Source organism: Streptomyces mangrovisoli (assembly GCF_000974985.2).
Taxonomy (GTDB): Bacteria; Actinomycetota; Actinomycetes; order Streptomycetales; family Streptomycetaceae; genus Streptomyces; species Streptomyces mangrovisoli.
In genome coordinates this window covers 170554-220254 of sequence record NZ_LAVA02000015.1, presented here as the reverse complement: position 1 = coordinate 220254, position 49701 = coordinate 170554, and the positions used below count along the sequence as shown (strand labels likewise).

Genomic DNA, 49701 nt, shown 5'->3' with positions numbered 1-49701 from the left:
CCGCCGCAGAAGATGACGCCGGAGACGTGCTGGTCGAGGAGCATGGCGACGTACTCGGCCTCGGTGAGTCCGCCCGCGGTACGGGTGCACAGCACCGGCGTGTACCCGAGCTGGACGAGCGCGCCGCCCGCGACCTCGGCGAGCGCAGGGAAGATCGGGTTCTGCAGCTCGGGCAGCACCAGACCCACCAACCGCGCCCGCACACCCCGCAGTTGCGTCGGACGCTCGTACCCGAGCACGTCCACCGCGGTCAGCACCGCCTGCCGGGTCGCATCCGACACACCCGGCTTGCCGTTGAGGACACGGCTGACCGTGGCCTCACTGACCCCCACCCGGTGAGCCACTTCTGCGAGTCTGCGCGCCATGCCGGGAGTGTAACCGCAGGTGCCGGGCCGGATTCCGGGGGCGGGACAGGCCGTCGGCCCCGTTGCCGACGGCCTGTCCCGCCCTCCGTCTCAGAACCCGCTGTTGCCGCTGCCGCGCGTGATGGTGAAGCCGGGCGCGTTGTTGAGCAGACCGCCGGTCTTCGCCGTGACGGTGGTGTGGGACACCGTCATCCCGCCGGTCACGTTGTTGAGGTCGAAGCCGTACGTGCCGGCGTTCGTGATGGTGTCGTTGTCGAGGGTGAGGTTGCCGATCTGCTTGGCGTAGCTGAGGAGTACGCCCTGGTAGGTGCTGTCCTTGATGGTGTTCCCGGTGACGGTGACGGGCTGGGTGATGTCGGCGGTGTCGGCGTAGATCCACAACGCGCCGATGTTCGTCGCCCAGTTGATGTGGTACGAGCCGCAGCGGGTGAGGAGATTGTCCCGCACGGTGGTGGCGCCGGAGAAGCCCTGTCCGAAGTAGGTGCTGACGGTGATGCCGGAACCGAAGGCGACCGTGTCGCTGACGGAGTTGTTCTCCAGGGTGTTGCCGCCTCCGCCGTACACGCCGATGCCGTTGGCCTGGATGGGGAGTTGGACGGTGTTGTGGGAGACGGTGCTGTCGGTGACGTTGCCGCCCTCGGTGTCCAGGGCGATGTTGTCGTCGCCCGTGTTGCGCACGTTGGACTGCTCGACGCGGGTGCCGGACGAGCCGCCGTGGACATGGATGCCGTCGGCGAAGATGTCGCGGGCGCGGAGGCCGGAGACGAGCAGGCCGGTGCCCGGGTTGGCCCACAGGCCGACCTTGGTGTGTTCCATCCACACGTCGGAGATCAGGGAACCGGAGGTGAAGGTGCCCTCGATCGCGGCGGCACCGGAGTCGTTGTTGCGGAAGGTCTGGTCGCCGGAGATCGTCAGGTCGGCGATCTGGTTGCGCCCGCCGTTGGCGAACAGGCCGCCCGAGCCGTTCTCGGCCGTGGAGTTGAGGGTCGTGTACCAGGGGCCGGCGCCGCGCAGGGAGACGTTCGTGAGGTTCACGCGGCCGGAGATCGTGTAGGTGCCGGACGGCAGCCACAGGCCCTTGCCCGCCGAGGAGGCCGTGCTCAGCGCGGTGTTGAGGGCGCCGGTCACGTCGCCGGCGCCGGGGGTGACGCCGTAGTCGGCGGCGGACACGTAGCCGGCGGGCATCGTGGAGGCGGCGTCGACGAGTTCGGTGTCGATGACGTCGACGGTGTACGAGGCCGCGGTGTCCGCGGCGTCCTTCTGGAGCTTGAGGACGGTACCGGCGGGCCAGGTGGCGGTGTTGAGGTAGCGCACCTCGTCGTAGTAGTGGTGTCCGGCGCTGTCGCCGCTGTAGCCGGGCGTGTTGGTGTCGTAGTAGCCGGGGCCGTAGATCCAGGAGTACTTGTTGGTCGTCTGGAGGTCGGTGACCTTGGTGGAGCCCGCGTAGAGCGACAGGGGCGCGGTGGTGACCGAGCCGGACGCCGTGTCGGGGATCGAGTAGCGCACGACGACCGCGTTGGCGGGCTCGGCGAGGGTGATCTGGACGTACTGGCCGGTGGCCGACAGCTTGACCGCGCTGCGGCCGGTGGACTCGGCGGACATGCTCGGGTAGGTGGTGCCGGTCGCGAGGACCGTGCCCGTGGTGGTGGCGTCCGCCGCCCGGTACTCGGTGTACGGCAGCGTCGCGCCCTGGGTCGCGAGGGCGGTGCCGCCGTCGACGGAGACGCTGTCGACCGCCACGTTGCCGGTGTCGCCCGCGTCGGTCTGCAGGCCCACGAGGTTGAGTCCGGAGCGCAGCTTCACGGAGACGGACACGTGCGCCCAGCCGGTGGCGGCGGGCAGGCTCAGCTGCGACGACTTGACGCCGTTGAGGTACAGCGAGAGGGTCTGCGCCGCGCTGGTGGTGTTGCGGTAGGTGACGGCGACGGGATATGTGCCCGCCGACGGGACCGAGGTGTCGACGACCGTCTGCGCGCCCTGTGTGGTGAAGCCGGTGAGGTATCCGGTGCCGGAGTAGCCGGTCAGGGAGGTGGCGGTCGCGGGGCCGCCCGTGAAGAAGGCGGTCTCGGCCTCGTAGGCCTGGCCGGCCGCGCCGCCCGAACCGCCCGAACCCGGGTCGGTCGTGGTGCCGGTGTCCACGGTGATGTCGTCGAGGTTGACGTTGCCGGAGTCGCCGCTGTCGAAGCGGTACGCGACGGTGTTGGCGCCCGCCTTCAGGGTCAGGTTCTCGCTGCGGACGGCCCACGTGTTCCAGTCGGCGGTCGCGGCCAGCGAAGTGGTCAGCGCCTTGGTGCCGTTGAGGTACACCGAGAGGGTCTGCGCGGAGCCGGTGCCGTTGGCGTAGCGCAGGCCCACGGCGGCCGTGCCGGCGTCCGTGGCGTTCACGGTGAAGGTGGTCGCGGCGGTGCCCTTGTGGGTGTCGGTGTAACCGCCCACGTATCCGGTGCCGTTGTAGCCGGAGTGCTCGGTCTCGGTGACCGCTCCGCCGGAGAGTGCCGCGGTCTCCGCCTCGTACTGGCCGGCGGGGGTCGCGGGCGCGGCGGTCACGGTGATCGCGTCCAGGTTGACGTTGCCGGTGTCGGTGCTGTCGTACGTGTAGGCGACCGTGTTGTCGCCGGCGCTCAGGCTCACCGTCGTGCTCACGGTGGCCCAGGTGTTCCAGTCGGCCGTGACCGGGAGTTGGACGGTGGCGGCCTTGGTGCCGCGCACGTACACGGACAGACTCTGGGTCACGCCCGAGCCGTTGGCGTAGCGCAGCGCGGACACGTACGCGTCGGCGCTTGCGGCGTTCACGGTGAAGGTCGTGGCCGCGGTGCCCTTGTCGGTGTCGGTGTAGCCGCCGACGAAGCCGGTGCCGGTGTAGCCGGTGTGGTCGCTCGCGACGACGGCGCCGCCGGAGAGCGCGGCTGATTCCGCCTGATAGGTGGTGGACGTCGCGGCGGCCGCGGGCGGCGGCCAGCCGGTCAGCGCGCACAGCAGCGCCACGAGGGCGGCGACCGCGACGACCACCGGTCTCATGTACAACACACGTACGTTGTGCGGGAATTGGCGCATGGGGGTACTCCCGAGGGGAGGAGGGCGGGGTTGGGTGACGCGCACCGTAGCCCGGCGTTAACCCGCGGGCAATGCATCGAGCCGGCGCCCGGAAATGCGGGTGCGGCGATCCGACAGCGTTTCTCGGCCCGCACATCCGGAATCACCAGCGGGGATAAGACGACCGGCGCTCGCGAACGCAAGCGGAACTTGTCGCCTGCTCCATGTTTCCTGTCGAATTTTTGCAACGCGCGCTGCATGCGGCGCGAACACTTCATCTGACCTGCTGAACAACGGCGCCTCGGAGCATGGAGACTTGCCACCGAACCCGGCGGACGGTCGAGGAAAGCACATCCGGAAGGTCACGACAATCGGTCGAAAACAGGCATGTCGATTTCTTGCGTCAAGTTTCGTCGGTCAATTACGGCCCGGATGACAGGAGTTGTCGACGCGTTGCGCATGTGGGTTTACATATTGCTCCGGGATGGGCACGCACGTAACTTGTTCGTCACCTCACAGGGATGAGCGGGTTCCCGCATTCCCCACCTCACGATCAGGGACGATCCATGACCGGTTTCCCGGCGGGCAGCAGAGCCCGCATCGCAGTCGCCGTGGCGGCCGCGGCGACCCTCGCCCTCACCGCGAGCGGCTGCGGCAGCTCGGACGGTTCCGCCTCCTCGGACGGCAAGGTCACCATCACGGTGAACGACATGCCGGCCAAGACCGACCCGGTCAACCGCAAGATCTTCCTGTCGGACGTGGCGGCCTTCGAGAAGGCCAACCCGAAGATCCATGTCGTGCCGCACGAGGGGCAGATGGATCCGCAGACCTTCTCCACCAAGCTCGCGGGCGGCCAGCTGGAGAACGCCTACTACGTCTACCTGACCGACCCGGCCGGCCTCATCGCCAAGCACCAGGCGGCCGACATCACGGACTACCTCAAGGACTATCCCGCGGCCCAGCAGGTCAAGCCGCAGCTGCGCCAGGTCTTCCAGGACAAGGCCGGCCGCACGTACGGCGTGACCGAGGGCAACTACTCCATGGGGCTCGTCTACAACCGGACCCTGTTCAAGAAGGCCGGCCTCGACCCCGACAAGCCGCCCACCACCTGGGACGAGGTCCGGGCGGACGCCAAGAAGATCGCCGCCCTGGGCGGCGGCGTCGTCGGGTACGGCGACTACAGCAAGTCCAACACCGGCGGCTGGCACTTCACCGCCGAGATGTACTCGCGCGGCGGCGACGTCGCCGAGCAGCAGGCGGACGGCACCTGGAAGGCCGACTTCGACAACGCCACCGGACACGCGGTGCTCCAGCAGCTGCACGACATGCGCTGGACCGACGACTCGATGGGCAAGCGCCAACTCCTGGAGTGGGCCGACCTGCTGCAGATGATGGGCTCCGGCAAGCTGGGCATGTACCTCGCCACGTCGGACAACATCCCGACCATAGCCGCGCAGTACAAGGGCGACCCGAAGGAGTACGGCCTGGGCGCGATGCCGGAGGGCAAGGGCACGCTCGCCGGAGGCGGCGGCTTCATGTTCAACCCGAAGAACACCCCCGCCCAGACCAAGGCGGCACTCGCCTGGGTGATGTTCAAGTACGAGAACACGGACCGCATCACGTCGGGCAAGAAGCGCGCGGCGGAGAACAAGCAGCCGGTCGGCCTGCCCGAGCCGAACATCTGGTCCGGCGCCGCCGAGCAGACCGTGGCGGCGGCCGACAAGAAGTACGCCAACGAACCGGTCGAGAACTACGCCCCGTTCACCGAATCGGTCGGCAAGATCCCGCTGAAGCTGGAGCCGCCGCAGGCGCAGAAGATCTACGCCGTCCTGGACACCGCGATGGCCAAGGTCCTCACCCAGAAGGACGCGGACATCGACAAGCTGCTCTCCGACGCGTCGAAGCAGGTCGACACCCTGCTCGCCGCACAGTGACCCGCCGGGTGCCGGGGCCGGCCGCAACGGCCTGAGACCGCACCCGGTGCGAGCCGCCGGACCGGTCACCCCGCCCCGCCACCGGTCCGGCACCGACCCCCGCGGCGACGGTACGGCGTCCCGCCCCCCAGAGCGGTACGGCGTCCCGCCCCCGCCGGCGGTACGGCGTCCCGGCCGCCGTACCGCCGGCGGGTCCCGCGCACTGCCCGGCGCGGGACCCGCACCCTCCCAGCCCCCCGACAGGGCGGACCGGCAACCCGGTCGAGCAACAAGGAGAGAGTTCTATGGCGACGTCACTGGCGCCGCACCGCAGCGAAGTACGCGTCTCCGCGACGCCCGATCCCCGGCAGCGGCGCCGCAGCCGGCTGCGGCGCAGGATCGCCGACAACGCGCTGGCGTACGCCTTCCTGGCGGCCGGCATTCTCTGCTTCGCGTACTTCTCGTGGTATCCGCTGGTCCGCGGCATCACCCTCAGTTTCCAGCAGGACAACCTCATCACCGACCCCGAATGGGTGGGCCTGACCAACTACCACCATCTTTTCGCCGACCCGCTGTTCTGGACGGCCTGGCGCAACACCGCCGAGTTCACGGGCATCGCCCTGGTGCTCGGCTACGCGGTACCGCTGGTCATCGCGGTCCTGCTCAACGAACTGCGCCACTTCAAGGGGTTCTTCCGGATCGCGGTCTATCTGCCGGTGATGCTGCCGCCGATCGTCTGCGTGATGCTCTGGCAGTACTTCTACGACCCCGGCCAGGGACTATTCAACACGCTGCTGCGGGGCGCGCACCTGCCGACCTCGCAGTGGGTGCAGTCGCCGCACATGGCGATGATCTCCCTCGTCCTGGTGTCGACCTGGGCCAACATGGGCGGCGCGACCCTGATGTACCTGGCCGCGCTCCAGTCCATCCCGGGCGACCTCTACGAGGCGGCGGAGCTCGACGGCGCCGGGCTCTGGGCGCGGCTGCGCCATGTGACGCTGCCGCAGATGCGGTTCGTGATGCTGGTCCTGCTGCTGCTCCAGATCATCTCCACCATGCAGGTGTTCATCGAGCCGTTCCAGCTCACCGGGTTCACCAACCCGTCCACGATCACGGTGATGACGCTGATCTACCGGTACGCCTTCGCCGTCAACAACGACTTCGGCCTCGCCGCCGCCATGAGTGTGCTGCTGTTCGCCGTGCTCGCCGTGTTCGCCGCGTGCTACCTGCGGCTGACCCGCGACTCGTCGGACCAGGGCTGAGGAGGACAAGAGATGACCACCACCGCCCCCGGCCTCACGCCCCGCACCGCCGCCGGCTCCAAGGCCCGCCCCGCCTCCCGTCGCGCCCCCGCCCCCGCCCCCGCGCCCCGCAGCCTGATCTCGGCGCAGGAACTGGCCCGGCCCCGCAACCGCCGCGTCTACTACGCCGTACTGACCCTCACGATCGTGCTGTTCGTCGCGGTGTTCGTCTTCCCCCTGTACTGGATGGCGTCCTCCGCCCTGGAGACACCGCGGGAGTTCGCCGCCGCGACGCCGACGCTGCTGCCGAAGTCGGTGCACCTCTCCGCGTACCGGGACGCGTGGACGCAGATGGACATCGCCCACTTCTTCCTCAACACCGTCTACTACGCGGCCGGCGGCTGGTTCATCCAGATGGCGGTGGACGTCTGCGCCGCCTACTCGCTGTCCCGACTCCGGCCCGTCCTCGGCAAGTTCGTCTTCGGCGCGATGCTCGCCAGCCTGATGCTGCCCGCCGCCGCGCTGCTGGTCCCCCTGTACCTGACCGTGAACGACCTGCCGATCCTCCACCTGAACCTGCTCAACACCCCGTGGGCACTGTGGCTGCCGGGCGCGGCGAACGCCTTCAACATCTATGTGCTGCGCCGCTTCTTCGACCAGATACCCGGCGACATCCTCGACGCCGCCGCCATCGACGGCGCCTCCCGGCTGCAGGTCCTGCTGCGGGTGGTGCTGCCGTTGTCCCGCCCGGTCCTCGCGGTCGTGTCCATCTTCTCCGTCGTGGGGATGTGGAAGGACTTCCTGTGGCCGCTGCTGGTGCTCCAGGACCCCGACCGGCAGACCCTGTCGGTCGCCCTGCACCGGCTGTCCACCTCCACCACGCAGGTCCCGCCGACGGAGATGATCGCGGGCCTGACCATCGCCGCCGTCCCGATGATCGTGCTCTTCCTGGTCTTCCAGCGGCACATCCTCGGCGGCCTGTCCGCGGGCGCCCTCAAGGGCTGACCCGCACTCCCCCACCACCGACACCCCCACGCGATCCGGCCCGCCCCGGGCCGGGTCCGCCGCGCCGTGCACCGGACCCGGCGCCCCACCTTCCCGATCAAGGAGCCAGCCCACGTGGCCACAGCGAACGACACCGCGTCCCAGCGCCAGGAGTGGTGGCGTGACGCCGTCATCTACCAGGTCTACCCCCGCTCCTTCGCCGACGGCGACGGCGACGGCGTGGGCGACCTGGCCGGCGTCCGCGAGCGTCTGCCCTACCTGGCCGAACTCGGCGTCGACGCGCTGTGGTTCAGCCCGTGGTACGCCTCGCCCCAGGCCGACGCGGGCTACGACGTCGCCGACTACCGGCGCATCGACCCGGTGTTCGGCGACCTCGCGCAGGCCGGCGCGCTCATCGAGGAGGCGCACCGGCTCGGCCTGCGGATCGTCGTCGACGTCGTACCGAACCATGTCTCCGACCAGCACGCCTGGTTCCGCGAGGCGCGCGAGGCCGGGCCCGGCGCGGAGGCCCGCGACCTGTTCTGGTTCCGCCCCGGCCGGGGGTCCGACGGTGAACTCCCGCCCAACGACTGGCAGTCGGTGTTCGGCGGCCCGGCCTGGACCCGTGTCCCGAACCCCGACGGCGGACCCGGCGAGTGGTACCTGCACCTGTTCGCGCCGGAGCAGCCCGACCTGAACTGGAACAACCCCAAGGTCCGCGAGGAGCACGAGAGCGTCCTGCGCTTCTGGTTCGACCTGGGCGCCGACGGTGTACGCATCGACTCCGCCACGATGCCCGCGAAAGACCCCGAACTGCCCGACTTCGACCCGGCGTCCCCGCCGGTGCCGCACCCGTACATCGACCGTGACGACGTGCACGCCATCTACCGCTCCTGGCGCGCGGTGGCCGAGCAGTACGCGCCGCCCCGGGCGCTGATCGGCGAGGTGTGGCTGGCCGACCCGGTGCGGTTCGCGCACTACCTGCGGCCCGACGAGATGCACACCGCCTTCAACTTCGACTATCTGAACAGCCCTTGGGAGCCGGCCGCGCTGCGCGGCTGCATCGACGCCACGCTCGACGCGCACGCGTCCGTGGGGGCGGCCCCGACCTGGGTGCTCTCCAACCACGACGTCACCCGGCACGTCACCCGCTACGGCCGGGCCGACTCCTCCTACGGGCACGCCCTGCGCCAGCACGGCACCAGCACCGACCTCGTCCTCGGCACCCGCCGGGCCCGCGCCGCGCTGCTGCTGGCCCTCGCGCTGCCCGGCGGGCACTACATCTACCAGGGCGAGGAACTGGGCCTGGGCGAGGTCGAGGACATCCCGGCCGAGCTGCGCCAGGACCCGATCTTCCACCGCACCGGCGGCGCCGACATCGGCCGCGACGGCTGCCGGGTGCCGCTGCCCTGGTCCGGACAGGAGCCGCCCTTCGGGTTCAGCCCGCCCGGCGCGAGCGCCCCGCCGTGGCTGCCGCAGCCCGCCGACTGGGCCGACAGCACCGCCGAGGCGCAGAGCGGGCGCCCCGGCTCCATGCTCCGCTTCTACCGCACCGCGCTCGCCCTCCGGCGGGCCGAACCGGGGCTGCACGACGAGCGGTTCGCGTGGCTGCCGGTCGACGACCCGGGCGTGCTCGCCTTCGAGCGGGCCGACGGGTTCGTCTGCGTCGCCAACCTCTCCCCGACGCCCGCGCCGCTGCCGGCGGACACGGCGGTGGTGCTGGCGAGCGACTCCGCGGTGGACGGAGCGGCCGCCCTGCTGCCCCCGGACACCACGGTGTGGCTGCGCCGCACCTGACGGCGGCGGGCCGGCCCCGCCTGCCCGCCCGGTCCCGGCCGGGCAGGTGGGCGGCTCCGGACCCACGACTCGGGTCCCGGGCAGGCGGCACCGGACCCGGAACCCGCGTCCCGGGCAGGCGGCCCCGGACCCACAACTCAGGTCACCGACAGGCGACTCCGGAACGGACAGGATGAACTCGCATGACTCGTAGGCTCTCCGAGGTGGCCCGGCGCGTGGGGGTCAGCGACGCGACGGTCAGCCGTGTCCTCAACGGCAAGCCGGGTGTGTCGGATGCGACCCGGCAGGCGGTGCTGACCGCGGTGGACGTGCTCGGGTACGAGCGTCCGACGCAACTGCGGGGTGTGCGGGCGCGGTTGGTGGGTCTGGTGCTGCCCGAGCTGCAGAACCCGATCTTCCCTGCGCTCGCCGAGGTCGCGGGCGGCGCGCTCGTCCAGCTCGGGTACACGCCGGTGCTGTGCACCCGTACCGCGGGCGGACTCACCGAGGCCGAGTACGTCGCCATGCTCCTCGACCAGCACGTCTCCGGCGTCATCTTCTGCGGCGGGCTCACCGAGACCGAACACGCCGCCCTCCTGAAGCGCGGGGTGCCCGTGGTGCTGCTGAACGCGGCCGTCGACTACCCGGGCTTCCCCCGGGTGTCCACCGACGACGCCGCCGCCGTACGCCAGGCGTACGCGCACCTGACGGCCATGGGACACACCGACATCGGGCTCATGGTCGGCCCCGAACACCACATGCCGTCCCGCCGCAAGCTCGCCGCCTTCACCCGGCTGACCTCCGGCAGCGGCGCGCACCATCCCGTCGGCCACGCGCTGTTCTCCTTCGAGGGCGGCCAGGCCGTCGCCGCCGAACTGCTCTCGGCCGGCGCCACCGCCCTGATCTGCGGCAGCGACGTCCTCGCCCTCGGCGCGATACGCGCGGCCCGCCGCCGGGGACTCACCGTGCCCGGCGATCTCTCGGTCGTCGGCTACGACGACTCCGCGTTCATGAACTACACCGACCCGCCGCTGACCACCCTGCGCCAGCCCATCGAGGCCATGTCCCGCGCCGCGGTCACCCTGCTCGTGAACCAGATCTCCGGCGAGAACCCCACCCCGCAGGAGCTCCTGCACGAACCCGAACTCGTCGTCCGCAACTCCACCGCCCCGCCTCTCGTCACCCGGCTCGGAGCGGCACGCGGGGCTTAGCCACGAGGAACACACGATCGGCGCCGGGCGACCGGCCGCGCCGTCGCGCGGCCGACTCCACGAGCGCCGCGATCGCAAAGTGTGACGACTCGATTACGATGGGGTGGTTCGCGGCGATCGGTCGCGGCGTTGACGTGAGGGATTCAGGGATGGCTCAGGGCAGCGTGAAGTGGTTCAACGCGGAGAAGGGGTTCGGGTTCATCGAGCAGGACGGCGGCGGTCCTGACGTCTTCGTCCACTACTCGGAGATCCAGGGCAACGGCTACCGCAGCCTGGAAGAGGGACAGCGCGTCGAGTTCGAGATCGGCCAGGGTCAGCGCGGCCCCCAGGCCCAGCAGGTGCACGCCATCTGACCCTCACGGGCTCGCCCGCCCGGACAGGGCGGGCGAGCCGGACCGGTCCGGCAGCGGTGGTCTCCGCACGCACCCGGAGACCACCGCCCGTGTTCCTGCCGTGCCCCGTCTTCAGCCGGTGACGGCCTTCGAGTCCGTCAGCCAGCCCGCGAGTCGGTTCATGTAGTCGGCCTGGGAGACGTAGTCGAGCGCTGCGGAGACCCAGGGATGGACCTGGCCCGCGGCGAGTGCGGCGCTGTCCGCGACGGTGGGCTGCTTCTTGAGGTGGGCGCTGTCGTAGCCGTCCTGTTCGAGGAGCCATACGTCGCCGCCGATCCGGCCGGCGTTCTCCCAGCTGTAGTTCGCCCAGTAGTACCCCTTGGGGGTCGGGGCGAAGAACGTGACGCCCAGGTCGGCGTAGAGCCGCAGGGCGGGGTCGTCCTGTGCCTTGGCGACGTTGACGCCGTCGCTGTCCGCGTACAGGGCCGTCACGGTCACCGGGTGCGCGGCGGCGGCCTTCTTCAGGCCGGCGGCCGCCGTGTCGTAGCGGGTCCTGGCCTTCGCCACGGTCGCGGAGTCCGCGCCGAGGGCGGTGGCGAGCTTCGTGGTGTGGTCGACGACGTCCGCGCCGTCGCCGCCGATCACGATCGTGATGACGGGCGCGATCGCCTCGACCTGCTTCTGCTGGGCGAGGTCCTTGAAGCCGTAGTCGGGCTGGGACTTGTCGATCGTGCCCTTCTCGTCGGTGGGGAAGACCTCGGAGACGATGACGTCGGGGCGCGCGGCGGCCAGCTTCTCCAGGTCGAGTTCGCCGTAGGCGGTGCCGATCTGTGCGATGCCGGAGGTGTCGAGGCCGTCGAAGCGGGCGTCGTCCTTGATCGCGGAGTAGCCCCACGAGGCGACCGGCTTCAGGCCGTAGTGCAGCAGGGGGACGACCTCGTCGTTCATCCCCGCGACACGGGTCGGCGCGTGGTCGAGTTTCACGGTCTTGCCGAGGTCGTCGGTGAAGGTCCACGGGCCCTTCGAGGCTGTCGCGCCGGCGGAGGCGGCGGGCGTCGAGGAGGAGCAGGCCGTCAGGACGGCGAGCAGGGACACGACGGCGAGGGGCAGGAGGCGGCGTAGGCGGGATACGGTCCACATAGTGCTAGTTAGCTTAGCCTTACCTAACCGGCTTGATCCAGTGGGTGGTGTCCGGTTTCCGCGGGAGGCGCCGGCTCCTCGTCCGCCTCCGGCAGCACCAGCGGGGTGCCCGTCACCGGGTCCGGGATCACCCGCGCCCGCAGTCCGAACGCCCGCTCCAGCATCGTCGGTTCGAGTACGTCGGCCGGGTCCCCGTCGGCGAGGACGCCGCCCTCGCCGATGACCACCAGGCGGTCGGAGTAGCGCGCGGCGAGCCCCAGGTCGTGCAGGACCATCACCACGGTCGTGCCCGACGTGCGGTTGACCCGGCGCACCAGCCGCAGCACGTCGAGCTGGTGGGCGAGGTCGAGAAACGTGGTCGGCTCGTCGAGCAGCAGGGTCGGCGCCTCCTGTGCGAGGACGAGGGCTATCCAGGCGCGCTGGCGCTGGCCGCCCGACAGCTCCGTGACCGCGCGGTCGGCGACCTCCGCCAACCCCGTGTCGGCGAGCACCCGTTCGACGACCGCGTCGTCCCCGGGGGTCCACGGCCGCGCCCAGCTCTGATGCGGATTGCGGCCCCGCATCACGAGGTCGCGCACGCTCGTGCCCGCGGGGGCGACCGGGTTCTGGGGCAGGATCGCGAGCCGGCGCGCGACGGCCCGGGAGCGCAACTGCCCAACGGGCCGCCCCTCCAGCAGGACCGAGCCCGAGCTCGGCGTGAGCAACCGTCCGAAGGCCTTCAACAGGGTCGATTTCCCACATCCGTTGGCGCCGACGAGAGTCGTGACGGTGCCTGCGCCGATGCTGAGGTCGAGCCCGTCGAGCACGGTGCGTCCGTCGTAGCCGAGGCTGACGCCACGCGCTTCGAGCACGGGAACGGTCACGTCGTCATCTCCTTGCGATTCCTCACGAGCAGCCAGATCAGGTAGGGCGCGCCGATGACGGTGGTGACGATGCCGACGGGCACGTCCCACGGGAAGGCGGTGCGGGCCAGCGTGTCGGCGAGCAGCGTCAGACAGGTCCCGGTCAGCCCCGAGAGCAGCAGCGGCGGGCGGGTGGCGCCGGCCGTGCGCAGGGCGATCTGCGGGGCCACGAACGCGACGAAGCCGATCGGCCCGGCGGCGGCGACGGAGGCCGCGGTCAGCAGCACGGTGAGGGCGATCACCGCGAGCCGGTGCAACTGGACGGGCAGGCCCACCCCTTGCGCGATCTCGTCGCCGAGGTGCGACACCGCGAGGGCGGCGGAGCCCGCGAGCGCGAGCGGTACGAGCACGACGACGCCGTAGAGCAGCGGTCGTACGGTGTCCCACGACGCGCCGGAGAGCGAGCCCACGAGCCACTCCGCGGCGGCCGTCGCCTGGGTGACGCGCGCCCGCACGAGGAGGTAGCTGGTGCCCGCGTCGAGCATGGCGCCCACGCCGATGCCGACCAGGACGAGCCGGTAGCTCTGCACGCCGCCGCGCCAGCCGAGCCCGTACACGAGCGCCGTGGCGAGGATCGCGCCGAGCGCGGCGACGGCCGGGACGCCCGCGCCCAGCAGCGTGCCGCCGACGCTCTCCGCTCCGCCGCCGATCAGCATGGCCGCGACGGCGCCGAGCGAGGCGCCGGAGGACACGCCGATCACGTCGGGGGTGGCGAGCGGGTTGCGCGTGACGGTCTGCATGAGCGCCCCCGCGACGCCGAGCGCGAGACCGACGAGGGCGCCCGCCAGGACGCGCGGCAGGCGCAGTTGCAGCACGATGAGCCGGTCGAGGGCGTCCCCGTGCCCGGCGAGGGTGCGCAGGATGTCGACCACGCCGACCCGCGCACCGCCGACCGCGATCGCGGTGACCACGAGGGCGAGCGCGAGCAGGAGGGCGGCGCAGGTGACGAGCAGGACGCGGGGGCGCCAGGCGAGCCCGAGCGGACCGACGAGGACGCCGCGCCGGACGGGCGGCGGGGCTGCGGCGGGTGCCGCGGCTGTGGCGGGTGCCGCGGACGGTCCGGGCCGCGCGGCACTCGCGGAGCTGGCGCTCACCGGCTGGGCGTGCACGGTCTCGGCGCTCACCGGCTGGGCGTCCGCGGTCTCGGCGCTTACGGACCTGGCGTCCACCGGCTGGGCGTTCGCGGTCTTGGCGTTTACGGACCTGGCGTCCACCGGCTGGGCGTCCGCGGTCTCGGCGCCTATGGACCCGGCGTTCGCGGCCTCGGCGCTTACGGACCCGGCACTGGCGGACCCGGCACTCACCGGCCCGGCACTCACCGGCTCGGCGCCCATCGGCCCGGCGCTCACAGGCTCACCAGCGAGCGGCCGCGGGCGACCGCGACGAAGAACGGTCCGCCGATGACCGCCAGCACGATGCCGACCTGCACCTCCGAGGTGCCGCCGGCCAGTCGGCCCACGATGTCCGCGAGGAGCACGAGCAGGCCCCCGACGAGCGCGGCGGCGGGCAGCAGTCTGCGGTGGGCCGAGCCGACGGCGGCGCGCGCGAGATGCGGCACCACGAGCCCGACGAAGGCGATCGGCCCGGCCGCCGCCGTCGCCGCGGCCGTGAGCAGCGTGATGGCGGCCAGTCCCACACCCCGCGCGACCAAGAGGTTCTCGCCGAGTCCGCGGGCGAGTTCCTCGCCGAGGGCGAGGTTGTCGAGGGAGCGCGCGTTGAACGCGGCGAGCAGGAGTCCCGCCGCGGCGAACGGCAAGGTGCCCCAGACCTCGTCGAGTTGCCGGCCGGAGAGCGAGCCGACCACCCAGAGCTGGTAGGCGCGCAGACTGTCGCGGTCGGCGAGGGTCAGGAACGACGTGACGGCGGTGAGCAGTGCCGACACGGCCGTGCCCGCGATCGCGAGCGGCACCGGGCTCGCCGTCCCGCTGCCCGCGACGGTGATCGCGAAGGCGGCGAGGCTCGCGAGGAGCGCGCCGACGAGCGCGAGGCCGACGGAGGCGCCGGTGCCCGACACCCCGAACACGACGATGCCGAGGACGACGGCGAGTCCGGCGCCCGCCGAGACGCCGAACAGGCCGGGGTCGGCCAGCGGGTTGCGGGTGTGGCCCTGCATCACGGTCCCGCCGACCCCGAGACACACGCCCACGACCAGGCCGATGACCGTGCGCGGGACGCGAGAGCCGTAGACGACGGCGGCGTCCCGGCCCGATCCCGGGTGCAGGAGGCCGTCCAGGACGGCGACGGGGGAGAGCCGGTTGCTGCCCAGCAGGATGCTCGCGACGCAGACGACGGCGAGCGCCGCGAGCAGGCCGAGGAGCAGCCCGGCGGGCGAGGGGCGCGGCAGCCGTGGCCGGCGCGTCCGGCGGTCGGTCCCGGTCGTTGCCGTAGCTATGATCACGGAACTTAGCTTAGCCTTGCCTAATGAGCCCTCGCATACGCCCCGACCGGCGTGACTCGCGGCTGTTCTGCGCCGCGGTCACGTCGAGCACCCGCCTGACGCCCCATCTGCAGCGTGTGACCGTCCGTGGAGAAACGCTCCGCGCCTTCCCCTGGCAGGGCTACGACCACTGGTTCCGGCTGTTCTTCCGCCATCCGCACCAGGAGCGCTTCCACGTGCCCGAGGTCGGCGCCGAGTCCTGGTGGAAGCCGTACCTCGCCATGCCCGACGAGGTGCGCCCCTACTGCGCCAACTACACCGTGGCCGACTTCCGGGCCGACGACGGTGAACTCGACATCGACGTGGTCGTGCACCGGGACGCCGACGGTGAGATCGCGGGCGGCGCCGCGATCTGGGCGTGCTCGGCCGAGCCGGGCGAAGAACTCGCCCTGCTGGACCAGGGTTTGATGTACGACGCCCCGGCCGACGCCTCCAGCGTGCTGCTGGTCGCCGACGAGAGCGGCCTCCCGGCGGTCGCGGGCATCCTGCGTTCGCTCGCACCCGGCACGGCCGTTCGCGTGCTGCAGGAAGTCCCCACGGACGCCGACCGCCGCCCCCTGAGCGGCCCGCCCGGTATGCGCGTCGACTGGATCGCACGCACGGACCCGCACGCGGTCCCCGGCGCCGCCGCGCTCACCGCACTGCACGACTACGACGACGTCGACCCCCACGGATACGCCTTCGTGGTCGGCGAACAAACCCTCGCCACCGAGGGACGCCGCCGCCTGCACCGGGCCGGGATGCCGAAGGACCGCATCACCTTCTCGGGCTTCTGGAAGACCGAGCGGCACTGAGCCCCGACCGGAACGGCGTTGACGGCCTGGTTCCGAAGCCTCGGCGGCCGGTCCCTGCAACCCCTGGGACCGGCCTCCGAGTTCGCCGCCGGTCGCATGCCCGCAGACACGCCACCCGTGGTCAGGAGCCGGACCGTGTGATGTCATTGCGCGTTGAACGACCGCGTCGGAGCCGCAGGCCGCCGGCCGCCGCCACCGGCCGCCGCGCCGAATACCCGTCTGTGCGCGGTCGGTTGCACCTCACGATCGAAGGGGCGGGGCGTGGAGAGCATCACCAAGAACAGGCAGTCGCGGGACACACTGCTTGCCATGGTCGAGCGTGCCTACGGCGCGGACCGGGTGCCGACCGGTGACGGATGGGTCGACGAGCTGGGTCACGGCTGGTTCAACGTCGCCTACCGCATACGCCTGCGGGACGGCGCCGAGGTCGTCCTGAAGATCGCTCCGGCGCCGCAGGTGGAGGTCCTGACCTACGAACGCGGCGCGATGTCGATCGAACTGGCCACGCTGGAACTCCTCCGCACGCGGACCTCGGTGCCCGTGCCGGTCGTCGACTTCGCGGACCGGAGCCGTGAACTGTGCGACGCCGACTACTTCTTCATGCCGTACGTCGACGCCGACAACCTCGGGATCGTCCTGGCGTCGCTCTCCGCCGCAGAGCGCGACGCCTACATGGAGCAGGTGGGCGCCGCCAACCGGGAGATCAACTCCCTGCGGGGCACGGCGTTCGGGCCGCTGGCCGGCCCGGGCGATCCGAGCTGGCGGCGCGTGTTCACCGGGATGGTCGAGGACATCCTGCGCGACGGTGAACGCCGCGGCGTCGACATCGGCTGGTCCTACGACACCGTCCGGGCCACGCTGGCCGAGCACGCCGACAGCCTGGACGAGGTCACCGAACCGCGTCTCGTCGAGTGGGACCTGTGGGAGAGCAACGTCATGGTCCGCGACGGCAAGGTCGTCTGCGTCATCGACCACGAACGCGCCTTCTACGGAGACCCGTTGATCGAAGCCGGCTTCACCGGAACCCAGCTCGCCGCCTTCGGCGACTCCACGGCCTTCATGCGCGGCTACGGCCACGCCGAGCTGACCGCGACCCAGCGGGTGCGCCGCGACCTGTACGGCCTCTACCTCATGCTGGTCATGGTCATCGAGACCGTCTACCGCGGTCACACCGACACCAAGCAGTACGACTGGGCCCGCCCGCACCTCGACGCGGCGATGGGGACACTCGGCCGTACGCGTCGGTGACCATCCCCACCGCCCGCATCCCCGACCGCACGACCCGGCTCGGCGTCGAACCGGTCGGCCGACTGCTGTGGCGCGCCTGCACCCAGACGACCGCCGCGGTCGGCGTGTACGGCGTGTACGCCCTGACCAACGCCTGGTTCGTCGGCCACGGCGTGGGCGACAACGCCATGGCGGCGGTCAACCTGGCCGCCCCGTTGCTGCTGTTGCTCGGCGCGGTCTCCACCACCGTCGGCGCGGGCGGCGCCTCCCTGGTCTCCCGCGCCCTGGGCGCCGACGACCGGGAGGCCGCCGCCCGGGCCACGGGCAACGCGTTCACCCTGTTCTGGATCTGCGCCGCCGCGACCACCGCGCTCGGCCTGCTCTTCCTCGACCCGTTGCTCGGCCTGCTCGGCGCGCAGGGCGAACTGCGCGAGATCGCCCGCCCCTACGCCGTGGTGCTCCTGTGCGGTGCGCCGGTCTCCACCGGCTTCTCCAGCCTGGTGCGCGCCGAAGGCCGGACGGGCTGGTCGACGCTCCTGTGGGTCACGGCCGTCACCGTGCAGATGGCCCTCGACCCCCTGCTGATCTTCGGACTGGGCCTGGGCGTACGCGGGGCGGCTCTGGGCACGGTCGGCGGCCAGGCCGTCTCGGCGGCGATGAGCCTGTGGTTCTTCTTCGGCCGTCGCGGCCGCCCGTACCCCGTGGATCCTCGCCATCTGCTGCCCCACGGCCCCACGCTGCGCGCGCTCCTCGCGGCCGGCCTGCCCTCGTTCCTGGCCGGGGCGGGCGTCACGCTGCTGGCCGTCCTCGTCAACACCACCCTCGCCGACGCCGGTTCGGCCACTGCCCTGGCCGCGTACGCCGTCTGCGCCCGCCTCCAGACCTTCGCGACGATGCCGCACACCGGCATCAGCCAGGCGCTCCAGCCCCTCGTCGGATACAACGCCGGCCGCGGCCTGACGGACCGCGCCCGGCTGGCCCGCGACCTAGCCCTGCGCGGCTCGCTGCTCTACGGCCTGTGCACCGCCGCGGCCCTCGCCCTGCTGGCGCGGCCTCTGGCCGACGCGTTCCTCGACGACGCCCGCACGATCGACTCCGCCGCACAGGGCCTGCGCGTGCTGGCCGTCTGTACGGCCGTAGCGGGGATCGGCCCACTCGTCGCCGCGTACGCCCAGGCCCTGGGCCGCCCGGCGCCCGCCTACTTCCTCACCATCGGCACCATGCTCCTGTTCAAGGTCCCCCTCGTCATCACCCTGGGCAGGCTCGGCACCGGTGGCACCTGGGCGGCACTGGCCGCCGGCGAACTCGCCACCGCGACCGCCGCACTCCTCCTCCTGAGACGCCTGCGCGACACCACCGCCAAGGCCCCGTGAGGAGCTGAGCCGAGAACCCCGGACGCCGACGAGGGACGGCGAACGGTTCCGGTGCCTCCGGGGTTGGTGGCGGGACCGATGTCCTGTAAAGTTGATCTAGAAGCCGCCGCCGGAGAGGTCCGGAGGACGGCCGATGCGTTGGTGGTCCAAGGAAAGACGCCCCGCTTCCTGCGGGGAAATGCAGGTGCAAGGCTTGCCCGGCGCTCCAGACGAAGTTCCCCGTCTCAGGTCATAGGGACGGGGAACTTCCGCGTTTCCCCACGCTCGGCCGGCTCCCTGTCCCGAAGCCGGACGAACCGGCCGCGTCCCCCGTGTCTCGCCCCGCCGCGTCCCCGGCGTCCCGGCGCAGCACGGAGTCCTGGCACGGAGCCTGGGCACGGAGTTTCGGCGCGTGGGGTCCCGGCCCCGCCGCCGGCGGTGTGCATCCGCAGGGACCGGTGTGCCGGAAGCAAAGGGATGAACGGCGTCGCCCGGGTCGGCACACACCAGACCGCCGAGCACGCCGTCGGCGCCGTCCCCAGGCCGTCCGGCGCCCTTGCATCGGGCTCATGGGGCCAAGGCAGCCCACCGGGGGCACGCACCGCGGAACGGAGTCCCGACCATGGCCCTGCGCCTCACCCTCGTCTACAAGGTGATCAACTCCGACACGCTGCTTCCGGCAGGGGAGCCGTACTACTACCCGGGCCCGGACGCCCCGCTCGGTGCCGTCATCGGCACGGTCGTGCTCGGGACCCGCTCGACCCGCATCGCCGCCGTGGGCTACAAGGTGCACGACGCACGGCACGGCTGGATGCCCGCCGCCGAGTTCATGGACGTCTCCCCGTAGCGGCGCCGCCCGAGCGCGGCGCACCGCACCGGTATGGAAGGCGGCAGACTACGCCCATGCAGCTGCCCTCCCGAGCCGTAGCCACCACCGCCCTGCTGGAAGTCATCAGGATCACCGGAGTACCGGCACGAAGCGGCGCTCCCTACCCCGGCAGGGCGGGCGCCCACTGGGCCGGGAGCGAGGCGGCCGACGTCCTCGCCCTGATCGAGAGCCTGCCCGGCAGCGAGCAGCACCGCTGCGGCTTCTCGCCGGGCTGGAGCGTCCGGGCGTACCCGGACACGCTCGACCTGCCCCTGTTCGAAGCCGCGTTCTGCTTCACCTGCCATGAGGTCCGCATGCAGGGCTCCACCGTGCCACCCACGCTGGCCAAGCAGTTCTTCGACGCGAGCACCCCACAGGCCCAGTCCCTGCTGACCCGCCTGCGCGCAGCGGCCCCCTAGGCCGCTGCGTTCAGTTCTTCGAGCAGGGCAGGGGACAGCGAGGCGAGAGTGAGGCCTGCGGAAGGGCGCCCGACCGGCATGTCGCCCGGCCAGGCGCCCTTCCGTCGCGCCTAGAAGAAGCCCAGCTTCTTCGGGGAGTACGACACGAGCAAGTTCTTCGTCTGCTGGTAGTGCTCCAGCATCATCTTGTGCGTCTCGCGGCCGATGCCGGACTGCTTGTAGCCACCAAATGCGGCATGTGCCGGATATGCGTGGTAACAGTTCGTCCACACCCGGCCCGCCTGGATCGCGCGCCCGGCCCGGTAGGCGGTGTTGATGTCGCGGGTCCAGACGCCGGCCCCGAGGCCGTACAGAGTGTCGTTGGCGATCTTGATGGCGTCGTCGAAGTCGTCGAAGGACGCGACCGAGACGACCGGGCCGAAGATCTCCTCCTGGAAGATGCGCATCCGGTTGTCGCCCTCGAAGATGGTCGGCTGAACGTAGTAGCCGCCCTTCAACTCGCCGTCGTGTTCGATCCGTTCGCCACCCGTGAGGATCTTCGCACCCTCCTGGCGGCCGATGTCGAGGTACGAGAGGATCTTCTCCAGCTGGTCGTTGGAGGCCTGCGCGCCGATCATCGTGTCGGTGTCGAGCGGGTGCCCCGGCTTGATCAGCTCGGTGCGCGCCACGGCCGCCTGGAGGAACTCGCCGTAGTTCCCGCGCTGGATCAGCGCCCGCGACGGGCAGGTGCAGACCTCGCCCTGGTTGAGCGCGAACATCGTGAAGCCCTCGAGGGCCTTGTCGCGGAAGTCGTCGTTCTGCGCCCAGACGTCGTCGAAGAAGATGTTGGGCGACTTGCCGCCGAGCTCCAGCGTCACCGGCTTGATGTTCTCGGAGGCGTACTGCATGATCAGCCGCCCGGTGGTGGTCTCGCCGGTGAACGCCACCTTCGCCACCCGCGGGCTCGACGCCAGCGGCTTGCCCGCCTCCACGCCGAAGCCGTTGACGATGTTCACCACGCCCGGCGGCAGCAGGTCCGCGATCAGGCTCATCCAGTAGTGGATGGAGGCCGGCGTCTGCTCGGCGGGCTTGATGACCACCGCGTTGCCCGCGGCGAGCGCCGGGGCGAGCTTCCAGGTCGCCATCAGGATGGGGAAGTTCCACGGGATGATCTGCGCGACCACGCCCAGCGGCTCGTGGAAGTGGTACGCCACCGTGTCGTCGTCGACCTCGCCGAGCGAGCCCTCCTGCGCCCGGATCGCGCCCGCGAAGTAGCGGAAGTGGTCGATGGCCAGCGGGATGTCGGCCGCGAGCGTCTCGCGCACCGGCTTGCCGTTTTCCCAGCTCTCGGCGACCGCGAGCTTCTCGAGGTTCGCCTCCATCCGGTCGGCGATCTTCAGCAGGATGTCGGAGCGCTCGGTCACCGATGTGCGGCCCCAGCCCGGCGCGGCCGCGTGGGCGGCGTCCAGCGCCCGCTCGACGTCCTCCGCGGTGCCCCGCGCGACCTCGGTGAACGGCTGCCCGTTGACCGGGGACGGGTTCTCGAAGTACCGCCCCTGGGCGGGTGGTACGTACTCCCCGCCGATGAAGTGGTCGTAGCGTGACTGGTAGGAGACGATCGCGCCCTCGCTGCCGGGCGCCGCGTAACGGGTCATGCTGCTCTGCCTCCCGGTGAAGCGCTGCCCGCCGTTGGACAGCGTTGCCGGGCAGGCTAGGGAGCCGGACGTTGCGACCACGTTGCATGGACGTTTCTGCACTCGCCCGCGCCTCCGACCGAGGGCGTGCGGACGCGCGCTGACCACCGGTCAGATCCGGCGCCCCCAGCCGGCCGGCGCCGCCAGCTCCGCCTCCAGCGCGGCCAGCCGCGCCCGCACCACCGCGGTCGGCCGTACGGCGGCCAGCGCGCGCCACACCTCCACGTCCTCCTCGCCCCAGGTCGAGTGCGCCCAGTCGGCCAGCAGATCGGGGTCGCGGCGGGCGATCAACGCGGTGCGCAGGCCGTCCGCGAGGCGCCGCCGCAGCCTTACGACCGCGGGAGCCTGCGAGGCGGGCAGCAAGGGTCCCGGGTACCCGGTCGAGGCCGCCATGACCGCGCCGCTCTCGAGCCGCCGCTCCACCACGGCGACATCGGACTCGACCGGCTCGGTGAGGCGGTACGGCCGCGAGGCCAGCAGCGCGGGCCCCACCACCCCGCGCAGCCGGGCGAGTTCGGCGCGCAGGGTCACCGGGGTGACCGTCTCGTCCTCGTACAACGCGCACAGCAGTTCGTCGCCCGTCATGCCCTCCGGGTGGCGGGCGAGCAGCACGAGGATCTCGCTGTGCCGGCGGCTCAGCCTGATCCGCCGGCCGGCCCGGGTCAGCCGTGCCTCGTCGCGGCCCAGCGCCGACAGTTCCGGCAGGTCGGCGGCGGGCTCCCGCGGGGCGAGCAGTGCGAGCTGCGACTCCGCGGCGCGCGCGACCGCCTGTACGAACCCCAGGCTGTGCGGATGCGCGAGCCCGTCGCCGCCGGTGATGTCGATCGCGCCGAGCACCCGGCCGGTCCGCGGATCGTGCACCGGCGCGGCGGCGCACGTCCACGGCTGGACCCGGCGGATGAAGTGCTCGGCCGAGAAGACCTGTACCGGGCGGTCGAGCGCGACCGCCGTGCCCGGCGCGTTGGTCCCCACCGCGTTCTCCGACCAGCGGGCGCCCGGGACGAAGTTCATCCGTCCGGCCTTGCGCCGCGTCGAAGGATGCCCCTCCACCCAGAGCAGCCTGCCGTGCTCGTCGCAGACCGCCAGCAGATGCTCGCCGTCGGCCGCGAACGGGCCCATCAGCTCACGCACCAAAGGCATCACCCGGGCCAACGGATGCTCCGCGCGGTAACTGCCGAGGTCGCCGTCGGTGAGCTCCACGTTCGCCGTGCCGTCGGGGCCGACCCCGGCGCGCGCGGAACGCAGCCACGAGTCGGCCACCACCGAGCGCACCGGCCTCGGCACGGTGCCCGCGGCGGTGAACGTCTCGTGCGCCCGGCGCAGCACGCGGGCGCGCTCCGCGGGGTCGGCCCCCGGTTCGAGGGCCAGCCAAGGATCGGTCAACGCACACCCTCCCCGGACGACTCGACTGTGCGACTGGGGACATCGTCACTCCGAGTGCGCGCACCGACAACCGTTTCGACCGGGGTCGACCCGAACGAGCACCGACACGATCACCGCGGACCGCTCCGGACCGAACCGGGACCGGAGAGGATCATGCGCAGGCGACCGATCGGATCATGTGCGGTTAATCGACCGGATCATGTGAAGCCGACTCACCGGAGCAGGCCCACCCGGCCCGCTCAGGCGAAGTTGACCAGTCTGATGTAGCGGACCCAGTCCCAGTTGGGCCCCGGGTCGGTGTGGTCCGTGCCCGGCACCTCGAAGTGGCCGAGGATGTGCGCCCGGTCCTTGGGGATGCCGTACTTCTCGCAGACGGCCGCCGTGAGCTTCGCCGACTGCTCGTAGAGGGCGTTGGTGAAGTACCCGGGCTGGTCCACCCAGCCCTCGTGCTCGATGCCGATGCTGCGCGTGTTGTAGTCCCAGTTCCCCGCGTGCCAGGCGACATCGGCTTCCCGCACGCACTGCGCGACGTGTCCGTCGGCCGAGCGCACCAGGTAGTGCGCGGAGACCGCCTTCTGCGGGTTCTGGAAGATCGACAGGGTGTCGGGGTAGGTCTCCTGGGTGACGTGGATGATCACATAATCGAGCGGATAGGCGTCCGGACGGCTGGACTTCGTGTAGTTGGAGGAGCTCGCCGGCTGCCACTCGGCCAGCGGATAGTCGACGGCCTGGGCCTGCGCGCCGGCCGTCGCGTCGGGCAGCAGGGCGTAGGGGACGGCGGCGAGGGCCGCCCCCTTCAGGAGCCGGCGCCTGCTGAGCGACGGTGAAGTCCTGTCCATGGTCGAAGGTCGCCTTTCGGAGGTGGGGTTGAGGCGCGGGGCCTCCACCGGGCTGGGGCGGGCGGCACCGCCGCGGCGACCGGGCGAGTGGTCAGCGGCGCAGCTGAGCCGCGGTCTCGCGCAGTCGTGCGTGCAGTCCCCGGTGAGTCTCGCGGACGGGCAGCCACTCCTTGCGGAGCTTGGCCACGCACGTGTAGTTGGTGTCGCACACGTTGGCCAACGGTGACTCGACCGCCTGGGTCGCGAACTGGTAGGCGTCGAGTTCACCGAACCCGTAGTCGCGCACCAGCCACTGCACGAGGTCGAGCTGGGATATCCGGAAGGCGTCCTCGAGCGGGCGGGCGGAACCGGTCGAGATGATGTGGGTGTCCGACTCCAGCCGCGGCCACGGCGTCGTGACGCCCTTCAGCAGTTCCACGATCACGACCGTGTTCATGGCGCACTCGACGGCGACCCCGCAGGTCTCGCCCTCGCCCTGCCGGGCGTGCCCGTCGCCCAGGCTGAGCAGAGCGCCCTCGACGTTCACCCCGAGGTAGCAGGTCACCCCGGCCCGCATCTCGGGGGTGTCCATGTTGCCGCCGTGCGCGTCGGGCACGAGGGCCGAACGCACCTCCAGGTTGGCGGGCGCCACGCCGACGGTGCCGTGCATCGGGTCGAGGGGCAGCTCGGCCTCGAAGTCGCCGTCGTGGGCGCGGAACAGGGCGGTTCCTCTGCTCCGGTCGAGCTGCCAGATCCACACGGTCTCGGGCAGCGGCGGCTGGAGCGTGGCCGTGGTGTGCGTGGAGGTGAGGGCGCCGAACAGGGGCACCGTCGTGGACGCGGCCCAGTCCCGGGCGGGTTCGATCGACACGAAGTGCACGGCCACCGTGTCACCCGGCTCGGCGCCCTCGACGTGGAACGGTCCGGTCTGCGGATTGAGGAAGGGGAACTCGCAGACCTCCGACACCAGGTCCTTCTCCGACCGCACCCGTCCCGCGAAGCAGTCCTCCGTGTACAGGTCGAGCACCGTGCCCGGCGCGATCCGCGCGATCGGCGGCGCGCCGCCGAACGTCCAGGCGTACTCGCCTGGTTCGGGCCGTACGGTCAGGATCCGCGGGTCGCTCATGGCTGTACTGCTCCGTTCTGGCGGGCGGGGGAGGGGGCGGGTTCGTCGAGGTGCACGCGCGCGGTCTCGGCTATCCGGTCGGGATGGCGGCGCAGCAGGACCAGCAGCACCACGACACCGGCGGCCATCCATGCACCGACGACCGGGCCCGCGTAGGACACCGGCGCGGTGAGTCCGGTGACGAAGTCGAACGCCGGCAGTCCGGCGGCGGTCAGCAGGGCCGGCACGAACGCGACGATGCCGAGCAGTGGGAACACCAGATGCCGTACGGGCTTCAGCGCCGGACGGCCGCGGCGCAGGAAGTAGCCGGCACACGCCAGATTCACCACGATGTACACGCCGATCACGACGGTGACGATGACCGTGGCGAGCAGCAGGAACGCGGTCACCGGGTCGTAGCCGAACCCGAGTCCCAGGACAGCCCCCACGGCGATCACCGTCTGCACCACGATCCCGGCGACGGGGGAGCGGTGGCGCGGATGCAGGGTGGCCAGCAGGCGGGGCAGCACCCGGATCCGGGCCAGCGCGTAGGCCGTGCGCGTGGAGACGTTGGCGCACGCGTTGGCGTTGGCGATCGTGGAGTTGACCACGGCAAGGAAGACCAGCACCCAGAACAGCCCGAACGACGCCCGCGCCACGCCCTCCCAGGACGCCTTGCCGGAGGCCCCGAAGCCGGAGAAGCGGTCGGGGCCGTAGAAGACCGTCATCGCATAGGTGGTCAGGACGTAGAACAGGCCGATCGCCAGGGCCGCGCCGAGCACCGCGCGGTGCATGGTGCGCCGCGGGTCGCGGGTCTCCTCGGCCAGCGGGGCCGCCGCCTCGAACCCGGCGAAGGCGAGCACGGTGTAGACCGAGCCGGCGAAGACCCCGCTGACGCCGGAGTATCCGGCAGCCGTGTGGGAAGTGCCGAACACCGTCAGGGTGTTGGCGCTGCCGGCTCTGCCGATCAGCCAGAGCGCGAACACCAGCAGGACGACGATCTCGAAGACGCCGAGCACCGTGCCGAAGCGGGCCGAGGCGCGCACCCCCGCGTACCCGGCCACGGCGATGACGGCGGCTCCCGCGAGGGCCCAGGGCCACCACAGGTTCTCCGGGTAGCCCGACCACTCCTCGTGCAGGGTGCCCGCCGTCGTGAAACCGAGCTGGAGCAGCAGCAACGGCGGGACCAGGGCCTCCACGAACACATAGCCCCAGCCGACCAGGAAGCCGACGGCAGGGTGCAGCCCCTGCGCGGCGTACGTGGCGACGGAGCCCGCGGCGGGCAACTCCCGTGCCAGCTCGGCCACGCAGGTCGCCGTGAACAGGCAGGCCACCAGCGCGACGAGCACGGACAGCGGCAGACTGCCGCCCGCGAACGCCGCCCCCGATGGGATGGACGCGGCGACCGCCGCGGCGGGCGCCATCGCCGTGATGCTCTGGAAAAGGACCTCGCGCAGCCCGATCGCGTCGCGCCGCAGGCCTGGATTCGTCTCCCCCGACATGTGAAGTACGGTACGGCGCTTGCCGATTGGGCAGAAGGGCCCGGCGTGGAACGGTGGACGGACGAGCCGTTGTGGACAACTCGGCCACCCGAACGGGTGAGGGCGGCAGCCCGTGGCCGGCCGGACGGGGAAGGCTCAGCCCCGTTCCGCCACCGCCGCCGGATCGTCCAGCACCCCTCGCACCACCGAGTGCGCGGCCCCCAGCAGCGGCCCCTCCGGTCCGAACCGTGACACCGACACCGGGCAGGCGGGCCCCGCGGTCCTGCGGGCCAACTCCGCCTCCAGCGACGGCAGCAGCCACGGCGCGAGTCCGGACAGGGCGCCGCCGAGCACCACGGCCTCGGGGTCGAGCAGGTTGACCGCGCCGGTCAGCGCGATGCCGAGCGCCGTACCGGCGTCGCGCAGCGCCCGCCGCACGGCCTCGTCGCCCTCGGCGGCGCGGCCCGCGAGCAGGCCCACCCGGTCCTCGCCGAGTTCGAGGCCCGCGGCGCGCAGCACCGCCTCCTCGCCGGCGTACTGCTCCAGGCACCCGCGCCCGCCGCAGGCGCACGGCGGGCCCTCCGGCCAGACCGGCACATGGCCGAGCTCGCCCGCGAAGCCGCGGTTGCCGCGCAGCAGCCGGCCGTCCACGACGACCGCCGCGCCGATGCCGATCTCGGCGGACACGTGCAGGAAGTCCCGTGGCGTGCCCTCGCCCAGCCAGAGTTCGGCGAGACCGCCGAAGTTGGCCTCGTTGTCCACGCTCAGCGGCCAGTCGCCGGGCAGCAGCGCGCCGAGATCGGTGCCGTGCCAGCCGAGGTTGGGGGCGCTGACGACCGTTCCGGCGTCGCGGGCGATCAGACCCGGCACGGCCACGGCGAGCCCGGCGGGCCACAGTCCCTCCTCGCCCGCCTCGGCGACGACCTGCCGTATCAGCGCGGTCAGTTCCGCGACCACCGGCTCGGGCGCCCGCCCGCGGTTCGCGCCCTGCCGCACGGCGCGCACGCGCACCTCGCCGCGCAGATCGACCGCGCACACGGCGAGGTGGTCCACGCCGACCTCGGCGCCGATGCCGGCCGGGCCGTGCCCGCTGACGGCGAGCGCCGAACCGGGCCGGCCCACCCGGCCGGGCCGCTCGGGACCGAGCTCGTCCAGCAGGCCGGTGCGGATGAGCTCGTCCACCAGCGTCGACACCGCGGCCCGGGTCAGCCCGATACGGGAGGCCACGGCGGCGCGGGACAGCGGTCCCTCGGCGCTCACCGTGTGCATCACGCGTGCCAGGTTGCGCCGGCGCATGCCCTGCTGGGTGTCCGGCAGGGCGCGGCCGGCTCCGGTCGGGTGGGCCTCGTGCAGCGGTGCGGTCATGCCTCCGTCAGTCCTCGGTAGTCGGCCTGTCCCGGGTGCCCGTCAGCGGGTCCGCGGCGCCCCTTCCAGCAGCGGGGCCGCGTCGGAGAGTACCCCGGCGATACGGTCGAGCGTCTCGTCGTCCCGCGGTACGGCGTCCAGGACCGGGCCCGCGGTGGTGTTCCAGCGGCGCGCGACCGAGGCCGGGTCCTCGCCGGTCAGCAGGCCCGCCGCCTGCGCGGCGGCGCCCAGCGCGACGAGTTCCTTGGCCTGGGGCACCTGGACCGGACGCCCGGACAGCCGTCGTACGGTCTGCTGCCAGGCGGTGCCGCGGGCGCCGCCGCCGATCAGCAGCAGGGGCGTGCTGCGGTCGGCGTCCTCGTCGAGGACGAGGTCGAGCGCGCCGAGCAGCGAGTGCACGGCGCCGTCGTAGGCGGCCTGGAGGATCTGGCCGGCGGTGGTGTCGTGGCGCAGCCCGTGCAGCAGCCCGGAGGCGTGCGGCAGGTTCGGGGTGCGCTCGCCGTCCAGGAAGGGCAGCAGCGTCACGGCGGTGCCGGGCTCCACGGCCTCGCGGTCCAGGCCCAGCAGGGCGGCGACCCGGTCGACGGCGAGCGTGCAGTTGAGGGTGCAGGCCAGCGGCAGCCAGTCGCCGTGGGCGTCGGCGAAGCCCGCGACCGTGCCGGTCGGGTCGGCGGGGCGGCGCTTCGTCACCGCGTACACGGTGCCCGAGGTGCCGAGGCTCAGCACGGGCGTGCCGGGGCGCAGCCCGAGGCCGAGGGCGGCCGCCGCGTTGTCGCCGGTGCCCGGGGCGACCAGGGTGCCCTTGGAGAACGGCAGGTCGTGGCCGTCACGCACGGTGCCGGCCACCTCGCCCGGCCGGACCACGCGGGGCAGCAGCGCCGGGTCGAGCCCGACGTGACGCAGGATCTCGTCGTCGTACGACTCGGTCCCGGACGCCCACCAGCCGGTGCCGGAGGCGTCGCCGCGGTCCGTGGTGCCCTCGCCGGTGAGCCGTTCGGTGAGGTAGTCGTGCGGGAGGCGCACGGCCTTCGTGGCGCGGACCGCCTCCGGCTCGTGCTCGGCGAGCCAGGCCCACTTGGTGACCGTGAAGGAGGCCCCGGGGACGCTGCCCGTGCGCTCGGCCCACGCCTTCGGGCCGCCGAGTTCGTCGACGAGGCGGCGGGCCTGCGGCGCGGAGCGCACGTCGTTCCACAGCATCGCGGGCCGCACCGGCTCGCCCTGGGCGTCCAGCGTCACCAGCCCGTGCTGCTGTCCGCCGATCGACACGGCGGCCGCCTCGCGCGCCGCGTCACCGCACTGGTGCAGCGCCTCGCACAGCGCGTCCCACCACTGGCGCGGATCGCTCTCCCGGCCCTCGCCGGAGGACACGGTGTGGGCGGCCTGGCCGCTCGCCACGACCTGTCCGGTCGACGCGTCGACGACCAGCGCCTTGGTGGACTGGGTGGACGTGTCCACGCCGACTACGAGCGGACCCTCGGCTGCTGACATCGGGCTCTCCCTGATTTCTTTCCGCGGCTCTGCGGGTTCTACCTGGCGTTTCTCAGGATGCCCGGTGCCGAAGCCGCGGACATCATCACATCGAGGAGGGGTTGTCCCTTCCCAGAGATGTGCTGGCATACTAATTTGTAAACGGCGATGACGAAATAGTCGGAAGCAAGCAAGGAGCCGCGGCATGAGCTACCAGCCCACCCCTGATGACAAGTTCACCTTCGGCCTGTGGACGGTCGGCTGGCAGGGCAGGGACCCCTTCGGCGACGCCACCCGCCGCGCCCTCGACCCGGTCGAGACGGTGCAGCGGCTGGCCGAACTCGGCGCCCACGGAGTCACCTTCCACGACGACGACCTGATCCCCTTCGGGTCCACCGACGCGCAGCGCGAGGAGCACATCAAGCGCTTCCGCCAGGCGCTCGACTCCACCGGCCTGACCGTGCCGATGGCCACCACCAACCTGTTCACGCACCCCGTCTTCAAGGACGGCGCGTTCACCGCGAACGACCGCGACGTGCGCCGCTACGCGCTGCGCAAGACCATCCGCAACATCGACCTCGCGGCCGAGCTCGGTGCCAAGACCTACGTCGCCTGGGGCGGCCGTGAGGGCGCCGAGTCAGGCGCCGCCAAGGACGTCCGGGTCGCCCTCGACCGCATGAAGGAGGCGTTCGACCTCCTCGGCGAGTACGTCACCGCGCAGGGCTACGACCTGCGCTTCGCGATCGAGCCCAAGCCGAACGAGCCCCGCGGCGACATCCTGCTGCCCACCGTCGGCCACGCGCTCGCCTTCATCGAGCGCTTGGAGCGCCCCGAGCTCTACGGCGTCAACCCCGAGGTCGGCCACGAGCAGATGGCCGGGCTGAACTTCCCGCACGGCATCGCGCAGGCGCTGTGGGCGGGCAAGCTCTTCCACATCGACCTCAACGGCCAGTCCGGCATCAAGTACGACCAGGACCTGCGCTTCGGCGCCGGCGACCTGCGTTCCGCCTTCTGGCTGGTCGACCTCCTGGAGAGCGCCGGCTACGAGGGCCCGAAGCACTTCGACTTCAAGCCGCCGCGGACCGAGGACCTCGACGGTGTGTGGGCGTCGGCCGAGGGCTGCATGCGCAACTACCTCATCCTGAAGGAGCGCGCCGCCGCGTTCCGCTCGGACCCGGAGGTCCAGGAGGCCCTGCGCGCCTCGCGTCTGGACGAGCTGGCCCAGCAGACCGCCGCCGACGGCCTGGACGCGCTGCTCGCCGACCGCTCGGCGTTCGAGGACTTCGACGTGGAGGCGGCCGCCTCCCGCGGCATGGCTTTCGAGCGCCTCGACCAGCTGGCGATGGACCACCTGCTGGGCGCGCGCGGCTGATCGCGCACGACTGATCGGGCACGACTGATCGCGGGTACGCGCGCGTGGACGTCTTAGGGCGTCTGCGCGCGCGTACGCGTATGTGCGGGTGGGTGGCGGGGCGGGCTCAGGTGCTCCGGTCGTCAGTGGGCCGCGAGCTCGTGCCCGCGGGCGCGCGCCGGCTCTCCCGCGGACGACCGAATGCGCCGGCCGATTCCGTACGCCCCGCGTCGAAATCGTGACATCTTCGGCCCAACCCGGTGTCAACTGCCTTTTCGGGGTCGCGCGTTGGCCGCCACCCGGCGATTCTTGCGGTATGGCCCTGCCGCCCGTACCGCCTCAGCCGCCCGGCCCTCCGGGGGACACGCCGCCCATGGGCGGCCCCCCGTTCCAGGGCGGCGGCTTCGGCCCGCCCTCCGGACCGTTCCGCCCCGACGGGGGCGCCGGTCCCGGCGGACGCGGCCCCGGAAGAGGCCGCGGGCCGCTCTACGCGGTGCTCGCCCTGCTCGTGGCGGCCGTCGCCGTCGCCGTCGTGGTGGTCATGGCGTCCGGGAGCGGCGACTCATCGGACGACAAGGACCCCGGCGGCAGCACCGGGGGCTCCGCGTCGCCCTCCCTGAGCCTGCCGACGAGCCTGCCGACGAGCCTGCCGACCGAGTTGCCCAGCGCCCTGCCGTCGCAGCTGCCCTCGCACCTGCCGAGCGGGCTGCCGAGTTCACTGCCCTCGGGGCTGCGCAGTGCCCTGCCCAGCGGCCTCGCGAGCGTGCTGCCGAGCGACGCGGAATCGCTCATCCCGTTCGTTCTGGGCGGTGGCCGCCCCTGAGAGGTGTCGGAGGGCCCGGCCCCTGTCACGATGGAGGGGGCCTCCCCTTCCCGTAGGGGGCGCGACTCAGGGTTGTCTCAGGGTCGCGGCCCGGAACTGCCGCAGGCACGGGCCCGTTCTCAGAGCAGAGAGCGGCAGGGGCCGCGAAGGAGGCGACGCACATGTCGAACAACGCGAAGATCGCCGTGGGGGGTGTGGCGGTCGGGCTCATCCTGCTGATCTGGCTGCCTTGGTGGGCGGCCCTCCTGATCGTGCTGGGAGTCCCGGCGGCGGCGTATCTCACCCTCGACCCGTCCCAGCGCCGCAGGCTGCGCCGCATGACCCGCAAGGAGATAGGCCGCTGACACGGGGACGTGCCGCTGAGACGCGCGTACGGGCCGCAGACGAGGCGACAGGCCGGTGAGACCGGGGCGCGGGTCGGTGCACCCCCGCGCCCGCCGGGCTCAGCTGGGGCGGACCGCCAGCTTGTCGAGGGCCTCCAGCAGGCCGGGCAGCTCCGGGCCGCGCCCCACGGGCAGCACCTCACCGGGCTTCTCGTCCAGCAGGATGAACGCGATGTCGTCGGTCCGGGCCACGAGCGACCAGCCCGGACCGTCGGCGCGCAGCGTCCGCGCGTCACCGGGAGCGAAGGCCGAGCGCACGCGACCCAGCGGCGGCGGGGAGTCCACATAGGCACGCGCCTCCGCGAGGACGCGCCGGATGTCGTCGCGGTTCTTCGGAGCACCCCGTCCGCCGGCCTCGACAGCGGCCTCGCCGCCGTCCCCGGCCTTCTCGGAGGACTCGGCGGCACCCGAGCTCGCCGACGACGCGGCGGATCCGTCCTTCCCCGCCGTTCCGAGGGCGGGAAGGAACGTGTCGTCGTCGATCTGCTCGCGCCAGACCGCCCACTGCTGCGCGATCTCGTCCGCCCCGAGACGGCGCTGCGGCGCACCCCAGGTGCTGGTGTCCGGCGGGGCCAGCGGGGGACGGTCCGCGAGTTCGGGGTCCGGGTCGTGCGGGGCCGGCACGTTGGGTGCGGCCACCGCCACGGCGAGCGGCCAGCCCGGCAGCGCGGCCACGACGGTGCGCTCGTCCGGCGACAGGTCGTACTCCATGCCGCAGTCCCAGGACGCGACGGCGACGGCGACCAGCGAGACGTCGTCGATGACGACGGTCCAGCGGGACCCCTCCCCGTCCTGGCCGAGCACCAGGCCGTAGCCGTCGGCGAGCGGGGCCAGCCCCAGGGCAGCGCACGCCTCCGGGTAGTCGTCGCCCAGCACGCTGGGGAACTGCGCAGGGGTCAGCAGCACCGCGGTGAGCACATAGAGCGCGTCATCGTCGGCGGCGACGGCGTCGTCCTCGTCCGTCACGGCCATCACTGCCTCCCCATAGGTTCGTCCCGTCGCGGCGCACCCTAGTGCGAGCGGAAGCCGCTTGTCACGGGCGCAAACTGCCAGTCACCACTTGCCCGGCCTCCCGGAGCTGCTGTTTTACCTCGGGATGGGACGAAAGCACCAGTCGGGGCGGTGTCGATCAAGTGGTCGGCAGTCCGAGCAGCGCTCGGGCGACGACCTGCGGCGACTCGTCCCGCTCGCGTGCCAGGGCGATCACGGCCCGGCAGGCGAGCTCGCTGACACCGAAGGACAGCGCCTCCGGAGAGACCCAGCCGGCCGTCTCGTCGATGCGGTCCTGGTCGTCCTCCGCGCGGGCCGTGACATAGGCGGCGGCGGCCTCGAACAGATTGTGCGCGCGGGTGTCGCGGCCGTCGCCCCCGCCCGTCCGCATCGAAGTGACCGTTCTGGCGACGGACTTGCGGAGCCTGTCCAACATGGGACCACCCTCCCCTGGCCGGGAACGCGCTGAACGTTCAGCCTCTGCCCCTCAACGTAGAGTTGAAGCGACGGCGGCAGAAGAGGGCCCGTCCCCCCGCCGCTGTTCCGGCCCCGGTGCGGCCCCGGGCCTGCGGCCCGTCCTCCGTCGTCGTGGGAGGGGCGGAAGCGCTCAGTCCATGCGCACTGCGAGGGCGAGGAAGCGGGAGTCCTCGTCGGCGTACGACGTCATGCGCCAGCCGGAACCCGCGAGCAGCGGCCGGAGGTTGCCCTCGGCGCGCAGGTCGTCCGGCGTGATCCGCCGCCCCTGCCGGGCGGCGAGCGCGGCCCGCCCGATCGGATGGAACAGCGCCAGCGTGCCCCCGGGCCGCACCACGCGCCGCAACTCCCGGAGGTTCTCGGCGGGATGCGGCAGATGCGCGATGAGCCCCGCGGCGAACACCGCGTCGAAGACCTCCGTGCGCAGCGGCAGCGCGGACACGTCCGCGAGCAGCAGCCGTCCCGCGTCCTCCCGCCCGGCGTCGCGGGCGGCGGTCAGCATGGCCTCGGTCAGATCGACACCGACGACCGTCCCCCGGGTGCCGACCGCCGCCCGCAACGGCGGCAGGGCGCGGCCCGTCCCGCAGCCCGCGTCGAGCACCCGGTCGCCCGCGCGCAGACCGAGGTCGGCGACGGCGGCCGCGTAGGCGGGGCCGTCGTCCGGGAAGCGCCGGTCCCAGTCGGCCGCGCGGGCGGTGAAGAACTCCTGGACGTGCGTGTGATCGTCACTCATGACCCGCATGATGGCGCACCCCTGGCCGATCGCCGCCACACCCATCCGCGCCGCAAAGGACCGAAAGTCGGTCAGAACCCACAAAGTGCGGTCGAATCCCTCGCAGTGAGGCGTGAGTTGTCATGATGCTGCCTTGCCCTCGTCGGGACGAAAGGGTGCCGGGCCTCCCGTCGAGGCCGTCGCGTGCGGCATCCGGGCGGCGGCAGCGCCGCCGTCCACCGTCGCCGGCCCTCCGGAAGAGGTGATCATGGTCTCCGAGTACTGCGACGCCGCGGGCGCAGAGACGTCGACGCTCGCGATGAAGATAGTCGTCGCCGGTGGCTTCGGCGCGGGCAAGACCACCCTGGTGGGCGCGGTCAGTCAGATCAGGCCGCTGCGCACCGAGGAACTGCTGAGCGAGGCGGGCCACTGGGTCGACGACACCGATCTGGTGCACCGCAAGGTCGCCACCACCGTCGCGATGGACTTCGGACGCATCGACATCCGCCCCGACCTGTCCCTCTACCTCTTCGGCACCCCCGGCCAGGACCGTTTCTGGTTCCTGTGGGACGAGCTGGCCCACGGGGCCCTCGGCGCCGTCGTCCTCGCCGACGCCCGGCGGCTCCAGGACTGCTTCCCCGCCGTCGACTACTTCGAGCACCGCCGGATCCCGTTCGTGGTCGCCCTCAACTCCTTCGGCGGAGCACGCACGTACGGCACCCGGGATGTCGCGCGCGCCCTCGACCTGGAACCCGGCACCCCAGTGGTCCGCTGCGACGCCCGCGACCGGGCCTCCGGCAAGGAAGTGCTGATCCGGCTCGTCGAGTACGCCGGACGCGTGCACACCGCCCGGCTCCTCGACTCGGTGGGCTGACCGCACCGGGCGACCCCCGTCCGCTCGCCCCGTGCGCTCCGCTCACCCCGCCTGTTCCGCGATGCCCCGCAACGCCGTCACCCGCTCGATCCTGATCCGGACGAGGAGTTCACCCGGGACGCCGTTGCGGGCGCCGAACTCCTGCGCGCGCTCCTCGCCCATGTAACGCGCGCCGATCCGCGTCGCCCAGTGCCGGACCTCGTCGAGATCCTCCGAGATCGTGGCCCGGCCGCGCAGCGCCACGAAGTCGTACGGCGGCCGGTCGTCGTCCACGCAGAGCGCGACCCGCCCGTCATGGGCGAGATTGCGCCCCTTCATGCTGACCGCGGCCGTATTGAACACCACCTCGTCGCCGTCCAGCAGGAACCAGACCGGCGTGACATGGGGGCTCCCGTCGGCGCGGACCGTCGCGAGCTTGCCGGTGCGGGTGCCGTGCAGGACGAACGCCCGCCATTCGTCATCGGTCATCTTCTGTGCCATATCTCCATCCTCCTTGCCGGGACGGCGGCAGTGGTGAAGGCTGGCGGACAGTTCCTCCGGGCCTGGGGGAGACACCACGCGGGGAGACCGGATCATGGCGCAGAACCAGAGCCTCGGCTGGTTGCTGGACGACCTGACCCAGCGAGTCGAGCACGTACGGCACGCGCTGGTGCTGTCCAACGACGGCCTGGTGACCGGCGCGAGCACCGGCCTCCGCCGCGAGGACGCGGAACACCTCGCCGCCGTCTCGTCCGGACTGCACAGCCTCGCCAAGGGATCGGGGCGCCACTTCGGCGCCGGCCGGGTCCGCCAGACGATGATCGAGTACGACGACGCCGTCCTGTTCGTCACCGCCGCGGGCAACGGGAGCTGCCTGTGCGTGCTCAGCGGCGCCGAGGCCGACATCGGCCACATCGCCTACGAGATGACGCTGCTCGTCAACCGGGTCGGCGAACATCTCGACGTCGACGCCCGCCGGCCCGAGCGCACGTCGCTGCCGGACTTCTGACAACCACCCCTGACCTGCGGGTTCGTCACTTCGCTGGAGTTATCCACAGGCTCGCCACGAGATCCGCGAACCGGGCTACGGTTTTTTCCGAGGCCGACGCGGACGGCGACGGCCCGGCACTCCACGGGGGAGACCGACCATGCCCGGCAACACCACCCTGCAACCCCAGCACCTGTCGTACGCGCCCAGCCGCGCGGCACGCGAACTGGAACTCAAGCGCGGCGAGTTCGACCTCGCCGTCCACCTCGGACGCGTCCGCACCCTGCCGGAGGGGCACGGCGCCGTGGACCGGGGCGGAGGCCGGCGCGTCGCCCGCGCCGAGATCGAGCGGCTGCGCGCCCAGGACGGATTCCCCACGCTGCTGCGGGAGAGCGTCCGAGCCGTCGGCACGAGGGAGGCGGCCGGTGTTCTGGACGTACCGCCCACCAGGTTCACCCGCCTCGCCCGCCTGGGCCTGTTCGCGCCCGTGACCTTCTACGTCAACCGCTACCGCGTGGTGGTCTGGCTGTATCTCGCCGACGAGCTACGGCAGTTCGCCGCCGGAGCGCACAACAGGTCCCTGCTCGGCGGCCGGATCCCCGCGGTACTGCGCGACCAGCTCGGCACCGGCCTCGACCTGCGCCCGCGCAACTGGCGCGGACGCCATCTGGGGTTCCTGCTGCGCCACGCGGACGACCCGTGGCGGCGCGCCGGAGCCGTCGCAGCCCTGCTCGACCCGGAGGACCTCGCCGACATCGTCCCCGACCCCGGCGAGCGGGCCCAGCTGCTTCACCTCCGGCCGGAACCGCCCGTGCACGCGGCGCCCGGCTCGCCCGCCGCCCAGCTCATCGAGACGCTCACGACGGCGCAGGACGCCGACGAGATCGCGTGGTTGGCGGCCGACCTGACCCAGGCCCTCGATGAGGCCCGCGCCGACCGTCCGGCCCCGCGTCCCGCCGCTGCGGCCACCACCGCGCACGTGCCGGCGCCGTCCCTCGGCATCGACCAGTGGCTGTCGCCGGGTACCGACCAGCCGCTGTCACGAGGCGACGACCAGTCGTTGTCACCGGGTACCGCCCCCATCCCGTCACCCGGCACCGGTCGGGCGCTGTCACCGCGCACCGCTCAGGCGCCGTGCCCGGTGTCCGAGCAACCCTCAGCGCGCTGCCCGGAGCGCGGACGCGGACTGCTGGCCCGGCTGCTCCGCAGACACCCGCGAACCCAGCGTCCCGCGGCGCGTTGACGGTGTTCCACTCGGTGTCCCGCCCGGTGGCCGACCGCGGCCCGACAGGCGGCTAGACCCGCCGGAACAGCCCCTCCTGCACCACCGATACGAGAAGGCGTCCCCGGATGTCGTAGATGCGACCGCGGGCCAGGCCCCGGCCGCCCGTCGCGATCGGCGACTCCTGGTCGTACAGGAACCACTCGTCCGCCCGGAACGGCCGGTGGAACCACATGGCGTGGTCCAGCGAGGCCATGTCGAACGACCGCGGACCCCACAGCGGCTCGATCGGCAGGCGCACCGCGTCGAGCAGCGTCATGTCGCTGGCGTAGGTCAGCGCGCACGTGTGGACCAGCGGATCGTCGCCCAGCGGCCCGACCGCGCGCATCCACACCGCGCTCCTCGGCTCCGCGCCCTGGACCTCCTCGGCCGTCCAGCGCAGCCGGTCCACATAGCGGATGTCGAACGGCTGACGGCGCGCCATCCGCTCCAACTGCTCCGGCAGCGCGCCCAGATGCTCCCGGATCTCCTCGGACACCGTCGGCAGGCTCTCCGGGTCCGGGACCTCACGGGCCGGCGGCAGCTGATGCTCGAACGGCCCTTCCTCAGGCTTGTGAAAGGAGGCGGTGAGATTGAAGATCGTGCGGCCCTGCTGCACGGCGGTGACCCGGCGGGTGGTGAACGACCGCCCGTCCCGCACCCGCTCGACCTGGTACACGATCGGTACACCCGGCCGGCCGGGACGCAGGAAGTACGCGTGCAGCGAGTGCACCGGACGCTCACCGTCCGTCGTGCGCCCGGCGGCGACCATCGCCTGCCCCGCGACCTGCCCGCCGAAGACCCGCTGGAGGGACTCCTCGGGACTGCGGCCCCGGAAGATGTTGACCTCGATCTGCTCCAGGTCGAGCAGGTCGACGAGTCTTTCGGCGGGGTTCGTCATGGGTGCGCTTCTCCTGTGCCTGTGCCTGTGCCTGTGGCTGCTGGTGGGCCCGTGCTCAGAGCTGGCCGACGGAGGTGACGCGGAGGATCGCGCGGCCCTCAGCGTCCGACGCCGCGAGGTCGACCTCCGCGCTGATGCCCCAGTCGTGGTCGCCGTTCGGGTCGTCGAAGATCTGCCGGACCCGCCACAGGCCGTTCTGCGGCTCCTCCTGGATCACCAGCAGCTTCGGGCCGCGGGCGTCGGGCCCGGTGCCCAGGTCCTCGTACTCGTCCCAGTACCTGTCCATCGCCTCGCCCCAGGCATCGGCGTCCCAGCCCTGCTCGCCGTCCATCTCGCCCAGCTGGTCGACCTGGTCGAGGGCGGCGAGCTCCACCCGGCGGAACATGGCGTTGCGTACGAGCACCCGGAAGGCGCGGGCGTTGGTGGTGACCGGCTTGACCTCGTCGGCCTTCTCCTGGGCCTCCTCGGCGGTCATCTCCTCCGGGTTGGCCAGCTGCTCCCACTCGTCGAGCAGACTGGAGTCGACCTGGCGCACCATCTCGCCGAGCCACTCGACCAGGTCCTGGAGGTCCTCGGACTTCAGGTCGTCGGGGATGGTGTGGTCGAGAGCCTTGTAGGCGCTCGCCAGGTAGCGCAGGACGATGCCCTCGGTCCGGGCCAGCTCGTAGAACGACACCAACTCCGTGAAGGACATGGCCCGTTCGTACATATCGCGGATCACGGACTTCGGCGACAGCGGGTGGTCGCCCACCCAGGGGTGGCTCTTGCGGTAGGTGTTGTACGCGCGGAAGAGCAACTCCTCCAGAGGCTTCGGGTAGGTGATGTCCTGGAGCCGCTCCATGCGCTCCTCGTACTCGACGCCGTCCGCCTTCATCGCGGCGACGGCCTCACCGCGCACCTTGTTCTGCTGGGCGGCCAGGATCTGCCTCGGGTCGTCCAGGGTGGACTCCACCAGGGACACCATGTCCAGGGCGTAGGAAGGCGATTCCGGGTCCAGCAGCTCGAACGCGGCGAGCGCGAACGTGGACAGCGGCTGGTTCAGCGCGAAGTCCTGCTGGAGGTCGACCGTCAGCCGGACGATCCGGCCCTCGGCGTCGGGCTCGTCCAGCTTCTCGACGATGCCGCCGTCCAGCAGCGAGCGGTAGATGGCGATCGCCCGGCGGATGTGCCGCAACTGCTGCTTGCGCGGCTCGTGGTTGTCCTCGAGGAGGTGACGCATCGCCTCGAACGCGTTGCCCGGGCGGGCGATGACCGACAGCAGCATGGTGTGGGTGACCCGGAAGCGGGAGGTCAGCGGCTCCGGTTCGGAGGCGATGAGCTTCTCGAAGGTGTTCTCGCTCCAGGCGACGAAGCCCTCCGGCGCCTTCTTGCGGACCACCTTGCGGCGCTTCTTCGGGTCGTCGCCCGCCTTGGCCAGCGCCTTTTCGTTCTCGATGACGTGCTCGGGGGCCTGCGCGACGACGAAGCCCGCGGTGTCGAAGCCCGCGCGTCCCGCGCGCCCCGCGATCTGGTGGAACTCCCGGGCGCGCAGGGTGCGGACGCGGTTGCCGTCGTACTTGGTGAGGGCGGTGAACAGCACCGTGCGGATGGGCACGTTGACGCCCACGCCGAGCGTGTCGGTGCCGCAGATGACCTTCAGCAGACCGGCCTGCGCGAGCTTTTCCACCAGTCGCCGGTACTTCGGCAGCATCCCCGCGTGATGCACGCCGATGCCGTGCCGGACGTAACGGGAGAGGTTCTGGCCGAACTTGGTAGTGAAGCGGAAGTTGCCGATCAGCTCGGCGATCTTGTCCTTCTCCTCCCGCGTGCACATGTTGATGCTCATCAGCGCCTGCGCCCGCTCCACCGCCTGCGCCTGGGTGAAGTGCACGATGTACACTGGCGCCTGCCGGCTCTCCAGCAGCTCGGTGAGCGTCTCCGTCAGCGGCGTGAACTCGTAGTCGTACGACAGCGGCACCGGACGGGTGGCGGAGCGGACCACGGACGTGGGCCGGCCGGTGCGGCGCGTGAGGTCCTTCTCGAAGAACGACACGTCGCCGAGGGTGGCCGACATCAGCACGAACTGCGCCTGCGGAAGCTCCAGCAGCGGGATCTGCCAGGCCCAGCCGCGGTCCGGCTCGGCGTAGAAGTGGAACTCGTCCATGACGACCTGGCCGACGTCGGCCTGCTTGCCGTCGCGCAGCGCGATCGACGCCAGCACCTCAGCGGTGCAGCAGATGACCGGGGCGTCGGCGTTCACGGACGCGTCACCGGTGAGCATGCCGACGTTCTCGGTGCCGAACAGCTTGCACAGCTCGAAGAACTTCTCCGACACCAGCGCCTTGATCGGCGCGGTGTAGAAGGTGACCTCGTCGCGGGCCAGCGCCGCGAAGTGTGCACCTGCGGCGATCATGCTCTTGCCGGAGCCCGTGGGCGTCGACACGATCACGTTCGCGCCGGAGACCGCCTCGATCAGCGCCTCCTCCTGGTGGGGGTAGAGCGTGAGACCGCGCTCCTGTGCCCACGACTCGAAGGCTTCGTAGAGGGCGTCGGGGTCGGCGGTCGGCGGCAGCTGATCGATGAGGGTCACGGTCCCATCTTGCCTGGCGTCCTCCCCTACCGGGGAATCGGCTGCCGACGGGATGATCACGACAGGTACGCTGTGCCGCCGGCACGGCGTCGGCGCACCGGGTCAACTGGACAGCGGTGCAAGAAGGATGGGGCGGGGAACGGCCATGATGGGACCAGCACACTCACTGTCGGGGGCCGCGGCCTGGCTCGGGGTCGGAGCGGCTGCCGCGGCGGCCGGGCATCCGATGCCGTGGCCGGTCGTGCTGGTGGGAGCGCTGATCTGCGCCGGGGCCGCGCTCGCCCCGGACCTCGACCACAAGGCCGCGACCATCTCGCGCGCCTTCGGACCCATCTCGCTGTGGATCTGCGAGATCGTCGACAAGCTCTCGTACGCCGCCTACAAGTCGACCCGCAAGCCGGGCGACCCTCGTCGCTCGGGCGGGCACCGCACCCTCACGCACACCTGGCTGTGGGCGGTGCTGATCGGCGCGGGCACCTCCGCGCTGGCGATCGCGGGCGGCCGCTGGGCGGTGCTGGCGATCCTGTTCGTCCACATGGTGCTGGCCATCGAGGGTCTGCTGTGGCGGGCGGCGCGCGGCCACAGCAGCGACGTCCTGGTCTGGCTGCTGGCCGCTACCAGCGCGTGGATCCTCGCGGGCATCCTCGACAAGCCGGGCAACGGCTCGCACTGGCTGTTCACCGGCCCGAGCGAGCAGTACCTGTGGCTGGGCCTGCCCATCGTGCTGGGTGCCCTGGTGCACGACATCGGGGACGCGCTGACCATATCCGGCTGCCCGATCCTGTGGCCGATCCCGCTGGGCCGCAGGCGCTGGTACCCGATAGGGACGCCGAAGCCGATGCGGTTCCGCGCGGGCAGCTGGGTCGAGCTCAAGGTGCTGATGCCGGCCTTCATGCTGCTCGGCGGACTGGGCTGCGCGGCGGCGCTCAACGTGATCTGAGCGCCCCACGGCGGCGCCTTCCGCGCGGGGCGCCGCCCGTACGGCGGACCGACCCGTTCGCGGGCGGGGCGTGGTCAGCCGGAGAGGTAGTCCTCGTCGACGATGTGCATGGCGGCCTCCTCCGCGGAGGCGGCCGCGCCGTCGATGCCCACGTCGGTGGCGACCAGCGCGCTGTCCTCCTCCTCGTGGGCGCCCTCGTTCGGAGCCACCAGCCGTCCGGAGCGGGTGTCGCCCACCTCGTTGTCCAGCGCCTCGCCGTCGGTGCCCGTGGTGTCGCCGATGCCGTCGCCGTCAGGTGTCGCGAGGTCGGGCAGCTCCTCGGCCAGGCGCTGCTCCAGCGTCTCGCCCACCCGCCGCTCCGCGGCCGTCACCCCGTCGTGCTCCACGGCCCACGGCCGTTCCGGCGGCGACCAGCCGCGATCGAGCGGATCGGCGACCCCGTCGTTCTCCAGGGTGTCCTCGGCGTCGAGCAGCCCCGTGTCGTCCTGAATCTCGGAGCCGTCGGGCTGGTAGACGTCGTCCCCCCATCCGTCGACGCTGTTCACGGGAACCTCCAGAGGGTGGGGAAGGGTCCGTCCGTGGCGTGGCCCGGGGTGGGCGCACGACGGCCGGAGCACCCGCTGCGTCCGTCACCGAACCGTACGGTCACGAAGCGCTCCCCGAGCCGGTGCCGTCTTCCAGACTTCCACCCCGGTTCGGGACCGCGCAACGGCACGGGGCCCGGCGTCGGCGGCGGGGCCGCCGTCCGGCCCCCGCCCGCCGGGCCGGCCGTCCGGCTCCCGCGCCGCACGCCCACGGTCCCGCCGCCGCTCGGTGTGCCGCCCGCTGCCCGGCCTTCGTGGGTCACCCCCAGGGCCCCGTTGCCGTGCGCCACGCCGGCCGTCCGGCTCCCGCGCCGCACGCTCGCCGGCCGGCCCCCGCGCGCCACGCCCGCCGTCCGGCCCCGGAGCCGGTCAGCCGTGCCAGGACCGCCACAGTGCCGCGTAGGCGCCGTCCGCCTCGACGAGGCGGTCGTGGCTGCCGAGCTCGCTCACCCGGCCGTTCTCGACGACGGCGATCACGTCGGCGTCGTGCGCGGTGTGCAGCCGGTGGGCGATCGCGACCACGGTGCGGCCGTCCAGCACCCGGGCCAGCGAACGCTCCAGATGGCGCGCCGCGCGCGGGTCGAGCAGCGAGGTCGCCTCGTCCAGGACCAGCGTGTGCGGATCGGCCAGCACCAGCCGGGCCAGCGCGATCTGCTGCGCTTGCGCCGGGGTGAGCGCGGTGCCGCCCGAGCCGACCTCGGTGTCCAGGCCGTCGCCGAGGGCGCGCGCCCAGCCGTCCGCGTCGACCGCGGCCAGCGCGGACCACAGTTCGTCGTCCCCGGCGGCGGTCCTGGCCAGCAGCAGGTTGTCGCGCAGGGAGCCGACGAACACGTGGTGCTCCTGGTTGACCAGGGCGACATGGGCGCGGACGCGTTCGGCGGGCATCCGCGAGAGCTCCGCGCCGCCCAGGGTGACCCGGCCTTCGCGGGGCGCGTAGATCCCGGCGAGCAGCCGGCCCAGGGTGGACTTTCCCGCGCCGGACGGGCCGACGAGGGCCATGCGCGTGCCGGGGGCGACCTCCAGGGACACCCGGCGCAGCACGTCGACGCCCTCGCGGTAGCCGAAGTGCACCCGGTCCGCGTGGACATGGCGTCCGCCGGGGGCCATGGACTCGTCACCGGCCGCGGGCTCGATCTCCCGCACGCCGACCAGCCGCGCCAGGGACACCTGGGCCACCTGGAGCTCGTCGTACCAGCGCAGGATCAGGCCCACCGGCTCGACGAGCATCTGCGCGAGGAGCGCGCCCGTCGTGAGCTGCCCGACGTCGATCCACCCCTGGATGACGAACACGCCGCCGCAGAGCACGACCGAGCCGAGAACGGTCGTATGGGTGAGGTTGACGACGGGGAAGAGCACCGACCGCAGCCACAGGGTGTAGCGCTCCCACGCCGTCCACTCCTTGACCCGCTGGTCCGACAGGCGGATGCGGCGGTTGCTGAGGCGGTGGGCCTCCACGGTGCGGCCCGCGTCGACGGTCTCGGTCAGGGCGGCGGCCACGGCGGCGTAGCCGGCGGCCTCGGAGCGGTAGGCGGAGGGTGCGCGCCGGAAGTACCAGCGGCAGCCGACGATCAGCAGCGGGGCGGCCAGCAGCACCGTCGCGGCCAGCGGGGGAGCCGTCACGACGAGCCCGCCGAGCAGCAGCGCCACCCACATCACGCCGATCGTCAGCTGCGGCACGGCCTCGCGCATGGCGTTGGCCAGCCGGTCGATGTCGGTGGTGATGCGGGACAGCAGGTCGCCGGTGCCGGCTCGCTCCAGCACGCCCGGCGGCAGGCCCACGGCGCGGACCAGGAAGTCCTCACGCAGATCGGCGAGCATCCGTTCGCCGAGCATCGCCCCGCGCAGCCGCACCTGCTGCACGAAGGCCGCCTGGACGACGAGGGCCAGTGCGAACAGGGCGACGGTCGGCCCCAGCCGGAGCTCCTTCGCGCCGTCCGAGAGCCGTTCGACCAGGTCGCCCAGGAGCCACGGGCCCGCCATGGAGGCGAGCACGGCGACGGTGTTCACGCCGATCAGCAGCGCGAAGGCGCGGCGGTGCCGGCGGAGCAGTTCGGCCACGTAGGCGCGCACGGTTCCGGGCGAGCCGACGGGCAGTGTGTGGGCCGTCGTGGGGGCGGCGGGGTCGTAGGCCGGTGGCGCCACGCCGATCATGCGGTCTCCTCGATCTGTTCCAGCCGGTCGAGCTCTTCCAGGGCGCCAGGTCCGGCGGCTTCGGTCCCTCGCCCGCCGCGCCCGGCTTCGGTCGCACGGCCGCCGTGCGCGGCTTCGTCGTCCGTCTCGCGGGTCACCACGGCGCGGTACCGGGGCTCGGTGTGCAGCAGTTCGCGGTGGACTCCGACCGCGGCGACCGCGCCCTCGTGGACGAGGACCACCCGGTCCGCGCGGTCCAGGAGCAGCGGCGAGGAGGTGAGCACCACGGTCGTGCGCCCGGCGCGCAGCCGCCGTACGCCCTCGGCGATCCGCGCCTCCGTGTGCGAGTCCACGGCGGACGTCGGCTCGTCGAGCACCAGGACCTCCGGGTCCGTGATCAGCGAGCGGGCCAGGGCGAGCCGCTGGCGCTGGCCGCCCGAGAGGGAGCGGCCGCGCTCGGTGAGACGGGCGTCCATCGGGTCCTTGACGTCGAGCGAGCCCTGGACCAGGGCCTCCAGTACGTCGTCGCACTGCGCTGCGGCGAGGGCGTCGCGCGCGTCCACGTCACCGGACGCGGGCACGTCGAGCAGCTCCCGCAGGGTGCCCGACAGCAGGACCGGGTCCTTGTCCTGGACGAGGACGGCCGTGCGGGCCGTGTCCAGCGGGAGTCCGTCGAGCGGTACGCCGCCGAGCAGCACGGACGTGCCCGCCTCGGCGGGGTGTCCGCCGAGCCGCTCCGCGAGGACCCCCGCCGCGTCGGGATCGCCGCACACCACGGCGGTCAGCCGCCCGGCGGGCGCCAGCAGTCCGGTGTCCGGGTCGTGCAGATCGCCGTGCGGCACCTCGGCGTCCGGGTCGGACCCGGTCGTGGTGGGCCGCTCCAGCGCCAGCACCCCGGCGGCCCGTCTGGCCGACGGACGGGAGAAGGAGTAGGCCATCGCGATCTCCTCGAAATGGCGCAGGGGGTACATCAGCATCATGATCGAGCTGTAGACGGTGACCAGTTCGCCGACGCCGATACGGCCCTCGCGGGCCAGCCCGACGCCGTACCAGACCACGCCGATCAGCAGCAGCCCCGGCAGCAGAACCTGGACCGCGGAGATCAGCGACCACATCCGGGCGCTGCGCACGGCGGCCTGGCGGACCTCCTGGGAGGCGCGGCGGTAGCGGTCGAGGAAGAGTTCCTCGCCGCCGATGCCGCGCAGCACGCGCAGTCCAGCGACGGTGTCCGAGGCCAGTTCGGTGGCGCGGCCCGCCTTCTCCCGCTGGACGTCGGCGCGCCGGGTCGCGCGGGGCAGCAGGGGCAGCGCCGCCAGCGCCACCACCGGCAGACCGACGGCGACGACCACGCCGAGCGCGGGCTGGTAGCAGAGCAGGGCGACGCAGACCACGACGACGCTGAGCGCGGCCGCGGTGAAGCGGGAGACGGCCTCGACGAACCAGCCGATCTTCTCGACGTCGCCGGTCGACACCGCGACGACCTCGCCGGCCGCGACCCGCCGGGTCAGCGTGGACCCCAGCAGCGCGGCCTTGCGGGCCAGCAGCTGCTGGACACGGGCGGCCGCGGTGATCCAGTTGGTGACCGCGGCCCGGTGCAGGAAGGTGTCGCCCACCGCGATGGCCACACCGCACAGCAGCATGAGCGCCCCGCTCCACGCGAGGTCGGCGCCCGAGCGCCGGACGACGGCGTCCACGGCGAGACCCACGCAGAACGGCAGCCCGGCGACGGCGACGAAATGAAGCAGCCCCCAGGCCAGCGCCTTGAACTGGCCGCGCAGCTGGTTCCGCCCGAGCCACCACAGGAATCGGGGTCCCGAACGGGCGTCAGGCACGCCCGGGTCGGGATACGGAAGGTCTTGAATCTGCATGACGATCCAGGGGCTCGGTGAGGGACGGTCGGCGAGGGAGGGGCAGGGCTCAGGGGTCAGAGGTCAGGGGGAGGGGGGATGGGGCCGCGCCGGAGCGCGACTGCAAACCGTGAAAGGTTCGCCTCGCAGCGTGGTCGGAAGCAAACGGTTTTCCCGGCCGCCGGCGCGGCGATGGCGAGGAACCGCCGGTCGTCGCGGCCCCCGTTCATGTCACAGCCCTGAACCAGCCGCCCCGCCCGCCGCCCGTCCGTTCGACCCGGGATGGCACCATGGGGCGGTGCGGAACGGTGAAATGCGGCGTACGGCGGTCGCCTTGGCGGCCTGTGGAGTCCTCCTGGCGACCCTGTCGGGCTGCGGCGGGGGCAAGGACGGCGACCAGGGCGACGGCAGCGGCGGCGCCGGGGGCGCGGCGAAGCCGAAGTCCGGCGCGCAGGCGGCGGACAAGGCCGCCCTCACCGAGATCCCGCAGGTCGGCAGTCGCCTCCAGCAGCAGATCCCGGCGAACTCCCGGCAGGTCGTGGCCGTCTACGGCGCGGGCCGGGACTCGGCGGACTCGACGGTCGTGCTCTACACCCGGACCGGCAAGACGTGGAAGCGCGTGAGCAGCTGGGCCGCGCACAACGGCAAGAAGGGCTGGACGACCGACCACCACGAGGGCGACAAGCGCAGCCCCGTCGGCGTCTTCACGCTGAGCGACGCGGGAGGCGTGCTGGCCGACCCCGGTGCGAAGCTGCCGTACACGCAGGACGCGTCCATCCAGGCGCCGCACTACTGGCCCAAGTCGCACTGGCACGACTTCGACTACGTCATCGCCATCGACTACAACCGCGTCAAGGGCACCCCGCCCAACAACCCGACCCGCCCCGAGGGCGAGAGCAAGGGCGGCAGCATCTGGCTGCACATGGACCACGGCAGCGGCACGTCCGCGTGCGTGAGCATGTCCAAGTCGCGGATGCAGTACCTGCTGCGCACGCTCGACCCGGCCCAGCACCCGGTGGTGCTGATGGGGGACAAGGCCGACCTGGCGGCCTAGGGCGCCTACGGCATCAGGCCTCGCACCGCGAGAGGGACGGGCTCAGCAGCGGCGCGTGGCCACCCCGTCCATCAGCGTGTCCAGCAGTGTCCCGAACACCTCGCGCTGCTCGTCCGTCAGCGGTGCGAGGATCTCCTCCGCCGCCGAGCGGCGTGCCGCGTGCAGCTCGCGCAGGGACTTGTGGCCGTCCTCGGTGAGTTCGATGCGGATGACCCGGCGATTGGTCGGGTCCGGTGCCCGGCGCACCTTGCCGTGCGCCTCCAGCCCGTCGACCAGGGTCGTGACCGCCCGCGGCACCACTTCCAGGCGCTCCGCGAGGTCCGCCATGCGCGGCGGCGAGCCGTAGTGCGCGAGCGTGCGCAGCAGCCGTGACTGGGCCGGGGTGATGCCCACATCGCGCTGCTCCAGATGGTGCTTCTGGATGCGGTGCACCCGGCGGGTGAGCCGCAGCAACTGCTCGGCCAGCAGGCCGTCGGGGTCGGGGGAGGTCATGGGGGAACAATATCAGGATGCCGTTCATTGTGAGTATAGGTAACAATGAGCTAAGCTCCGTGAGGCTTCGTTCAGCTCCGTGAGGCCTCGTCCCTGAGCCCTCCGTCACCTCACTCTCCGTTCCCTCATCCTCCGTAGGAGCCCATGCGCCCCGACAGCCAGATCACCTGGACCCCGCCCGCCGACGCCAAGGAACAGCCCCGTCAGGTGCGTCGCATCCTCGGCCTCTTCAGGCCCTACCGCGGCCGGCTCGCGATCGTCGGCCTCCTGGTCGGCGCCGCCTCGCTGGTCTCGGTGGCCACGCCCTTCCTGCTGAAGGCGACCCTGGACACCGCCATCCCGCAGGGCCGCACCGGCCTGCTGAGCCTGCTCGCGCTCGGCATGATCCTCAGCGCCGTCCTCAACAGCGTCTTCGGTGTCCTGCAGACGCTGATCTCCACCACCGTGGGCCAGCGCGTCATGCACGACCTGCGCACCGCCGTGTACGGGCGGCTGCAGCGCATGTCGCTGGCGTTCTTCACGCGCACCCGGACCGGCGAGGTCCAGTCGCGCATCGCCAACGACATCGGCGGTATGCAGGCCACGGTCACGTCCACCGCCACCTCGCTGGTCTCCAACCTCACGAGCGTCGTCGCCACCGTCGTCGCCATGCTGGCCCTCGACTGGCGGCTCACGGTCGTCTCCCTGGTCCTGCTGCCGGCGTTCGTCTGGATCAGCCGCCGCGTCGGCAACGAGCGCAAGAAGATCACCACGCAGCGCCAGAAGCAGATGGCCGCCATGGCCGCGACCGTCACCGAGTCGCTCTCGGTCAGCGGCATCCTGCTCGGCCGCACGATGGGCCGCGCCGATTCGCTCACCGAGTCGTTCGCGGACGAGTCCGAGCGCCTGGTCGACCTCGAGGTGAGGTCGAACATGGCCGGCCGCTGGCGCATGGCCGTGATCACGATCGTGATGGCCGCGATGCCGGCCGTCATCTACTGGACCGCGGGGATGGCCCTCCAGATGGGCGGCCCGAAGGTCTCCATCGGCACCATCGTCGCCTTCGTCTCCCTCCAGCAGGGCCTGTTCCGCCCGGCCGTCAGCCTGCTGGCGACCGGTGTGCAGATCCAGAGCTCGCTCGCGCTCTTCCAGCGCATCTTCGAGTACCTCGACCTGCCGATCGACATCACCGAGCGCCAGGACCCGGTCCACCTCGACCGCGTCAAGGGCGAGGTCCGCTTCGAGGACGTCGCCTTCCGCTACGACGACAAGAGCGGCCCGATCCTCGACGGCATCGACATCACCGTCCCGGCCGGGAGCAGTCTCGCGGTCGTCGGCCCGACCGGCGCCGGCAAGTCCACCCTCGGCTACCTCGTGCCACGGCTCTACGACGTCACCGGCGGCCGGGTCACCCTGGACGGCGTCGACGTCCGCGACCTGGACTTCGACACCCTCGCCCGCGCGGTCGGGGTGGTCTCCCAGGAGACGTACCTCTTCCACGCCTCGGTGGCCGACAACCTCCGCTTCGCGAAGCCGGACGCCACCGACGAGGAGCTGCACGCGGCCGCGAAGGCGGCCCAGATCCACGACCACATCTCCGCGCTGCCCGACGGCTACGACACGGTCGTCGGCGAACGCGGGCACCGTTTCTCCGGCGGAGAGAAGCAGCGCCTGGCGATCGCCCGCACCATCCTGCGCGACCCGCCGGTGCTCATCCTCGACGAGGCGACCAGCGCGCTGGACACCCGTACCGAGCACGCCGTGCAGGAGGCGATCGACGCGCTGTCCGCCAACCGGACCACGCTCACCATCGCCCACCGGCTGTCCACCATCCGCGACGCCGACCAGATCGTCGTCCTCGACGGCGGCCGCACGGCCGAGCGCGGCACGCACGAGGAGCTGCTCGAGCTCGACGGACGGTACGCGGAACTGGTCCGCCGGGACGCCCGGCAGCAGCCGCAGGCCGAGGCGCGTCCGGAGGCGCAGGCCCGCACCGGCCCGGAGCCGCGCGTCGACTCCCAACCGTCGCGTCGGGGCGGCTCCCGCCCGTCACCTCACGGCGGCGGCCGCCCGTCACCGCGGGG

Annotated in this window: 43 protein-coding genes (1 of these 43 only partly in view); 20 read left to right on the top strand and 23 right to left on the bottom strand. The window is 72.2% G+C overall.

The window, feature by feature from the left end:
- Together WN71_RS07655 and WN71_RS07650 are read right to left on the bottom strand one after the other, a co-directional pair.
- The coding region (locus tag WN71_RS07655; protein ID WP_143074802.1) for a LacI family DNA-binding transcriptional regulator at positions 1-365 on the bottom strand (365 nt) is incomplete at its 3' end.
- 90 nt (positions 366-455) lie between these two features.
- A complete protein-coding gene (locus WN71_RS07650) occupies positions 456-3383 on the bottom strand; it encodes a CBM35 domain-containing protein (protein ID WP_046592638.1) in 2928 nt (975 codons plus the stop codon).
- A gap of 581 nt (positions 3384-3964) precedes the next feature.
- Here WN71_RS07650 and WN71_RS07645 point away from each other — a divergent pair.
- The 6 genes from WN71_RS07645 (at position 3965) to WN71_RS07620 (ending at position 10876) form a co-directional block, all read left to right on the top strand.
- A complete protein-coding gene (locus tag WN71_RS07645; RefSeq protein WP_079177714.1) occupies positions 3965-5332 on the top strand; it encodes an extracellular solute-binding protein in 1368 nt (455 codons plus the stop codon).
- A 284-nt stretch (positions 5333-5616) separates the two neighbouring features.
- On the top strand, positions 5617-6573 hold the full coding sequence (locus tag WN71_RS07640) for a carbohydrate ABC transporter permease (protein WP_052743245.1): 957 nt from the start codon (positions 5617-5619) through the stop codon (positions 6571-6573).
- Between the two features lie 12 nt (positions 6574-6585).
- Entirely contained in the window at positions 6586-7557 is a 972-nt protein-coding gene (locus WN71_RS07635) for a carbohydrate ABC transporter permease (RefSeq protein ID WP_079177713.1), read from the top strand.
- Between the two features lie 114 nt (positions 7558-7671).
- On the top strand, positions 7672-9333 hold the full coding sequence (locus tag WN71_RS07630; RefSeq protein ID WP_046593044.1) for a glycoside hydrolase family 13 protein: 1662 nt from the start codon (positions 7672-7674) through the stop codon (positions 9331-9333).
- A 182-nt stretch (positions 9334-9515) separates the two neighbouring features.
- Complete coding sequence (locus WN71_RS07625; RefSeq protein WP_079177712.1) at positions 9516-10523, top strand: LacI family DNA-binding transcriptional regulator; 1008 nt, start codon at positions 9516-9518, stop codon at positions 10521-10523.
- A gap of 149 nt (positions 10524-10672) precedes the next feature.
- Positions 10673-10876, top strand: coding sequence for a cold-shock protein (locus WN71_RS07620; RefSeq protein ID WP_046585047.1), 204 nt, complete (start codon positions 10673-10675; stop codon positions 10874-10876).
- A 111-nt stretch (positions 10877-10987) separates the two neighbouring features.
- Here WN71_RS07620 and WN71_RS07615 read toward each other — a convergent pair whose 3' ends face one another.
- Genes WN71_RS07615 through WN71_RS07600 form a run of 4 tightly spaced genes read right to left on the bottom strand, consistent with a single transcriptional unit; the run spans position 10988 to position 15295 of the window.
- Positions 10988-11995 carry an ABC transporter substrate-binding protein gene (locus WN71_RS07615; protein ID WP_052743021.1) on the bottom strand — a complete coding sequence of 336 codons (1008 nt, stop codon included), beginning with the start codon at positions 11993-11995 and terminating at the stop codon, positions 10988-10990.
- A gap of 23 nt (positions 11996-12018) precedes the next feature.
- Complete coding sequence (locus tag WN71_RS07610; RefSeq protein WP_240529588.1) at positions 12019-12858, bottom strand: ABC transporter ATP-binding protein; 840 nt, start codon at positions 12856-12858, stop codon at positions 12019-12021.
- A complete protein-coding gene (locus WN71_RS07605) occupies positions 12855-14246 on the bottom strand; it encodes a FecCD family ABC transporter permease (protein ID WP_206300035.1) in 1392 nt (463 codons plus the stop codon). Before WN71_RS07605 ends, WN71_RS07610 begins: the two co-directional genes overlap by 4 nt.
- Positions 14243-15295: a FecCD family ABC transporter permease gene (locus WN71_RS07600; RefSeq protein WP_206300034.1), complete on the bottom strand. Its 1053-nt coding sequence runs from the start codon at positions 15293-15295 to the stop codon at positions 14243-14245. The genes WN71_RS07605 and WN71_RS07600 overlap by 4 nt, the downstream gene beginning before the upstream one ends.
- 23 nt (positions 15296-15318) lie before the next feature.
- Here WN71_RS07600 and WN71_RS07595 point away from each other — a divergent pair, with 23 nt between their 5' ends.
- The 5 genes from WN71_RS07595 to WN71_RS07575 all read left to right on the top strand — a co-directional run bounded on the left by WN71_RS07595 (position 15319) and on the right by WN71_RS07575 (position 19994).
- Positions 15319-16128 carry a siderophore-interacting protein gene (locus tag WN71_RS07595; RefSeq protein WP_046585048.1) on the top strand — a complete coding sequence of 270 codons (810 nt, stop codon included), beginning with the start codon at positions 15319-15321 and terminating at the stop codon, positions 16126-16128.
- 261 nt (positions 16129-16389) lie between these two features.
- A complete protein-coding gene (locus WN71_RS07590) occupies positions 16390-17376 on the top strand; it encodes a phosphotransferase family protein (RefSeq protein WP_046585049.1) in 987 nt (328 codons plus the stop codon).
- Positions 17373-18728 (top strand): MATE family efflux transporter, encoded by a 1356-nt coding sequence (locus WN71_RS07585; RefSeq protein ID WP_046585050.1) that lies wholly within the window; start codon positions 17373-17375, stop codon positions 18726-18728. Before WN71_RS07590 ends, WN71_RS07585 begins: the two co-directional genes overlap by 4 nt.
- Positions 18729-19329: 601 nt before the next feature.
- Positions 19330-19554, top strand: a complete 225-nt coding sequence (locus tag WN71_RS07580; protein ID WP_046585051.1) for a hypothetical protein — start codon at positions 19330-19332, stop codon at positions 19552-19554.
- 56 nt (positions 19555-19610) lie between these two features.
- Entirely contained in the window at positions 19611-19994 is a 384-nt protein-coding gene (locus tag WN71_RS07575) for a hypothetical protein (protein ID WP_046585052.1), read from the top strand.
- Positions 19995-20104: 110 nt separating this feature from the next.
- On the opposite strand, the gene exaC is transcribed toward WN71_RS07575, so the two are convergent.
- The 7 genes from exaC to xylB form a co-directional block, all read right to left on the bottom strand.
- Complete coding sequence (exaC, locus tag WN71_RS07570) at positions 20105-21628, bottom strand: acetaldehyde dehydrogenase ExaC (protein ID WP_046585053.1); 1524 nt, start codon at positions 21626-21628, stop codon at positions 20105-20107.
- A 150-nt stretch (positions 21629-21778) separates the two neighbouring features.
- Positions 21779-23050 carry a GAF domain-containing protein gene (locus WN71_RS07565; RefSeq protein WP_046585054.1) on the bottom strand — a complete coding sequence of 424 codons (1272 nt, stop codon included), beginning with the start codon at positions 23048-23050 and terminating at the stop codon, positions 21779-21781.
- A 239-nt stretch (positions 23051-23289) separates the two neighbouring features.
- Positions 23290-23889, bottom strand: coding sequence for an N-acetylmuramoyl-L-alanine amidase (locus tag WN71_RS07560; RefSeq protein ID WP_046585055.1), 600 nt, complete (start codon positions 23887-23889; stop codon positions 23290-23292).
- 91 nt (positions 23890-23980) lie between these two features.
- The gene (locus tag WN71_RS07555) at positions 23981-24994 is read right to left on the bottom strand and encodes an acetamidase/formamidase family protein (RefSeq protein WP_046585056.1); all 1014 of its coding nucleotides are present in this window, start codon (positions 24992-24994) and stop codon (positions 23981-23983) included.
- Positions 24991-26475, bottom strand: a complete 1485-nt coding sequence (locus WN71_RS07550) for an APC family permease (RefSeq protein ID WP_046585057.1) — start codon at positions 26473-26475, stop codon at positions 24991-24993. Before WN71_RS07550 ends, WN71_RS07555 begins: the two co-directional genes overlap by 4 nt.
- 135 nt (positions 26476-26610) lie before the next feature.
- Positions 26611-27819, bottom strand: a complete 1209-nt coding sequence (locus tag WN71_RS07545; RefSeq protein WP_046585058.1) for an ROK family transcriptional regulator — start codon at positions 27817-27819, stop codon at positions 26611-26613.
- 42 nt (positions 27820-27861) lie between these two features.
- Positions 27862-29307: a xylulokinase gene (xylB, locus tag WN71_RS07540; protein ID WP_046585059.1), complete on the bottom strand. Its 1446-nt coding sequence runs from the start codon at positions 29305-29307 to the stop codon at positions 27862-27864.
- A 184-nt stretch (positions 29308-29491) separates the two neighbouring features.
- On the opposite strand from xylB, the gene xylA reads away from it, so the two are divergent.
- The 3 genes from xylA (at position 29492) to WN71_RS07525 (ending at position 31804) form a co-directional block, all read left to right on the top strand.
- Positions 29492-30658 (top strand): xylose isomerase, encoded by a 1167-nt coding sequence (xylA, locus tag WN71_RS07535; protein ID WP_046585060.1) that lies wholly within the window; start codon positions 29492-29494, stop codon positions 30656-30658.
- 352 nt (positions 30659-31010) lie between these two features.
- Entirely contained in the window at positions 31011-31460 is a 450-nt protein-coding gene (locus WN71_RS42575; protein WP_240529587.1) for a hypothetical protein, read from the top strand.
- A gap of 161 nt (positions 31461-31621) precedes the next feature.
- Positions 31622-31804 (top strand): hypothetical protein, encoded by a 183-nt coding sequence (locus WN71_RS07525; RefSeq protein WP_046585061.1) that lies wholly within the window; start codon positions 31622-31624, stop codon positions 31802-31804.
- Positions 31805-31903: 99 nt separating this feature from the next.
- Here WN71_RS07525 and WN71_RS07520 read toward each other — a convergent pair whose 3' ends face one another.
- The 3 genes from WN71_RS07520 to WN71_RS07510 form a co-directional block, all read right to left on the bottom strand.
- Entirely contained in the window at positions 31904-32815 is a 912-nt protein-coding gene (locus tag WN71_RS07520) for a hypothetical protein (RefSeq protein WP_046585062.1), read from the bottom strand.
- Between the two features lie 157 nt (positions 32816-32972).
- Positions 32973-33269 carry a hypothetical protein gene (locus WN71_RS07515; RefSeq protein WP_046585063.1) on the bottom strand — a complete coding sequence of 99 codons (297 nt, stop codon included), beginning with the start codon at positions 33267-33269 and terminating at the stop codon, positions 32973-32975.
- Positions 33270-33440: 171 nt separating this feature from the next.
- Positions 33441-34040 (bottom strand): class I SAM-dependent methyltransferase, encoded by a 600-nt coding sequence (locus tag WN71_RS07510; protein ID WP_046585283.1) that lies wholly within the window; start codon positions 34038-34040, stop codon positions 33441-33443.
- Positions 34041-34287: 247 nt separating this feature from the next.
- On the opposite strand from WN71_RS07510, the gene WN71_RS07505 reads away from it, so the two are divergent.
- On the top strand, positions 34288-34893 hold the full coding sequence (locus tag WN71_RS07505) for a GTP-binding protein (RefSeq protein WP_046585286.1): 606 nt from the start codon (positions 34288-34290) through the stop codon (positions 34891-34893).
- Positions 34894-34935: 42 nt separating this feature from the next.
- On the opposite strand, the gene WN71_RS07500 is transcribed toward WN71_RS07505, so the two are convergent.
- Complete coding sequence (locus WN71_RS07500; RefSeq protein ID WP_046585064.1) at positions 34936-35373, bottom strand: PPOX class F420-dependent oxidoreductase; 438 nt, start codon at positions 35371-35373, stop codon at positions 34936-34938.
- A gap of 94 nt (positions 35374-35467) precedes the next feature.
- On the opposite strand from WN71_RS07500, the gene WN71_RS07495 reads away from it, so the two are divergent.
- Entirely contained in the window at positions 35468-35881 is a 414-nt protein-coding gene (locus WN71_RS07495) for a roadblock/LC7 domain-containing protein (RefSeq protein WP_046585065.1), read from the top strand.
- 139 nt (positions 35882-36020) lie between these two features.
- Positions 36021-37103: a DUF6397 family protein gene (locus tag WN71_RS07490; protein WP_046585066.1), complete on the top strand. Its 1083-nt coding sequence runs from the start codon at positions 36021-36023 to the stop codon at positions 37101-37103.
- Positions 37104-37155: 52 nt separating this feature from the next.
- Here the strand turns inward: WN71_RS07490 and WN71_RS07485 are convergent, their stop codons facing one another.
- Both WN71_RS07485 and WN71_RS07480 read right to left on the bottom strand, forming a co-directional pair.
- The gene (locus tag WN71_RS07485; RefSeq protein WP_046585067.1) at positions 37156-38022 is read right to left on the bottom strand and encodes an acyl-CoA thioesterase; all 867 of its coding nucleotides are present in this window, start codon (positions 38020-38022) and stop codon (positions 37156-37158) included.
- Positions 38023-38077: 55 nt separating this feature from the next.
- A complete protein-coding gene (locus WN71_RS07480; protein ID WP_046585068.1) occupies positions 38078-40591 on the bottom strand; it encodes a DEAD/DEAH box helicase in 2514 nt (837 codons plus the stop codon).
- A gap of 145 nt (positions 40592-40736) precedes the next feature.
- Between WN71_RS07480 and WN71_RS07475 the strand changes: the two genes are divergently transcribed.
- Positions 40737-41531 carry a metal-dependent hydrolase gene (locus tag WN71_RS07475; RefSeq protein WP_046585069.1) on the top strand — a complete coding sequence of 265 codons (795 nt, stop codon included), beginning with the start codon at positions 40737-40739 and terminating at the stop codon, positions 41529-41531.
- A 74-nt stretch (positions 41532-41605) separates the two neighbouring features.
- Here the strand turns inward: WN71_RS07475 and WN71_RS07470 are convergent, their stop codons facing one another.
- The 3 genes from WN71_RS07470 to WN71_RS07460 all read right to left on the bottom strand — a co-directional run bounded on the left by WN71_RS07470 (position 41606) and on the right by WN71_RS07460 (position 46113).
- Entirely contained in the window at positions 41606-42076 is a 471-nt protein-coding gene (locus tag WN71_RS07470; protein WP_046585070.1) for a DUF5709 domain-containing protein, read from the bottom strand.
- A 408-nt stretch (positions 42077-42484) separates the two neighbouring features.
- Positions 42485-44266, bottom strand: coding sequence for an ABC transporter ATP-binding protein (locus WN71_RS07465; RefSeq protein ID WP_046585071.1), 1782 nt, complete (start codon positions 44264-44266; stop codon positions 42485-42487).
- Positions 44263-46113, bottom strand: coding sequence for an ABC transporter transmembrane domain-containing protein (locus tag WN71_RS07460; RefSeq protein ID WP_046585072.1), 1851 nt, complete (start codon positions 46111-46113; stop codon positions 44263-44265). The genes WN71_RS07465 and WN71_RS07460 overlap by 4 nt, the downstream gene beginning before the upstream one ends.
- 292 nt (positions 46114-46405) lie before the next feature.
- Here WN71_RS07460 and WN71_RS07455 point away from each other — a divergent pair, with 292 nt between their 5' ends.
- On the top strand, positions 46406-47146 hold the full coding sequence (locus tag WN71_RS07455) for a L,D-transpeptidase family protein (protein ID WP_046585073.1): 741 nt from the start codon (positions 46406-46408) through the stop codon (positions 47144-47146).
- A 42-nt stretch (positions 47147-47188) separates the two neighbouring features.
- On the opposite strand, the gene WN71_RS07450 is transcribed toward WN71_RS07455, so the two are convergent.
- Complete coding sequence (locus WN71_RS07450; RefSeq protein ID WP_046585074.1) at positions 47189-47638, bottom strand: MarR family winged helix-turn-helix transcriptional regulator; 450 nt, start codon at positions 47636-47638, stop codon at positions 47189-47191.
- A 144-nt stretch (positions 47639-47782) separates the two neighbouring features.
- Between WN71_RS07450 and WN71_RS07445 the strand changes: the two genes are divergently transcribed.
- Positions 47783-49701, top strand: the 5' portion of a protein-coding gene (locus WN71_RS07445; protein WP_240529586.1) for an ABC transporter ATP-binding protein. Its footprint extends 52 nt past the window's final position; only the first 1919 of its 1971 coding nucleotides appear in the window; the start codon lies at positions 47783-47785; its stop codon lies off the right edge, out of view.

Excerpts from the sequence above, each read along its gene's own strand:
- WN71_RS07495 (WP_046585065.1), top strand. The coding sequence starts at position 35,468 with ATGGCGCAGAACCAGAGCCTCGGCTGGTTGCTGGACGACCTGACCCAG.
- WN71_RS07460 (WP_046585072.1), bottom strand. The coding sequence starts at position 46,113 with ATGCAGATTCAAGACCTTCCGTATCCCGACCCGGGCGTGCCTGACGCC.
- WN71_RS07455 (WP_046585073.1), top strand. The coding sequence starts at position 46,406 with ATGCGGCGTACGGCGGTCGCCTTGGCGGCCTGTGGAGTCCTCCTGGCG.
- WN71_RS07640 (WP_052743245.1), top strand. The coding sequence starts at position 5,617 with ATGGCGACGTCACTGGCGCCGCACCGCAGCGAAGTACGCGTCTCCGCG.
- WN71_RS07525 (WP_046585061.1), top strand. The coding sequence starts at position 31,622 with ATGTCGAACAACGCGAAGATCGCCGTGGGGGGTGTGGCGGTCGGGCTC.
- WN71_RS07635 (WP_079177713.1), top strand. The coding sequence starts at position 6,586 with ATGACCACCACCGCCCCCGGCCTCACGCCCCGCACCGCCGCCGGCTCC.
- WN71_RS07515 (WP_046585063.1), bottom strand. The coding sequence starts at position 33,269 with ATGTTGGACAGGCTCCGCAAGTCCGTCGCCAGAACGGTCACTTCGATG.
- WN71_RS07450 (WP_046585074.1), bottom strand. The coding sequence starts at position 47,638 with ATGACCTCCCCCGACCCCGACGGCCTGCTGGCCGAGCAGTTGCTGCGG.
- WN71_RS07545 (WP_046585058.1), bottom strand. The coding sequence starts at position 27,819 with ATGACCGCACCGCTGCACGAGGCCCACCCGACCGGAGCCGGCCGCGCC.
- WN71_RS42575 (WP_240529587.1), top strand. The coding sequence starts at position 31,011 with ATGGGCGGCCCCCCGTTCCAGGGCGGCGGCTTCGGCCCGCCCTCCGGA.
- WN71_RS07520 (WP_046585062.1), bottom strand. The coding sequence starts at position 32,815 with ATGGCCGTGACGGACGAGGACGACGCCGTCGCCGCCGACGATGACGCG.
- WN71_RS07475 (WP_046585069.1), top strand. The coding sequence starts at position 40,737 with ATGATGGGACCAGCACACTCACTGTCGGGGGCCGCGGCCTGGCTCGGG.
- WN71_RS07595 (WP_046585048.1), top strand. The coding sequence starts at position 15,319 with ATGAGCCCTCGCATACGCCCCGACCGGCGTGACTCGCGGCTGTTCTGC.
- WN71_RS07580 (WP_046585051.1), top strand. The coding sequence starts at position 19,330 with ATGGCCCTGCGCCTCACCCTCGTCTACAAGGTGATCAACTCCGACACG.
- xylA (WP_046585060.1), top strand. The coding sequence starts at position 29,492 with ATGAGCTACCAGCCCACCCCTGATGACAAGTTCACCTTCGGCCTGTGG.
- WN71_RS07650 (WP_046592638.1), bottom strand. The coding sequence starts at position 3,383 with ATGAGACCGGTGGTCGTCGCGGTCGCCGCCCTCGTGGCGCTGCTGTGC.
- WN71_RS07510 (WP_046585283.1), bottom strand. The coding sequence starts at position 34,040 with ATGAGTGACGATCACACGCACGTCCAGGAGTTCTTCACCGCCCGCGCG.
- exaC (WP_046585053.1), bottom strand. The coding sequence starts at position 21,628 with ATGACCCGTTACGCGGCGCCCGGCAGCGAGGGCGCGATCGTCTCCTAC.
- WN71_RS07625 (WP_079177712.1), top strand. The coding sequence starts at position 9,516 with ATGACTCGTAGGCTCTCCGAGGTGGCCCGGCGCGTGGGGGTCAGCGAC.
- WN71_RS07465 (WP_046585071.1), bottom strand. The coding sequence starts at position 44,266 with ATGATCGGCGTGGCGCCACCGGCCTACGACCCCGCCGCCCCCACGACG.
- WN71_RS07575 (WP_046585052.1), top strand. The coding sequence starts at position 19,611 with ATGCAGCTGCCCTCCCGAGCCGTAGCCACCACCGCCCTGCTGGAAGTC.
- WN71_RS07490 (WP_046585066.1), top strand. The coding sequence starts at position 36,021 with ATGCCCGGCAACACCACCCTGCAACCCCAGCACCTGTCGTACGCGCCC.
- xylB (WP_046585059.1), bottom strand. The coding sequence starts at position 29,307 with ATGTCAGCAGCCGAGGGTCCGCTCGTAGTCGGCGTGGACACGTCCACC.
- WN71_RS07505 (WP_046585286.1), top strand. The coding sequence starts at position 34,288 with ATGGTCTCCGAGTACTGCGACGCCGCGGGCGCAGAGACGTCGACGCTC.
- WN71_RS07645 (WP_079177714.1), top strand. The coding sequence starts at position 3,965 with ATGACCGGTTTCCCGGCGGGCAGCAGAGCCCGCATCGCAGTCGCCGTG.
- WN71_RS07500 (WP_046585064.1), bottom strand. The coding sequence starts at position 35,373 with ATGGCACAGAAGATGACCGATGACGAATGGCGGGCGTTCGTCCTGCAC.
- WN71_RS07550 (WP_046585057.1), bottom strand. The coding sequence starts at position 26,475 with ATGTCGGGGGAGACGAATCCAGGCCTGCGGCGCGACGCGATCGGGCTG.
- WN71_RS07560 (WP_046585055.1), bottom strand. The coding sequence starts at position 23,889 with ATGGACAGGACTTCACCGTCGCTCAGCAGGCGCCGGCTCCTGAAGGGG.
- WN71_RS07485 (WP_046585067.1), bottom strand. The coding sequence starts at position 38,022 with ATGACGAACCCCGCCGAAAGACTCGTCGACCTGCTCGACCTGGAGCAG.
- WN71_RS07615 (WP_052743021.1), bottom strand. The coding sequence starts at position 11,995 with ATGTGGACCGTATCCCGCCTACGCCGCCTCCTGCCCCTCGCCGTCGTG.
- WN71_RS07620 (WP_046585047.1), top strand. The coding sequence starts at position 10,673 with ATGGCTCAGGGCAGCGTGAAGTGGTTCAACGCGGAGAAGGGGTTCGGG.
- WN71_RS07555 (WP_046585056.1), bottom strand. The coding sequence starts at position 24,994 with ATGAGCGACCCGCGGATCCTGACCGTACGGCCCGAACCAGGCGAGTAC.